The sequence below is a fragment of the Burkholderia sp. 22088 genome (genome assembly GCF_052045915.1).
In the GTDB taxonomy this organism is placed as follows: Bacteria; Pseudomonadota; Gammaproteobacteria; order Burkholderiales; family Burkholderiaceae; genus Burkholderia; species Burkholderia cepacia.
The window spans coordinates 1-55,986 of the sequence record NZ_JBQEPY010000026.1 but is presented as its reverse complement, the minus strand read 5'-3'; the positions used below and the strand labels follow the sequence as shown (position 1 = coordinate 55,986).

50 protein-coding genes and 2 pseudogenes (1 of these 52 only partly in view) are annotated in these 55,986 nt (G+C 68.6%); 19 read left to right on the top strand and 33 right to left on the bottom strand.

Annotation, left to right across the window (positions count from 1 at the left end):
- On the bottom strand, positions 1 to 719 hold the 5' portion of the coding sequence (locus tag ACTJLD_RS37270; protein WP_027788966.1) for an NAD(P)H-dependent flavin oxidoreductase. The gene continues 241 nt to the left of window position 1, outside the view; the window shows 719 of its 960 coding nt (coding positions 1-719); the start codon lies at positions 717 to 719; the stop codon falls past the left edge of the window.
- 290 nt (positions 720 to 1,009) lie between these two features.
- On the opposite strand from ACTJLD_RS37270, the gene ACTJLD_RS37265 reads away from it, so the two are divergent.
- Complete coding sequence (locus tag ACTJLD_RS37265; RefSeq protein ID WP_440661259.1) at positions 1,010 to 1,906, top strand: alpha/beta fold hydrolase; 897 nt, start codon at positions 1,010 to 1,012, stop codon at positions 1,904 to 1,906.
- Positions 1,907 to 1,934: 28 nt separating this feature from the next.
- On the opposite strand, the gene ACTJLD_RS37260 is transcribed toward ACTJLD_RS37265, so the two are convergent.
- Complete coding sequence (locus ACTJLD_RS37260) at positions 1,935 to 2,426, bottom strand: Lrp/AsnC family transcriptional regulator (RefSeq protein ID WP_011353413.1); 492 nt, start codon at positions 2,424 to 2,426, stop codon at positions 1,935 to 1,937.
- 113 nt (positions 2,427 to 2,539) lie between these two features.
- Here ACTJLD_RS37260 and ACTJLD_RS37255 point away from each other — a divergent pair, with 113 nt between their 5' ends.
- Complete coding sequence (locus ACTJLD_RS37255) at positions 2,540 to 3,442, top strand: DMT family transporter (RefSeq protein WP_027788967.1); 903 nt, start codon at positions 2,540 to 2,542, stop codon at positions 3,440 to 3,442.
- A 264-nt stretch (positions 3,443 to 3,706) separates the two neighbouring features.
- On the opposite strand, the gene ACTJLD_RS37250 is transcribed toward ACTJLD_RS37255, so the two are convergent.
- From ACTJLD_RS37250 to ACTJLD_RS37235, 4 genes are read right to left on the bottom strand one after another with little or no spacing between them, the layout of a single operon-like run.
- Entirely contained in the window at positions 3,707 to 3,913 is a 207-nt protein-coding gene (locus ACTJLD_RS37250) for a DUF1289 domain-containing protein (RefSeq protein ID WP_060082755.1), read from the bottom strand.
- Complete coding sequence (locus tag ACTJLD_RS37245) at positions 3,910 to 4,416, bottom strand: YbaK/EbsC family protein (protein ID WP_027788969.1); 507 nt, start codon at positions 4,414 to 4,416, stop codon at positions 3,910 to 3,912. The genes ACTJLD_RS37250 and ACTJLD_RS37245 overlap by 4 nt, the downstream gene beginning before the upstream one ends.
- Before the next feature lie 26 nt (positions 4,417 to 4,442).
- The gene (locus ACTJLD_RS37240) at positions 4,443 to 5,375 is read right to left on the bottom strand and encodes a hydroxymethylglutaryl-CoA lyase (protein ID WP_059695268.1); all 933 of its coding nucleotides are present in this window, start codon (positions 5,373 to 5,375) and stop codon (positions 4,443 to 4,445) included.
- A gap of 26 nt (positions 5,376 to 5,401) precedes the next feature.
- Positions 5,402 to 6,343 carry a 2-hydroxyacid dehydrogenase gene (locus tag ACTJLD_RS37235; RefSeq protein ID WP_059651113.1) on the bottom strand — a complete coding sequence of 314 codons (942 nt, stop codon included), beginning with the start codon at positions 6,341 to 6,343 and terminating at the stop codon, positions 5,402 to 5,404.
- A 361-nt stretch (positions 6,344 to 6,704) separates the two neighbouring features.
- On the opposite strand from ACTJLD_RS37235, the gene ACTJLD_RS37230 reads away from it, so the two are divergent.
- On the top strand, positions 6,705 to 7,328 hold the full coding sequence (locus ACTJLD_RS37230) for an RBBP9/YdeN family alpha/beta hydrolase (RefSeq protein WP_027788972.1): 624 nt from the start codon (positions 6,705 to 6,707) through the stop codon (positions 7,326 to 7,328).
- Between the two features lie 165 nt (positions 7,329 to 7,493).
- Here the strand turns inward: ACTJLD_RS37230 and ACTJLD_RS37225 are convergent.
- The 3 genes and pseudogenes from ACTJLD_RS37225 to ACTJLD_RS37215 all read right to left on the bottom strand — a co-directional run.
- A pseudogene (locus tag ACTJLD_RS37225) lies at positions 7,494 to 7,889 on the bottom strand (alkaline phosphatase family protein); the annotation flags it as partial.
- Positions 7,890 to 7,934: 45 nt separating this feature from the next.
- Positions 7,935 to 8,219 (bottom strand): hypothetical protein, encoded by a 285-nt coding sequence (locus ACTJLD_RS37220; RefSeq protein WP_440661255.1) that lies wholly within the window; start codon positions 8,217 to 8,219, stop codon positions 7,935 to 7,937.
- Between the two features lie 266 nt (positions 8,220 to 8,485).
- Entirely contained in the window at positions 8,486 to 9,406 is a 921-nt protein-coding gene (locus ACTJLD_RS37215) for a LysR substrate-binding domain-containing protein (protein ID WP_060199402.1), read from the bottom strand.
- Between the two features lie 112 nt (positions 9,407 to 9,518).
- Here ACTJLD_RS37215 and ACTJLD_RS37210 point away from each other — a divergent pair, with 112 nt between their 5' ends.
- Positions 9,519 to 10,157, top strand: a complete 639-nt coding sequence (locus tag ACTJLD_RS37210; protein WP_059695277.1) for a glutathione S-transferase family protein — start codon at positions 9,519 to 9,521, stop codon at positions 10,155 to 10,157.
- A gap of 54 nt (positions 10,158 to 10,211) precedes the next feature.
- On the opposite strand, the gene ACTJLD_RS37205 is transcribed toward ACTJLD_RS37210, so the two are convergent.
- Complete coding sequence (locus tag ACTJLD_RS37205) at positions 10,212 to 11,492, bottom strand: MFS transporter (protein ID WP_440661253.1); 1,281 nt, start codon at positions 11,490 to 11,492, stop codon at positions 10,212 to 10,214.
- 106 nt (positions 11,493 to 11,598) lie between these two features.
- Here ACTJLD_RS37205 and ACTJLD_RS37200 point away from each other — a divergent pair, with 106 nt between their 5' ends.
- From ACTJLD_RS37200 to ACTJLD_RS37190, 3 genes and pseudogenes are all read left to right on the top strand, one after another.
- Entirely contained in the window at positions 11,599 to 12,651 is a 1,053-nt protein-coding gene (locus tag ACTJLD_RS37200) for a LysR substrate-binding domain-containing protein (RefSeq protein WP_136472646.1), read from the top strand.
- Positions 12,652 to 12,766: 115 nt separating this feature from the next.
- A complete protein-coding gene (locus ACTJLD_RS37195; protein WP_060082763.1) occupies positions 12,767 to 12,976 on the top strand; it encodes a hypothetical protein in 210 nt (69 codons plus the stop codon).
- Positions 12,976 to 13,356 (top strand): annotated as a pseudogene (locus tag ACTJLD_RS37190) (type II toxin-antitoxin system VapC family toxin). The gene ACTJLD_RS37195 and the pseudogene ACTJLD_RS37190 overlap by 1 nt, the downstream one beginning before the upstream one ends.
- 56 nt (positions 13,357 to 13,412) lie before the next feature.
- Here ACTJLD_RS37190 and dapA read toward each other — a convergent pair.
- Positions 13,413 to 14,306, bottom strand: a complete 894-nt coding sequence (dapA, locus tag ACTJLD_RS37185; RefSeq protein WP_440661251.1) for a 4-hydroxy-tetrahydrodipicolinate synthase — start codon at positions 14,304 to 14,306, stop codon at positions 13,413 to 13,415.
- A gap of 451 nt (positions 14,307 to 14,757) precedes the next feature.
- Here dapA and ACTJLD_RS37180 point away from each other — a divergent pair, with 451 nt between their 5' ends.
- Complete coding sequence (locus tag ACTJLD_RS37180; protein WP_048026803.1) at positions 14,758 to 15,777, top strand: sulfate ABC transporter substrate-binding protein; 1,020 nt, start codon at positions 14,758 to 14,760, stop codon at positions 15,775 to 15,777.
- A 179-nt stretch (positions 15,778 to 15,956) separates the two neighbouring features.
- Positions 15,957 to 16,919, top strand: a complete 963-nt coding sequence (locus ACTJLD_RS37175) for an ion channel (RefSeq protein WP_091925564.1) — start codon at positions 15,957 to 15,959, stop codon at positions 16,917 to 16,919.
- Positions 16,920 to 16,962: 43 nt separating this feature from the next.
- Here ACTJLD_RS37175 and ACTJLD_RS37170 read toward each other — a convergent pair whose 3' ends face one another.
- Positions 16,963 to 17,577, bottom strand: coding sequence for a glutathione S-transferase family protein (locus ACTJLD_RS37170; protein WP_060082766.1), 615 nt, complete (start codon positions 17,575 to 17,577; stop codon positions 16,963 to 16,965).
- A gap of 361 nt (positions 17,578 to 17,938) precedes the next feature.
- Between ACTJLD_RS37170 and ACTJLD_RS37165 the strand changes: the two genes are divergently transcribed.
- The 3 genes from ACTJLD_RS37165 to ACTJLD_RS37155 all read left to right on the top strand — a co-directional run bounded on the left by ACTJLD_RS37165 (position 17,939) and on the right by ACTJLD_RS37155 (position 24,129).
- Positions 17,939 to 18,496 (top strand): sugar O-acetyltransferase, encoded by a 558-nt coding sequence (locus ACTJLD_RS37165; RefSeq protein ID WP_060356939.1) that lies wholly within the window; start codon positions 17,939 to 17,941, stop codon positions 18,494 to 18,496.
- Between the two features lie 451 nt (positions 18,497 to 18,947).
- Positions 18,948 to 19,265, top strand: coding sequence for a hypothetical protein (locus ACTJLD_RS37160; RefSeq protein ID WP_440661248.1), 318 nt, complete (start codon positions 18,948 to 18,950; stop codon positions 19,263 to 19,265).
- 1,291 nt (positions 19,266 to 20,556) lie between these two features.
- Positions 20,557 to 24,129 (top strand): indolepyruvate ferredoxin oxidoreductase family protein, encoded by a 3,573-nt coding sequence (locus ACTJLD_RS37155; protein ID WP_440661246.1) that lies wholly within the window; start codon positions 20,557 to 20,559, stop codon positions 24,127 to 24,129.
- Positions 24,130 to 24,263: 134 nt separating this feature from the next.
- On the opposite strand, the gene ACTJLD_RS37150 is transcribed toward ACTJLD_RS37155, so the two are convergent.
- Positions 24,264 to 25,775, bottom strand: a complete 1,512-nt coding sequence (locus ACTJLD_RS37150; protein WP_166742119.1) for an MFS transporter — start codon at positions 25,773 to 25,775, stop codon at positions 24,264 to 24,266.
- A gap of 14 nt (positions 25,776 to 25,789) precedes the next feature.
- On the opposite strand from ACTJLD_RS37150, the gene pdxR reads away from it, so the two are divergent.
- Positions 25,790 to 27,298, top strand: coding sequence for a MocR-like pyridoxine biosynthesis transcription factor PdxR (gene pdxR, locus ACTJLD_RS37145; protein WP_059695288.1), 1,509 nt, complete (start codon positions 25,790 to 25,792; stop codon positions 27,296 to 27,298).
- 14 nt (positions 27,299 to 27,312) lie between these two features.
- Here pdxR and ACTJLD_RS37140 read toward each other — a convergent pair whose 3' ends face one another.
- Complete coding sequence (locus ACTJLD_RS37140; RefSeq protein WP_244105460.1) at positions 27,313 to 27,957, bottom strand: family 1 glycosylhydrolase; 645 nt, start codon at positions 27,955 to 27,957, stop codon at positions 27,313 to 27,315.
- Between the two features lie 388 nt (positions 27,958 to 28,345).
- Complete coding sequence (locus ACTJLD_RS37135) at positions 28,346 to 30,013, bottom strand: Na+/H+ antiporter (protein ID WP_440661243.1); 1,668 nt, start codon at positions 30,011 to 30,013, stop codon at positions 28,346 to 28,348.
- Positions 30,014 to 30,309: 296 nt separating this feature from the next.
- On the opposite strand from ACTJLD_RS37135, the gene ACTJLD_RS37130 reads away from it, so the two are divergent.
- The 4 genes from ACTJLD_RS37130 (at position 30,310) to ACTJLD_RS37115 (ending at position 33,392) form a co-directional block, all read left to right on the top strand.
- On the top strand, positions 30,310 to 31,596 hold the full coding sequence (locus ACTJLD_RS37130; protein WP_027788987.1) for a sensor domain-containing phosphodiesterase: 1,287 nt from the start codon (positions 30,310 to 30,312) through the stop codon (positions 31,594 to 31,596).
- Between the two features lie 162 nt (positions 31,597 to 31,758).
- On the top strand, positions 31,759 to 32,145 hold the full coding sequence (locus tag ACTJLD_RS37125) for a hypothetical protein (RefSeq protein WP_027788988.1): 387 nt from the start codon (positions 31,759 to 31,761) through the stop codon (positions 32,143 to 32,145).
- A complete protein-coding gene (locus tag ACTJLD_RS37120) occupies positions 32,142 to 32,546 on the top strand; it encodes a hypothetical protein (RefSeq protein ID WP_059695293.1) in 405 nt (134 codons plus the stop codon). Before ACTJLD_RS37125 ends, ACTJLD_RS37120 begins: the two co-directional genes overlap by 4 nt.
- 120 nt (positions 32,547 to 32,666) lie before the next feature.
- The gene (locus tag ACTJLD_RS37115) at positions 32,667 to 33,392 is read left to right on the top strand and encodes a copper homeostasis protein CutC (protein WP_021157415.1); all 726 of its coding nucleotides are present in this window, start codon (positions 32,667 to 32,669) and stop codon (positions 33,390 to 33,392) included.
- An 81-nt stretch (positions 33,393 to 33,473) separates the two neighbouring features.
- On the opposite strand, the gene ACTJLD_RS37110 is transcribed toward ACTJLD_RS37115, so the two are convergent.
- From ACTJLD_RS37110 to ACTJLD_RS37080, 7 genes are all read right to left on the bottom strand, one after another.
- Positions 33,474 to 34,829, bottom strand: a complete 1,356-nt coding sequence (locus ACTJLD_RS37110) for a purine-cytosine permease family protein (protein WP_027788990.1) — start codon at positions 34,827 to 34,829, stop codon at positions 33,474 to 33,476.
- Between the two features lie 216 nt (positions 34,830 to 35,045).
- The gene (locus ACTJLD_RS37105) at positions 35,046 to 36,041 is read right to left on the bottom strand and encodes a biotin-dependent carboxyltransferase family protein (protein WP_440661241.1); all 996 of its coding nucleotides are present in this window, start codon (positions 36,039 to 36,041) and stop codon (positions 35,046 to 35,048) included.
- Positions 36,031 to 36,906, bottom strand: a complete 876-nt coding sequence (locus ACTJLD_RS37100; RefSeq protein WP_027788991.1) for a 5-oxoprolinase subunit B family protein — start codon at positions 36,904 to 36,906, stop codon at positions 36,031 to 36,033. Before ACTJLD_RS37100 ends, ACTJLD_RS37105 begins: the two co-directional genes overlap by 11 nt.
- Entirely contained in the window at positions 36,903 to 38,366 is a 1,464-nt protein-coding gene (locus tag ACTJLD_RS37095; RefSeq protein ID WP_175810687.1) for an acetyl-CoA carboxylase biotin carboxylase subunit, read from the bottom strand. Before ACTJLD_RS37095 ends, ACTJLD_RS37100 begins: the two co-directional genes overlap by 4 nt.
- Positions 38,367 to 38,370: 4 nt before the next feature.
- Complete coding sequence (locus ACTJLD_RS37090) at positions 38,371 to 38,613, bottom strand: acetyl-CoA carboxylase (protein ID WP_021157410.1); 243 nt, start codon at positions 38,611 to 38,613, stop codon at positions 38,371 to 38,373.
- A gap of 16 nt (positions 38,614 to 38,629) precedes the next feature.
- On the bottom strand, positions 38,630 to 39,412 hold the full coding sequence (locus ACTJLD_RS37085; protein ID WP_027788993.1) for a 5-oxoprolinase subunit PxpA: 783 nt from the start codon (positions 39,410 to 39,412) through the stop codon (positions 38,630 to 38,632).
- Entirely contained in the window at positions 39,409 to 39,600 is a 192-nt protein-coding gene (locus ACTJLD_RS37080; RefSeq protein WP_143066267.1) for a hypothetical protein, read from the bottom strand. Before ACTJLD_RS37080 ends, ACTJLD_RS37085 begins: the two co-directional genes overlap by 4 nt.
- Before the next feature lie 71 nt (positions 39,601 to 39,671).
- On the opposite strand from ACTJLD_RS37080, the gene ACTJLD_RS37075 reads away from it, so the two are divergent.
- Positions 39,672 to 40,589: a LysR family transcriptional regulator gene (locus tag ACTJLD_RS37075; protein WP_027788994.1), complete on the top strand. Its 918-nt coding sequence runs from the start codon at positions 39,672 to 39,674 to the stop codon at positions 40,587 to 40,589.
- A gap of 78 nt (positions 40,590 to 40,667) precedes the next feature.
- Here the strand turns inward: ACTJLD_RS37075 and bioB are convergent, their stop codons facing one another.
- From bioB to aceK, 9 genes are all read right to left on the bottom strand, one after another.
- Positions 40,668 to 41,690, bottom strand: a complete 1,023-nt coding sequence (bioB, locus tag ACTJLD_RS37070; RefSeq protein WP_021157406.1) for a biotin synthase BioB — start codon at positions 41,688 to 41,690, stop codon at positions 40,668 to 40,670.
- Positions 41,691 to 41,745: 55 nt separating this feature from the next.
- Positions 41,746 to 42,465 (bottom strand): dethiobiotin synthase, encoded by a 720-nt coding sequence (gene bioD / locus ACTJLD_RS37065; protein ID WP_027788995.1) that lies wholly within the window; start codon positions 42,463 to 42,465, stop codon positions 41,746 to 41,748.
- Positions 42,462 to 43,688 (bottom strand): 8-amino-7-oxononanoate synthase, encoded by a 1,227-nt coding sequence (bioF, locus tag ACTJLD_RS37060; protein ID WP_440661237.1) that lies wholly within the window; start codon positions 43,686 to 43,688, stop codon positions 42,462 to 42,464. The genes bioD and bioF overlap by 4 nt, the downstream gene beginning before the upstream one ends.
- Positions 43,685 to 45,031 carry an adenosylmethionine--8-amino-7-oxononanoate transaminase gene (gene bioA, locus ACTJLD_RS37055; RefSeq protein WP_440661235.1) on the bottom strand — a complete coding sequence of 449 codons (1,347 nt, stop codon included), beginning with the start codon at positions 45,029 to 45,031 and terminating at the stop codon, positions 43,685 to 43,687. The genes bioF and bioA overlap by 4 nt, the downstream gene beginning before the upstream one ends.
- A gap of 485 nt (positions 45,032 to 45,516) precedes the next feature.
- Positions 45,517 to 46,794: a dienelactone hydrolase family protein gene (locus ACTJLD_RS37050; protein WP_060082784.1), complete on the bottom strand. Its 1,278-nt coding sequence runs from the start codon at positions 46,792 to 46,794 to the stop codon at positions 45,517 to 45,519.
- Positions 46,795 to 46,901: 107 nt separating this feature from the next.
- The gene (locus ACTJLD_RS37045; RefSeq protein WP_440661233.1) at positions 46,902 to 47,339 is read right to left on the bottom strand and encodes a YchJ family protein; all 438 of its coding nucleotides are present in this window, start codon (positions 47,337 to 47,339) and stop codon (positions 46,902 to 46,904) included.
- Positions 47,340 to 47,387: 48 nt separating this feature from the next.
- Positions 47,388 to 48,065: an SDR family oxidoreductase gene (locus ACTJLD_RS37040; protein WP_027788999.1), complete on the bottom strand. Its 678-nt coding sequence runs from the start codon at positions 48,063 to 48,065 to the stop codon at positions 47,388 to 47,390.
- 102 nt (positions 48,066 to 48,167) lie between these two features.
- Entirely contained in the window at positions 48,168 to 48,938 is a 771-nt protein-coding gene (gene can, locus ACTJLD_RS37035) for a carbonate dehydratase (protein ID WP_059695311.1), read from the bottom strand.
- A gap of 68 nt (positions 48,939 to 49,006) precedes the next feature.
- A complete protein-coding gene (aceK, locus tag ACTJLD_RS37030) occupies positions 49,007 to 50,824 on the bottom strand; it encodes a bifunctional isocitrate dehydrogenase kinase/phosphatase (protein WP_027789001.1) in 1,818 nt (605 codons plus the stop codon).
- Between the two features lie 305 nt (positions 50,825 to 51,129).
- On the opposite strand from aceK, the gene ACTJLD_RS37025 reads away from it, so the two are divergent.
- On the top strand, positions 51,130 to 52,209 hold the full coding sequence (locus tag ACTJLD_RS37025; protein ID WP_440661231.1) for an MBL fold metallo-hydrolase: 1,080 nt from the start codon (positions 51,130 to 51,132) through the stop codon (positions 52,207 to 52,209).
- Between the two features lie 16 nt (positions 52,210 to 52,225).
- Here the strand turns inward: ACTJLD_RS37025 and ACTJLD_RS37020 are convergent, their stop codons facing one another.
- Together ACTJLD_RS37020 and ACTJLD_RS37015 are read right to left on the bottom strand one after the other, a co-directional pair.
- A complete protein-coding gene (locus ACTJLD_RS37020) occupies positions 52,226 to 53,866 on the bottom strand; it encodes an ABC-F family ATP-binding cassette domain-containing protein (RefSeq protein WP_091925946.1) in 1,641 nt (546 codons plus the stop codon).
- Positions 53,867 to 54,065: 199 nt separating this feature from the next.
- The gene (locus tag ACTJLD_RS37015; RefSeq protein ID WP_440661225.1) at positions 54,066 to 55,661 is read right to left on the bottom strand and encodes an ABC transporter substrate-binding protein; all 1,596 of its coding nucleotides are present in this window, start codon (positions 55,659 to 55,661) and stop codon (positions 54,066 to 54,068) included.
- Positions 55,662 to 55,986 lie beyond the last annotated feature (325 nt).

Below are 55,986 nucleotides of genomic sequence, written 5' to 3'. Positions count from 1 at the left end.
CCCGTGAAGAGGTTCGTGTAGATGATGTCCGACGATTTCGCGTTCAGGATCGCGTGCTTGTAGTCGTCGATCGCGTGCGCTTCCTGCGTCGCGATGAAGCGCGTGCCCATGTACGCGAAATCGGCGCCCATTGCCTGCGCGGCGAGGATCGAGCCGCCGTTCGCGATCGAGCCGGACAGCACGATCGGGCCGTCGAAGATCTTGCGGACTTCGCCGACGAGCGCGAACGGCGACGTCGTGCCCGCGTGGCCGCCTGCGCCGGCCGCGACGAGGATCAACCCGTCGACACCGGCTTCGAGCGCCTTCTGCGCGTGACGCAGGTTGATCACGTCGTGCAGCACGATGCCGCCGTAGCTGTGCACCGCGTCGACGATCTCGCGCGCCGGCGCGCGCAGGCTCGTGATGAAGATCGGCACCTTGTGCTCGACGCACACGCGCACGTCGTGCTCGAGCCGCGTGTTCGACTGATGGACGATCTGGTTGACCGCGATCGGGCCGATCACGGCGTCGGGGTGCTTCGCCTTGTGGTCGGCCAGCTCGGACTGGATCTGCGTGAGCCACTCGTCGAGCAGTTCGGCCGGACGGGCGTTGAGTGCGGGGAACGAACCGACGATGCCCGCCTTGCATTGCGCGAGCACGAGTTCGGGGTAGCTGACGATGAACATCGGCGACGCGATGACGGGCAGCGTCAGGTTCTGCAGGACGGTGGGCAATGCCATGTAATGTCTCCAGTCTCCAGGGGCGGCCGCGGTCGCGCCGCCGCCATGCTTTGCGGTCGAACGGTCATTCGAGTGTAGCTGCGGAACGAAGCGGTAAAGCGAAGCTGCAAAACGAGGTCGTCCTTATTAATACGAACGATCGTGCGATTCTACGCGAGCTTAGCAAATCGCGCGGTGTGGCGGCAATCGAGTGAGTGTTCTCTTTCTAGGGATTCTGGTGTTTACCGCGCTGTGAAGACGCGCCGGCGCTCCTAAAATAACCGCCATAACAAACCAACGAGAAACAAACCATGTCGTTTGAGGCGTTTGCACCGTTTCGCGTGACGGTGCAGGACACCGACATTTTCGGTGTCAAAGGAGGCGCGGGTCCGCCGCTCCTGTTGCTGCACGGACATCCGCAAACCCACATGATCTGGCATCGCGTTGCCGCGACGCTCGCGAATCATTTCACGGTGATCGCCACCGACCTGCGCGGTTACGGCGCGTCGGGCAAGCCGCCGAGCGACGCGCAGCACGCGCCGTATTCGAAACGTGCGATGGCGGCCGACCAGGTCGCCGTGATGCGGCATTTCGGCTTCGAGCAATTCCATGTGTGCGCGCACGATCGCGGCGCGCGGGTCGCGCACCGGCTCGCGCTCGATCATGCGGATGCCGTCGAGCGGATGATGCTGCTCGATATCGCGCCGACGCTCGCGATGTACGAGAAAACCGATCGCGCGTTCGCGACCGCGTATTTCCACTGGTTCTTCCTGATACAGCCGGAGCCGCTGCCCGAGACGCTGGTCGGCGCGCATACCGATGCGTACATCGAACGCGTGATGGGCAACCGGTCCGCCGGGCTCGCGCCGTTCGCACCCGAGGCGCTCGCCGCGTACCGGGCCGCGCTCGCGCAGCCGGGCGCCGTGCATGCGATGTGCGAGGACTACCGCGCATCCGCGACGATCGATCTCGAGCACGACCGTGCGGATCTCGAGCGCGGCAACAAGGTCGCGTGCCCGCTGCGCGTGCTGTGGGGCGAGCACGGGATCGTCGGCCTCTGCTTCGATCCGCTCGACGAATGGCGTCGCGTCGCGCGCGACGTCAGCGGCCGCGCGCTCGACTGCGGGCACTACATTCCGGAAGAGGCGCCCGTCGCGCTGATCGACGAACTGCTCGCGTTCTTCGAGGCGCGCGACGCGGCCGCCTGACGGCACACGGGCGGCGCGTGCCGGCTGCTCAGCGGTGCGCGCCGTCGTCCTCGACGAGCGGCGGCAGCCGGCGCGGCACCGGCGTCGATTTCACGATCGCGGTGCTCGTCTCGGCGCGCTCCGTCACTTTCGACAGGATGTCGTCGAGGTGCGCGATCGTGCGCAGGTAGAGCCGGCAGATGAAGCAGTCGTCGCCGGTGACCTTGTCGCACTCCACGAATTCGGGAATCCGGCGCAGCATCTCTTCGACGAGATGCAACTGGCCGGGCAGCGGCTTCACGCGGACGATCGCCTGCAGCGTGTAGCCGAGCGCGCGCGGGTCGAGCTCGACGGTGAACGCGGCGATCACGCCTTGCGCCTCGAGCCGCCGCACACGATCGGCGGTCGCGGGGGCCGACAGCCCGATCTGCCGGGCAAGTTCACTGGTTGCGATACGCGCGTCGTCGGCCAGCGCCGCGAGGATCGCGCGGTCGGTCGCGTCGAGCGACGCGACGGCGGGCGGGGAAAGGCGTTTCGGCATGATCGCTTTGCTTTCGAAGGTCAATCGGCTGATTCGCTTCAGTTTAGCCGTGGTTGCGGCGAAGGCAAGTTTCTAGAATCGAGGTCATCCACTCTCTTTCAATGGAGTTCATGATGGCCTCGAATGAAATTCGCCGCGGTGCCGCCGAGATGGTCGTCGCGATGCTGATGTCCGGCACGATCGGCTGGCTCGTGATGTCGTCGCAGCAGCCGCTGACGAACGTCGTGTTCTTCCGCTGCCTGTTCGGCGCCGCGACGCTCGCGATCGTCTGCGCGGCATTCGGCTTCCTGCGCCGCGCGCTGTTCTCGCCGCGGATGCTCGCGCTCGCGACGCTCGGCAGCATCGCGATCGTCGCGAACTGGCTGCTGCTGTTCGCCGCCTATTCGCGTGCATCGATCTCGATGGCGACCGCTGTCTACAACACGCAGCCGTTCATGCTCGTCGCGCTCGGCGCGATCGTGTTCCGCGAGCGGATCACCGCGTCGACGCTCGCGTGGCTCGCGCTCGCGTTCGTCGGGCTCGTCGCCGTGGTGCGCGTCGAGCCGGCCGTGCTCGCGGTGCCGGGCGAATATCTGGAGGGCGTCGCGCTGTCGCTGGGCGCGGCGTTCCTGTATGCGATCTCGTCGATCGTCACGAAGCACCTGAAGGGGACGCCGCCGCACCTGCTCGCGTTGCTGCAGGCCGGTATCGGCATCGTGCTGCTCGCGCCGTTCGCCCACTTCGGCACGCTGCCCGCGACGGCCGGGCAGTGGCTCGACCTGATCGTGCTCGGCGTCGTCAACACGGGCCTGATGTACGTGCTGCTGTACGGCGCGATCCAGAAGCTGCCGACCGCGATGACCGGCGCGCTGTCGTTCGTTTATCCGGTCGTCGCGATCGTCGTCGATCACTTCGCGTTCGGGCAGACGCTCGCGTGGACGCAGGTGCTCGGCGCGCTGCTGATCCTGCTCGCGGCGGCCGGCGTGAATCTCGGCTGGCGCATCGTGCCCGCGCGTCGCGCGGCGGTCGGCAACTGAAACGGTCGTACGATTCGGCGTCGCGGCGGGTGTCACGGCGGCGCGTCGAATGCGAGTTTCGGGAGCGGATATTGCGCGCGGATGGCGTGCGCATGGCGAGCAAAAGCGGGGCCCGCGCACGCGTGGAAGACGCTGTAAGAAGTTGTAGGGAAACACCCGATGCGAGCGGTGCGCGTCGCTCGTATGATGCGGGCTGTGACGTTGATCACGTTCACAGGATTCCGATCTCGATGCCGTTCGCCCGTCAGGCTGAACGGCTTTTTTTTATGCACCGCTCCTCGCAATCAGGCGCCGCCGCGCATCGAGCCGCGCGAGCAGCACGCGCCTCGCGTCGTCATCCGACGCGCGCCATCCCTTGATCTCGTCGCGCGTACGGAGGCAACCCGCGCACCAGTCGGTGCGCGGATCGATCCGGCATACGTCGGTGCACGGCGAGGCCACCGTGCCGACCGGTGCCACGACGTCGCTCATGCGGATTCCCGCAATGCGACGTCCGCGACCGGCGCGCCCGTCAGCGACACCAGTTCGTTCGGCGACAGGTTGAACACCGCGTGCGGATGGCCGGCGGCCGCCCACAGGCTGTCGAGCTCGAGCAGGTCGGCGTCGATCAGCGTGACGGGTTCGACGAGATGGCCGATCGGGCAGACGCCGCCGATCGCATAGCCGGTGTTGTCGCGCACGAACTTCGCGTCCGCGCGGCCGACCGCGCCGACCTGCGCGGCGACCTTCTTCTCGTCGACGCGATTGACGCCGCTCGCGACCACGAGCACCGGCGCGCCGTCCGACTGGCGGCGAAACAGGATCGACTTCGCGATCTGCGCGACCGAGCAGCCGAGCCCGGCCGCGGCCTCGGCCGACGTCTTGCCGGTTTCGGCGAGCATCACGATGCCTTTCGCATGGCCGCGCTCGCGCAGCAGCAGCGCGACGCGTCGCGCGGAATCGGGGAGGGAATCGAATGAAGCGGGTGTCGTCATGTTGAGGAATCCATCGAATACCGGGGTTATACGCAGTTCGCGGCGTCGGCCGCGCTCTGCGCCTTGGCGAGCAATGCGCGACCGGCGCGCGACACGTTCGCGCGGCCGATCGCGTTCGAGATGAAGTCGCCGGCAGCGACGACCTGCGCGAGATCGACGCCGGTGTCGATGCCGAGGCCCTGCATCAGGTACAGCACGTCCTCGGTCGCGACGTTGCCGGTCGCGCCCTTCGCGTACGGGCAGCCGCCGAGGCCCGCGACCGACGCGTGGAAGATCTCGATCCCTTCGAACAGCGCCGCGTAGATGTTCGCGAGTGCCTGGCCGTAGGTGTCGTGGAAGTGGCCCGACAGGCGTTCGCGCGGGAACACGCGCGTGACGGCCGACAGCACTTCGCGCGTGCGCTTCGGCGTGCCGACGCCGATCGTATCGGCGATGTCGATCTCGTCGCAGCCGAGCGCCGCGAAGCGCTCGACGACGTCGACGACCGATGCGACCGGCACTTCGCCCTGGTACGGGCAGCCGAGCGTGCACGACACGCTGCCGCGCAGCCGCACGCCCGCATCCTTCGCCGCCTTCGCGACGGGCTCGAAGCGCGCGATGCTCTCGGCGATGCTGCAGTTGATGTTCCGCTGCGAGAACGCCTCGCTGGCCGCACCGAAGATCACGACTTCGTCGGCGCGCGCGGCGAGCGCATTCTCGAAGCCTTTCAGGTTCGGGGTGAGCACCGAGTACACGGTGCCCGCGCGGCGCTCGATGCCGGCCATCACGTCGGCGCCGTCGGCCATCTGCGGCACCCATTTCGGCGACACGAACGACGCGGCCTCGACGTTGCGGAAGCCGGCGCGCGAGAGCCGGTCGACGAGCGCGATCTTCACGTCGGTCGGCACGAAGGTCTTCTCGTTCTGCAGCCCGTCGCGCGGGCCGACTTCGACGATCTTGACGGCGGTGGGGAACGTCATGGTTGTCTCCAGGTTTGCTTGCAGGTTCAGTAGCCGCGTGCGTAGTCGACGATGCCGCCGATGCGCTCACCGCGCTCGAGCGCGCGGATCTTGCCGGCGATCTGCTCGACGGCCTCCGCGCGCAGCGTCTCGGCCGAGCTGTGCGGCGTGATCGTGATGCGCGGCGCGCGCCAGAACGGGTGATCGTCGGGCAGCGGCTCCTGGTGGAACACGTCGAGCGTCGCGGCGGCGATCCGGCCGCTCGCGAGCGCGTCGAGCAGGTCGGCCTCGACGAGATGCGCGCCGCGCGCGACGTTGACGACATACGCACCGGGCGCGAGCCGCGCGAATGTGCGGGACGACAGGATGCCGTCGGTGTCGGGCGTGCTCGGCAGCAGGTTGACGAGCACCTTCGCGCCGTCGATGCACGCATCGAACGCACCGTCGCCGGCGAAGGTCGTGACGCCGTCGAGCTGCTTCGCGCTGCGGCTGTAGCCGCGCACGGGCAGGCCGAGCGCGGCGAGCGCGAGCGCGACCTGCGCGCCGAGCACGCCGAGGCCGAGCACGGCGACGGTGAAGCTGGCGCGCGCATGCGGCTCGAGCGGCTGCCAGCGGCGCTCGCGCTGCTGCGCGTCGTATTCGTCGAAGCGGCGCAGGTAGCGCAGCACCGCGTGCGTCACGTATTCGACCATCTGCTGCGCCATGCCCGAATCTTCCAGCCGCACGAGCGGCACGTGCGGCGGCAGCGTGCCCGGTTGCGCGCGGTCGAGCGCGAGTAGCGCGTCGACGCCGGCGCCGAGGTTGAAGATCGCGCGCAGGCCGTCGCGCGGGGTGAAGAATTCGCGCGGCGCGCGCCAGACGAGCGCGTAATCGGCGGCGGCCGTGTCGCCCGGCTGCCACGCGCGCAGTTCGGCTTCCGGCAGCGCATGCGCGATCTCGTCGCGCCACGCGCCTGCTTCCTGGTGCGGGGAATGGAACAGGATCTTCATTGGACGACTGCGCGCGCGCCGGCGAGGCGCGTCACGGGAACGGCGAGCGGAGCCGGGCGCGGCGCGCCGGCGGGCGTAGCGGACATCGGGCGTCTCCTGACGACCGGGCGCCCGGCGCGCATCGGCGCCCGGCCCCGGTTCCGTGTGAAGCTGACGGGAAGCCCACATTCTACGGTTTCGCGGCGCATCGCGCGCCGGTGCGCGGGGCGGGCGATCTGCGCGGGCGACCGGCGTGGCCGCCCCGCGGAGGGCCGCCCCGCGGAAGGCCGCCCCGCGCAAAAGCAAAGCACAAAATATTGGTTCGGCCGCCGGGCGCGCCGCGCCACAATCGAATCCCGTCTTCAAGCAAGCGAGGGCAATCATGCGCGCATGCAGCAAATCGGCGTGGCCGCCGCGCCTCGTTACCGTTCCGGGCCTGCACGGCAGCGAAGGCGCTCACTGGCAGACCTGGCTCGAACGGCAGTTCCCGCGCTCGCTGCGCGTCGAGCAGGACGACTGGGATGCGCCCGATCTCGCGCGCTGGGCGCAATCGGTGCGCACCTTGCTCGACCGCGAACGCGGCCCGTTCGTGCTGGCCGCGCACAGCTTCGGCTGCCTCGCGACCGCGCATGCGCTCGCGCAGTGGCCGCGTACGGGCGATGTCGCGGGCGTGCTGCTCGTCGCGCCCGCCAGTCCGAAGAAATTCACGTTTGCCGGGCCGTTCGACGCGCGCCGGCTCGCCGTGCCGTCGATCGTGATCGGCAGCGAGACCGATCCGTGGATGCCGCTTGCCGACGCTCGCACGCTCGCGCAGCACCTGGGCAGCGCGTTCGTGAACCTCGGCGACGCCGGGCACATCAACACCGCGGCCGGCTTCGGGCCGTGGCCGCGCGCGAAGTACTTCATCGACACGCTCGTCCACTGCGCGGCACCGCTGCGCTTTCGCGACGCGGACGACGGCTTCGAGGCCGCGCTCGTCGATCGCGCGCTCGCGCACGCGATCTGATTCCGCCGGGCCGGGCGGGCGACCCGTGCGGCGCGGCGGCTGCCGCGCCATGCCGTGCCGTCGCGCTTATGCCGCGGACACGGGCCGCACCGCCGCCGGATCCGAATAGCTCGGCCGGCCGTTTTCGACGTGGCCCGCGAAACGGCGCGAGAACGTGCCGGCCGCGCCGTCGATCGCCGCGTGCGTCTTGTACCACGAGTGGTCGAGATCGCCGACGCACTGCGCGCTCGTCGTCAGCGTGTTCAGCCGGAACGGCAGCACCGGCTTGCCCGGGTCGGCCTTCGACGGCTGGTACCACACCGGCTTGCCGTTGGGCAGCGGGATCGGGAAGCGGTCGTTGTAGCCGCGTACGCCGCGCAGGTGTCCGAAGTAATGATCGAACGAGCGGTTTTCCTGCATGAACACGACGATGTGCTCGACATCGCGGATCGTGCCGGTGCCGCGCGCGGCGGGAATCGCGAGCGCGCGGCGGATCGATTCGGGGAAGGCGTTGAGCGCGACGGCGGCGCCCGCGGATTGTGCGACGGTATGCAGGAAACGGCGGCGGCTCGATGACGTCATGTTATTTCACCTCGGTTCTGCGGTCGGGGGACGGAAGCGGCGGGATCAGCCTGGCGACGACGCGGCGGCACTCGACGCGGCCGCATTTGCCGCGGGTTTTGCGTCGTCGTCGTCATCGGGCGGGTAGTGCACGACGGGCGGCGCGAGCGGCGCTGCGTCGGACGCGGCGGCGTTCGCGGATGCATCGCGGTTGAATGCGCTGGCGGAGCCGGCCGATGCGCCGGCCTGCTGGGACGCGTCGGTCGTGTGTGCGTCGTGCGGCGCGTCGTCGCTGCAGGCGGCGACGAAAGCGGCGGTACAAAAAACGACGACGGCGGAAACGCGACGCATGACTTCTCTCCTGGCAGGCTGATCGGGAAACGTTTTCGAGTATGCCGGTGCGATGCGACGTTTCGGTGAATCGTTTGCGACTGTCGCGTGATCGCGGATTGCTTTCGATATCCTGACCATCCGCCTGCACGGCGTGGCGGGCGCGCAATATTTCCCGGCGGACGTTGCGAGGCGGGCACTTTTACCCGGGCGCGCGATGCGATGCGTGAGCGCGTCCAAGGCAGCCTGACCGTTGACGATGAACGCGAGCAACCGATCGCGTTGCGTCAGTGCCGCGGCGTGCGCCGCCGCACTTCGCTGCGCAGCCAGTCGAGCCAGGTTCGGATCGCCGATTCGTGCGGATGGCCGGGGCGCCACACGACGTAGTGCGCATACACGTCGGTCACGCGCACCGACGATACGCGCACGAGCGTGCCGTCCGCGAGTTCGGGCTCGATCAGCGAGCGGCGCGCGAGGGCGACGCCGCGTCCTTTCAAGGTTGCGTCGATCAGCGCGTTCGCATCGGTGAAACGCGGCGCACGCGCGGATTCGGTGAGGTCGAGCCGCGCGGCCTGGAGCCACGGTTCCCACGGCTGCGCGGGATGGCGCAGCAGCGTGGCGCGCACGAGATCGGCCGGCGTGCGCGGTGCGACGCCGTCGCGATTGCGGTACGCGGGGCTCGCGACCGGGAAGATCGTCTCGTTCATCAGCTTCTCGGCGACCACGCCCGGCCACGTGCCGGGCCCGTAGCGCAGCGCGACGTCGATGCGGTCGCGCTTGCGCAGCGGCGCGAGCGCCACGTCCGGGTGCAGCGCGATCGCGATGTGCGGATGCACGGCCGAGAAGCGCGGCAGGCGCGGCGCGAGCCAGCGTTCGGCGACGCTCGGCAGCACGCTGACGTTCAGCGTGACGTCGCAGGTGCGCGGGCGGCTGCGCGCGGCGAGGGCCGGCTCGAACGCGCGCTCGAGCACGCTGAGGCCCTGGCGCACCTGCAGCGCGAGCGCGTGCGCGGCGTGCGTCGGCGTCGCGCCGTTGCGCTCGCGCGTGAAGAGCGGGTAGCCGAGCTGCGCCTCGAGCGCGCGGATGTGCTGGCTGACGGCGCCTTGCGTGAGCGCGAGCGCGTCGGCCGCGCGCGTGAAGCTCTGCAGCCGCACGGCGGTCTCGAACGCGCGCAGCGTCTGCAGCGGAGGAAGGTGGATGCGTTTCATGCGGGTATTAGTAGCACTAATGCCCGAGCACGACAATTCATCGTTTGCGGCGGGCATGCACGCGTTCCTACACTCGGTTCCGTCTTCCACAGTCCCGTCGGGCCACGCCACCATGAACGCATATCGTCTCTATCTTTCGCCGGGCGCCTGCTCGCTCGCCGCTCACATCGCGCTGGAGGAAACCGGCGCGCCGTTCGACGTCGAGATCGTCTCCGTGCAGAAGCAGCAGAACCTCGAAGCGCGTTATCTCGCGATCAACGCGAAGGCACGCGTGCCCGTGCTCGAGATTCCGGGCGAGCCGCGCGTGCTGACCGAAACGCCCGCGATCCTCACGTATCTCGCGCGCCGTTACCCGGACGCGCAACTGCTGCCGCTCGGCGACCCGCTGCGCGAGGCGCGATGCCACGAATGGCTCGCCTGGCTGGTCGGCTGGGTGCATGGCGTCGGCTACGGTGCGCTGTGGCGGCCGGGCCGCTTCATCGGCGATCCCGCGCTGCACGGGGCAGTCAGCACGCACGGGCGCGGCGTGATCGAAGCCGCGAACGAGACGATCGAAGCCGCGCTCGCCGACGGCCGCACGTGGGCCGAGCCGGGCGCGCATTCGATCGTCGATCCGTTCCTGTTCGTGCTGTATCGCTGGGGTGTCGCGATCGGGCTCGACATGGCGCGGCACCCCGCATGGACCGCGCATGCGCAGCGTGAGGCCGACCGGCCGGCCGTGCGCCGCGCGCTGGCGCGCGAAGCGGCCTGATCGGGATGCGGGCGTCGTGGCGGGGCCGCGGTGCCCGCGTGCCGCGCGCGGCCGCTAGCGCGTGGCGAACAGCGGATAGGTTGCGCCGGCAACCAGCGCGGCCGCGAGCCAGACCACGCTCCACGAACTGACGGCGAGCAGCGGCGGGATCGCGAGCGGCGTCGCGAACAGCCCGAGGTAGACGACCGTGTTCGCCATCCCGAGCGCGGTGCCCGCATGGTTCGCACCCGCGAGCGTCGCGAGCTCCGTGTACGCGACGCCATGCCACGCCGATACGCACACGCCCGCGAACACCAGAATCGCGACAATCGCGGCGAGCGGCACGTGCGGGCTGCCGGCCGTCGCGGCGGAAAGCAGCGTGAACGATCCGGCCGCGACGAGCACCGAGCCGCGCAGGTACGCGCGCCGGTTGCCGTGCCGGTCGGTATGGCGGCCGCTCCAGACGCGCATCACCATCGCGCCGAGCTGCAACACGACCATCGCCGCGCTGATGCCGGCGAGGCCGAGCCGGCCGAAGTCGTGCAGGAACACCGTCGCGAACGTGAGCACCGCGAATTGCGGCGCGCACAGCAGGCCGATGCCGAGCACGATGCGCCACACGCGGGCGCTCGCGAGCGGGCCGTGCGCGAGCCGCGCGGGTTGCGCGGGTTGCGGCCGAGCGGCCGGTCGATGCGCGGCACCGTGTGCGACAGCCGGTTCGGCGGGCGGTTCGTGCAGCCAGCGCCACGTCAGCACGGCCGACCCGGCGCACAGCAGCATCAGCGCACCGAATACCGCCGCGAAGCCCAGGTGCGACGCGAGCGACGGCAGCAGCGCCGCGCCGACGCCGCCGCCGAGCGGCACGGCCGTCTGGCGGATGCTCATCGCGAGCCCGCGTTCGCGCTCGCCGAACCAGCGCATCACCGCGCGTCCGCTCGATCCGTTCACGCTGCCGCCGAGCAGGCCGACGCAGCACATCGCCACGACGACGCGCGCCAGCGGCGGCACCGCGTGCGCGCTCGGGACGATCGTGCACACCATCAGCGCGAGCATCGCGGCCGTCGCGACGAGCCCGGTCAGCAGCACGCGGCGATCGCCGAAGCGGTCGGCGGCGATCCCCCACGGCAGCTCGGACAGCGCGACGCCGAAGCCGAGCGCGCCGAGCACGAGGCCGAGTGCGCCGTTGTCGAGGTGGTAGGCCGAGCGCATCCACACGGCGGTGGTCGGGATGCCGGCCGCCGCGGCCGAAAAGCTCATGTTCGCGGCCACGCCGGCGGCCAGCACGCGCCAGCGATGGGCCGGGCCGCGTACATCGCGGGCGGGCGAGGAGGGGGAGGCGATGCAGGTGGTATCCATGGCGGCAGGCCCGGTTGGAAATTGACATCCACAGTCTGGCGACCTACATTCATCCTGAAAATCGGAAAGTTCTTGATGAATCGTTCGATAAAACAGGATGGTTGAAATGCCCGGACAAGACATTCCACGCGGCGGCGGCGAGTCGCTCGCGCTGGCCGATGCCGCGCTGGCCAGGCCCAACTTCGACGTGGCGGCGCTGCGCAGCCTCGTCGCGGGCGTGGATCTCGGCAGTTTCGCGAAGGCGGCCGACCGTGTCGCGCGCTCGTCGTCGGCGGTGAGCGCGCAGATCCGCAAGCTCGAGGAGCAGGCCGGCACGCCGTTGTTCGTGAAATCCGGGCGCGGGCTTGCGCTGACCGATGCCGGCGACGCGATGCTGCGTTATGCGCGGCGGATGATCGAGCTGAACGACGAGGCGGCCGCGGCCGTGCGCGGCGTCAATCTCGACGGCTGGGTGCGCGTCGGATTGCAGGAGGATTTCGGGGAGGCGATTTTGCCCGACGTGCTCGGGCGGTTCGCGCGCGCGCATCCGAAGGTGAGGATCGAGGCGCGCGTGGCGCGCAATGCCGACCTGCTCGACCGGCTCGACGCGAACCAGCTCGATCTCGCGCTGGTGTGGGGCGATCCGGTGTCGGCTGCGCTGCTGTCGCGGCCGGGTATCGACAGCGAGGTGATCGCGCAGGTGCCGATGCAGTGGGTCGGGGCGGCGGGGGCGGGCGGGTTCGGCGTGCCGGGTGGGGCCGACGAAGGGGCGGAAGTCGGGGCGGCTGCCGCGCACGCTTCAACGGGCGGCCGTGCCGCGGGCGAGGCGCTGCCGCTCGTCGTGTTCGACCGGCCGTGCCGGTTCTTCGGCGCCGCGACCGATGCGCTCGACCGCGCGGGCGTGCCGTGGCGCGTTGCATTCACGACGCCGAGTCTCGCCGGGTTATGGGCCGCGGCGGCGGCCGGCCTCGGGCTGACGGTGCGTTCGCATTACGGACTGCCCGCGTCGGTGCGCGTGCTCGATGCGGCTTCGCTCGGATTGCCTGCGTTGCCGAGCCTGCCGTTGATCCTGCTGCGGCGCACGTCGTCGGCGACGCCGACTGTCGACCGGCTCGCGTGGATCGTGACGCAGGCGGTGCGGGATGCGACGGAGGGGGCGGTGGCGGCGCTGGCGGCGTGACGAAACGTTCGATTGCCGCCGCGGGTTGCGGTTCGGCAGCCCCTCTGCCGATTGGCCGAATGGATCGATCGGGTGAACCTGACTACAGTGATGATCACTTGAAACGGAGGTCGTCATGCAAAACGCGAATGCGCCCGGCGCCGGTGCGGTCGATCCGGCCCAACGGGCAGATACCACGATCCGCGACGACGGGGCGTCAGCCGGTCGACTCGTGTCTGCCAATCCGCCCGTTCGGTTCGGTGTCCTGCAAGGGCAGGCCCGGATCGCGGACGATTTCGATGCGCCGCTGCCCGATTACCTGCTGGATGCGTTCGAAGGGCGCTGATGCGGTTGTTGCTCGACACGCACGTCTTGTTGTGGATCGTGACCGATGACCCCAAGCTCAGCGCACGGGCGCGCTGACTGATTTCGGCCGCCGACGAGCGTTTCGCCAGCAGCGCGAGTATCTGGGAGGCCGCCATCAAGGCCGGCTTGGGGAAGCTCGATATCGACGTCGGCAAGCTGATCCGCGCGATCGGCTCGAGCGGGATTCGCGAGCTACCGGTTCGTGCCGTGCATGGCGCGGCAGTGCGCGATTTGCCGCACCACCATCGCGATCCGTTCGATCGCTTGCTGGTCGCGCAGGCATGGCTCGAGCCGCTTCAGCTCGTGACGGCCGATACCCATCTTGCACGGTACGGCCTGTCTCTCGTTCTGACAGTTTGAAGCGATTTGTCGGCACGAAAGCCGTCGGTCGCCGGCGCCTCACGGGGCGTCGCGGGTCATGCCGCTGCGGCGTCCGGTGCGGTTTCGTCCAGTTCCGCGCAGAGCGCGGCCAGCCGCTCCCGCAACCCTTCGCTCGCCGGCACGAACGGCAGCCGCAACCCGTCCTCGCACCACCCTTGCGCGGCCAGCACGGCCTTCACCGGTGCCGGATTCGGCTCCGCGAACAGCGCCGCGACGAGCGGCTGCAACGCGGCCGACAGGCGCCGCGCATCGGCGAGCCGGTCGTCGCGCAGCAGTGCGTGGATGCGCACATGCCAGTCGGGCAGCACGTGCGCGCTGCTCGCGATCGCGCCGTGCGCACCGGCGCACATCGCCGCGAAGTTCTGGTTGTCGTCGCCGGACAGGATCGCGAGCGGCGTGTCGTGCACGAGCCGGCTCATCCGGTCGAGCGTGCCGCCGCATTCCTTGAGGCCCGCGACGCGCGGGTCGCGCGCAAGCGCCTGCAGCGTGTCCAGTTCGACGTTCACGCCGGTGCGGTACGGGATGTTGTAGACGAGCACCGGCAGGTCGGCCGCGTCGACGATCGCCTCGACGTGGCGGCGGATGCCGTCCTGCGTCGGCCGCACATACACGGGCGGCGTGACGAGCAGCCCGTCCGGCCGCAACTCTGCGAGTTCGCGCGCACGCGCGGCCGCGAAATGCGTCGCGCTCGCGGTCAGCCCGACGACGATCGGCAGTCCGGGCGCCGCGTCGCGCAGCGTCGCGAACACGGCGTCCTGTTCGCGTGCGTCGAGCAGCACGCCTTCACCCGTCGTCGCGCCCGCGACGAAGCCCGCGATGCCCGCGCCCGCATAGTGGCGCGCGAGTCGCGCGAGCGCGGCATGGTCGACTTCGCCGTGGTGGAACGGCGTGATGATCGGCAGCCAGATACCTTCGAAACGTGTGTTCATGCAAAGCCTCATGGTGGAAACGGAGTGGGAAGGAACCGTTCCGCCGGCGGAGGGCCGGAGCGAGGCATGCGTGCAAGGAGAATGAAACGACCTGCGGGCATCCCGTCCGGCATTCGCCTGACGGGACGCGACGTCCCCGTCAGTCGAGGAGTCGTTTTTTCAGTTTCAGCCCGGCCGCGCGCGCACCTGCCGCGACGGCGGCGAGGATCGGAAGCGAGCGCAGGGCAGCGGACATGGAGGAACCGTGAATGGGCTGAGCGGCGATCTTAACACCGGATTCGCTGCGCACGCGAGTGTCCGCCGCCGTTTAGCAGGAATCGAGATTTGCTTTCCACGACTGATTGGAAAGCGCGTCGCGCCCGGCCGCTAGAATGCCCGCTTACGTTTCGATGACAGCGCGTACGCGTGCCGTCACGCACATTCACCACCACTGGAAGCGGGGCATATCACGATGGCAAGCATGAAGGGGATCGGCCGTTGGCTGCACACGGGCGCGGCGGCGGCGCTGGTCGTGGCGGCGTCGGCCGCGCACGCGGACACGTCGATCCTGAACGTGTCGTACGACGTGACGCGCGAGCTGTATAAGGACATCAACACGGGCTTTGCCGCCGCGTACAAGCAGAAGACCGGCGAGACGGTCGCGATCAAGCAGTCGCACGGCGCGTCGAGCGCGCAGGCGCTGTCGGTGCTGCAGGGGCTGCAGGCCGACGTCGTGACGATGAACCAGCCGAACGACATCGACCTGCTCGCCGAGCGCGGCCAGTTGCTGCCGAAGGACTGGCGTGCGCGTTTCCCGGACAACAGCTCGCCGTACTCGACCACGATGGTGTTCCTGGTGCGCAAGGGCAACCCGAAGGCGATCAAGGACTGGAGCGATCTCGCGAAGCCGGGTGTCCAGGTGATCATCGCGAACCCGAAGACGTCGGGCAACGGTCGTTATGCGTATCTCGCCGCATGGGGCTTCCAGAAGCAGAAGGGCGCGACCGACCAGCAGGCGATCGACTTCGAGAAGGCGATCTTCCGCAACGTGCCGGTGCTCGACTCCGGCGGCCGGGGTGCGACGACGACGTTCACGCAGCGCGGCATCGGCGACGTGCTGGTCACGTTCGAGAACGAGGTCGCGCTGATGGACACCGGTGCGTCGGGCGCGCAGTTCGACGCCGTGTATCCGTCGGCGAGCATCCTCGCGGAGCCGCCCGTCGCCGTCGTCGACAAGGTCGTCGACAAGAAGGGCACGCGCAAGGTCGCGCAGGCGTATCTCGACTACCTGTACACGCCGGAAGCGCAGGAGATCATCGCGCAGCACCATCTGCGCCCGCGCGACGCGAACGTGCTGAAGAAGCATGCTGCCGAGTTCAAGCCGCTGAAGACGTTCAGCGTCGAGCAGGTCTTCGGCAGCTGGGCGAACGCGCAGAAGACGCATTTCGCGGACGGCGGCACGTTCGACCAGGTGATCGTCGACCGGAAGTGAGCGCCGCGCACACCGCGCGCCTGTCCGCACGCTGACGACGCAGCCGGCCGCTTCCGCGGCCGGCTTTTTTTGTGCCTGGCGGCCGGCGGCGCGGCGGACGCTCATTCCGAACCGGCACGCATACCCGGCCGCAGCCGCGCGTGCTACGCTCATCGCCTTCCTGCTTCCGGCGCCGCGCGATGAATGTCGATTCGTCCTCCCCAGCCTCCCGCGGCCGTGGCCGCAAGATCTGGTCGGGCACACGCCCGGTCATTGCGTACGGGATGCCGCCGCTCGGCTGGCGCGACCTCTATCACCGCGCGCTGACGGTGAGCTGGCCCGTTTTCTTCCTGTCGCTCGCCGTGCTGTTCCTGCTGCTCAACGGCGGCTTTGCAATGCTCTACCTGCTCGGCCACGCGTCGATCGCGAACCAGTCGCCGGCCGGGTTCGGCGGCGCGTTCTTCTTCAGCGTCGAGACGCTCGCGACCGTCGGCTACGGCGACATGCATCCGCAAACCGTCTATGCGCACCTGGTCGCGACGTTCGAGATCTTCATCGGGATGTCGGGCATCGCGCTGGCCACGGGGCTCGTGTTCGCGCGGTTTTCGCGGCCGCAGGCGAAGATCCTGTTCGCGCGCTACGCGATCGTCCGGCCGCTGAACGGCAGGATGACGCTGATGGTGCGCGCCGCGAACGCGCGCCAGAACGTGATTGCCGAGGCGCAGGCGAAATTACGGCTGATGCGGATCGAGGGCACGCACGAGGGCTACACGCTGCGCAAGATCCACGACCTGCCGCTCGTGCGCAGCGAGCACCCGATTTTCCTGCTCGGCTGGAACCTGATGCACGTGATCGACGAATCGAGCGCGCTGTTCGGCGAGACGCCCGAATCGCTCGCCGCGCGCGACGCGTCGTTGCTGATCACGATCGAAGGCTCGGACGAGACGACCGCGCAGGTGATGCAGGCGCGTCACACGTGGGTGCATGGCGAAATCCGCTGGCGTCACCGCTATGTCGACCTGATGCACGACGAAGACGGCATCACGCACATCGACTACACGCATTTTCATGAAGTCGTGCCGGTCGACACCGATACCGACGAGCGCGGCTCGCCGGGCGCGGTGGTCGATGCCGATGCAGCGGCGCCGGGCACGGCCGCGTAGGTACGCCCGCGGGCGGCTGGCGGCACCGCCCGCGTGCGACGCGTCACGCATGCAGCAGGCGCGCCGCTTCGCGCTGTTCGATCGCGACCGCGCGGCGGAATGCGTCGCGGTCCTCGGCGCGCGCGACGTAGTCGCCGAGCACGCCTTCGTGCGGCAGCAGATGCGCGTCGAATGCGATCTTCAGCGTGCTGGCGAGCAGCAGGTCGGCCGCGGTGAAGCGGTCGCCGACGAGCCATGGATGATGGGCGAGCGTTTGCGCGAGTGCGCGTTGCACGCGCGTGATGTTGCCCCAGCCGAATGCGACCGGATTGCCCGACGCGCCGGTGAATTTTTCGGCCATCGCCGGTTCGAGGCAGGTCGGCGTGAAGAACATCCATTGGAGAAAGCGGCCGCGCAGCGGATCGTCGGGCGCGATGCCGAGCCCGGCACCCGGGCAGCGGTCGGCAAGATAGAGCAGCACGGCGCCCGATTCGGCGAACGGCACGCTGCCGTCGTCGAGCGCGGGCAGCTTGGCCATCGGGTTGACCTGCACGAACGCATCGCTGCCCTGTTCGTGCGAGCGCAGGTCGATCGGCACGAGTTCGTACACCACACCGAGCTCTTCGAGCATCCACAACGCCCGGAATGCCCGGGTCTTCGGCCAGTAGTAGAGCTTCATCGTGCCTCCGTGATTGGGTGCAGCTGTCGGTCCGGTGGATGCTCAAGCGTACCCGAGCGCCGGAGGTTCGGACAGGGGCGCCCGGCCAGGGGCGCCCGGTGAGGGGCGGCCATCTGCGAGCGATGACCGGACGCGTGGCGTTTCGAGTGGAAAACCGGGCAAAGCTCGATGTGACAAGGAAGTAAACAAATAACTAGTCATATTCATACTAGTTATGAACGGGATGAAAAATTCCGGCGAAGCCGGCGTCACTTGCCCGGCATCGTGACGCCCGCAGTGCCCGTGCGCACGGCAAGACTCGCATCCGGCCGCATTCGCCGATACGACACGAAACAGGGAAATCATGGGAGACAACTCACGCATGGCAAACGACGATCGCACCACGATCATTCCGGGAAGAACGCCGGCGTCGGCGGCGATGGTGGCCGAGATCAAGCGGGCGATGGCGATCGCCGCGCGGATCAACCGCCTGACATTCGACGATGCCGCGGAAGTCCGCGCATTGTTCGGCGAACTGATCGGCACGCCGGTGGATGACGGCTTCGTGCTGATCCCGCCGTTCCATGCGACGGGCGGCACCGGCATGAAGCTCGGTCGCAACGTGTTCGTCAACCAGAACTGCACGTTCTACGATCTCGGCGGGCTCGCGATCGGCGACGACGTGATGATCGGGCCGAACGTCAGCCTCATCACGTCGGGCCATCCCGTCGAACCTTCGCGGCGGCGCGATTTCGTCGTCGCGAAGCCGATCGTGATCGAGCGCAACGTATGGATCGGCGCCGGCGCGACGATCGTCGGCGGTGTGACGGTGGGCGAGAACTCGGTGGTCGCGGCCGGGGCCGTCGTCACGCGGGATGTTGCGCCGAATGTGCTGGTTGGCGGTAATCCGGCAGCGGTCATCCGGTCGATTGCCGAATGACGTGGCACGAGGGCGCGCGCCCGTTCGAAGCAGTCTGGCCGGACGGATGTGGATAACCGACCCTCGAGGCGACTCGAAACGCTGTGCATGTGAATGGTGAGGGTGCCGTCGAGGCCGTCCGGACGGGGCTTTCCGGTGTCTGCCCGATCGCTGCCGGTGGAGGCTCGCGCCGCGCCTGCCGATGTTTCGACGAAGGCCGCGCAGTGCGATCGGATGTGGATATCCTCATGCCGAAACGACTCGGCGCCTGTGCATTTCACAGGTGAGGGTCGCCGGATGATGCGAAGTGCATGAAGCGGGTTGTGGACAACTCGCCCGCGGAACGAGGCGAAATGCTGTGGAATTCGACGGTGAGGGTCGGCGCCGATCCCGCGGCGCGCCTTTCCCGGCGGGGTTTCCTGACTTTTGCCGAGGTTCGGCGCGCCGCGCATTCTAGCCGAACGCGTGCATCGTGGCCGAATCGCGGATGCGCCGCGACGTGGATATCCCGGCATCGGCTGCCACCCGAAGGGCCGTGCATTCTAACGGTGAGCGCGGTGAAATGGTCTGCAATGCGCCGATTTTGCCGCGCATCGCCGCGTTCGCGAGCGACTCGACGTGCCCGCAAAGGCGCGCATCGACACGCGATAGGCGATCAGCGCACCAGCATGCGATCATTCGGCCGCTCAAGCTCAAGCTCAAGCTCAAGCTCAAGCCCAAGCCCAAGCTCAAGCCCAAGCCAACACCACCTGAAGCGTCGTGCACATCCGGCTCGCACGCGAGCATGTGAGCGAAGATAGCGCGGGCTACCGTGTGGATATCCGACGGCCGAAACGACTCGCGGCACTGTGCATTTCCACGGTGAGCATCAGCGCTCGACCGGCCGATGAGCCGCTTCTGGCACGGAATGCCGGCCGCGGTGGCGCTTCCGGGCTCCCGCCGTTGTTCGGCGGACTCTCGCCCATGTGGATATCCTGCGTTCCGGATCGCTCGAAGTGCTGCGACGGTGAGCATCAGCGCTCGACCGGCCGATGAGCCGCTTCTGGCTCGGAATGCCGCCGGCGCGGTGGCGCTTCCAGGCCCTCCGCCATGGCTCGGCGGATTCTCGTTCATGTGGATATCCTGCGTTCCCGATTACTCGAAGCGCTGCGACGGTGAGCATCAGCGCTCGACCGACCGATGAGCCCCTTCCGGCACGGAATGCCGGCCGGCGGCGCCTTCCGGGGCGCACCCGCTGTCTCCCGGCGGATTCTTGCCCATGTGGATATCCCGCGCGGCGGATCACTCGAAGCGCTGTGGTTTTCAACGGTGAGGGTGCCCGCGGTGGGCGGTTCTGCCGGATCGGACGTGGATAACCGCCATGGAAGCCACTCGAAGCCCTGTGTATTGCAACGGTGAGCGCGAGCCCGCGATTGTGCCGCATGCGGGTTCCGGCCTGCCTGTCCGGGCGAGACACCGGCCGACAAACCCAGTCGCGCCCCTGTGTATTCGATCGGTGAGGGTGAACGCCGGATCGGCGTCATGCGCCATTTCCGGTGTGGATATCCATCGCCGAAACCCACTCGCCGCGCTGTGAATTTCAACGGTGAGCGTCGGCACTCGAGCGTGCCGCATGCCGATAACGGTGTGGATATCCCGGCCCCTGCGCCACTCGAAACCCTGTGCAATCGAATGGTGAGCGCGAGAGCGGGATTGTGGACATCCCGCTCCGCCGCCCAATCGGAACGCTGTGCATCTCAACGGTGAGCGTGACCGCCTCCACCCGCCGAAACCCTTGTCACACGGGGCGCGAGCGTCAACCGCCGCATACCCGGGCCGTCGTCGGGCAATCCCGCGCGTTCCCGGCAAACAGCCCGTCTGCCCCGACACGTCGCCCATCCCGCCCGGCCGCCGCGCGCGAGAACTATCTCAAATTTGGTCAAAAACCTGCGCAGTTTTTCTCGCTACAGCCCCGTCCGAGCAAGATGAGAAAAAACATTCTCGGCTGCGCGCGAAAAAATAGAGCCATTCGCTGCCGTCCCCCACGCGTCGTCCGACGCCTGCCGCGCAGCCCAGAACAGCACAATCAGGAGACTTCCCCCATGACCGCCCGCTTGCCCGTCGATGGCACGCCCGCCTTGTCCGACTACCGCCTGACCGACAACCTGACCGCGACGCGCGGCCGGATCTTCCTGACCGGCACGCAGGCGCTGGTCCGCCTGCTGCTGATGCAGCGCACGGTCGACGCCGAACAGGGGCTCAACACGGCCGGCTTCGTCAGCGGCTATCGCGGTTCGCCGCTCGGCATGGTCGACCAGCAGCTGTGGAAGGCGAAGAAGCTGCTCGACGCCGGCGGCGTGCGCTTCCTGCCCGCGATCAACGAGGAACTCGGCGGCACGGCCGTGCTCGGCACGCAGCGCGTCGAGGCCGATCCCGAGCGCACGGTCGAGGGCGTATATGCGATGTGGTACGGCAAGGGCCCGGGCGTCGATCGCGCGGGCGACGCGCTGAAGCACGGCAACGCGTACGGTTCGTCGCCGCATGGCGGCGTGCTGGTCGTCGCGGGCGACGACCACGGCTGCGTGTCGTCGTCGATGCCGCACCAGAGCGACTTCGCGATGATCGCGTGGCACATGCCGGTCGTGAACCCGGCGAACATCGCCGACATGCTCGAATTCGGCCTGTACGGCTGGGCGCTGTCGCGCTACTCGGGCGCGTGGGTCGGTTTCAAGGCGATCTCCGAAACGGTCGAGTCGGGCTCGACCGTCGACCTCGACGCGCTGCAGACGCACTGGCCGGCGCCTGAAGGCTTCACGCCGCCGGCGGGCGGCCTGCACAACCGCTGGCCGGACCTGCCGAGCCTGACGATCGAAGCGCGCCTTGCCGCGAAGCTCGACGCGGTGCGCCATTTCGCGCGCACCCACAGCATCGACAAGTGGATCGCGCCGAGCGCGCAGGCGAATGTCGGCATCGTGACCTGCGGCAAGGCGCACCTCGACCTGATGGAAGCACTGCGCCGCCTCGACCTGACGGTGGCCGACCTCGACGCGGCCGGCGTGCGGATCTACAAGGTCGGCCTCTCGTATCCGCTCGAGATGACGCGCATCGAGACCTTCGTCGACGGGCTCGCCGAAGTGCTCGTGATCGAGGAGAAGGGCCCGGTCATCGAGCAGCAGATCAAGGACTATCTGTACAACCGCACGGAGGGCGCGCGCCCGCGCGTGCTCGGCAAGCACGATGCCGAAGGCGCCTGCCTGCTGTCCGAGCTCGGCGAGCTGCGCCCGTCGCGCATCCTGCCCGTGTTCGCCGAATGGCTCGCGCGCCACAAGCCGGCGCTCGACCGCCGCGAGCGCGTCGTCGATCTCGTCGCGCCGCAGATCCTGTCGAACGAGGCGGATGCCGTGAAGCGCACGCCGTACTTCTGCTCGGGCTGCCCGCACAACACGTCGACGAAGGTGCCGGAAGGCTCGATCGCGCAGGCCGGCATCGGCTGCCACTTCATGGCGTCGTGGATGGAGCGCGACACGACGGGGCTGATCCAGATGGGCGGCGAGGGCGTCGACTGGGCCGCGCACGCGATGTTCACCAACACGAAGCACGTGTTCCAGAACCTCGGCGACGGCACCTACTTCCACTCGGGCATCCTCGCGATCCGCCAGGCGGTCGCCGCGAAAGCGAACATCACGTACAAGATCCTCTACAACGACGCGGTCGCGATGACGGGCGGCCAGCCGGTCGACGGCAGCATCTCGGTGCCGCAGATCGCGCGGCAGGTCGAGGCGGAAGGCGTGTCGCGCTTCGTTGTCGTGTCCGACGAACCGGAGAAGTACGACGGTCACCACGGGCTGTTCCCGAAAGGCACGACGTTCCATCACCGCAGCGAGCTCGACACGGTGCAGCGCGAGCTGCGCGAGACGCCGGGCGTCACCGTGCTGATCTACGACCAGACCTGCGCGGCCGAGAAACGCCGCCGCCGCAAGAAGGGTGAATTCCCCGACCCGGACAAGCGCCTGTTCATCAACGATGCGGTGTGCGAAGGCTGCGGCGACTGCGGCGTGCAGTCGAACTGCCTGTCAGTCGAGCCGCTCGAGACGCCGCTCGGCCGCAAGCGCCGCATCGACCAGTCGTCGTGCAACAAGGACTATTCGTGCGTGAACGGCTTCTGCCCGAGCTTCGTGACGGTCGAGGGCGCGGCGCTGAAGAAGGCCGCCGGTGCCGCATTCGACGAAGCCGCGCTCGCCGCGCGCGTCGATGCGCTGCCGGTGCCCGCGACGCATCTCGACGCGGCGCCGTTCGACATGCTCGTGACGGGCGTCGGCGGCACGGGCGTCGTGACGGTCGGCGCGCTGATCAGCATGGCCGCGCACCTCGAAGGCAAGAGCGCGTCGGTGCTCGACTTCATGGGCTTCGCGCAGAAGGGCGGCTCGGTGCTGTCGTTCGTGCGGATCGCGTCGAGCGACCGGTGGCTGAACCAGGTGCGCATCGACACGCAGCAGGCCGACGTGCTGCTCGCGTGCGACATGGTTGTGGGCGCGAGCGCCGAGGCGTTGCAGACGGTGCGTCATGAACGTTCGCGGATCGTCGTCAACACGCACCGGATCCCGAATGCATCGTTCGTGCAGAACCCCGACGCGAACCTGCATGCGGACGCGCTGCTCGAGAAGATGCGTCACGCGGCCGGCGACGGCTACCTGTCGAGCTGCGACGCGCAGGCGCTCGCCGCGAAGTTCCTCGGCGACTCGATCGGCGCGAACATCCTGATGCTCGGTTATGCATGGCAGCTCGGCCTCGTGCCGGTGTCGCTCGCGGCGATGATGCGCGCGATCGAGCTGAACAACGTCGCGGTGCCGATGAACAAGCTCGCGTTCTCGATCGGCCGGATGGCGGCCGGCGATGCGGCGGGCCTCGATGCGTTGTGGAACGCGCGCCACACGGTGGCCGCGCATGCCGCGCCGGAGACGCTCGCCGAGCTGATCGCCGATCGCGAGGCGCGTCTCTATGCGTACGGTGGCGCCCGTTATGTCGAGCGCTACCGTGCGCTCGTGAGCGCGGCGCGTGCGAAGGACGACGATTCACTCACGCGCGCGGTCGCGACGACGTTCTACCGGCTGCTCGCGGTGAAGGACGAATACGAGGTCGCGCGGCTGTACGCGGACGACGCGTTCCGCACGGCGCTCGAAGCGCAGTTCGAAGGCGTGCCGGGGCAGGCCTATCGCGTGAAGTTCAACCTCGCGCCGCCGACGGTCGCGAAGGCCGGCAGCGACGGCAGCGTGCCGAAGAAGCGCGTGTTCGGCCAGTGGATGTGGCCGGTGTTCGGTGTGCTGGCGCGCGTGCGCAGCCTGCGCGGCACGTGGCTCGACCCGTTCGGCCGCACCGTCGAGCGCAGGATGGAACGCGCGCTTGCCGACGACTACGAGACGACGCTCGCGCGGGCGCTCGCCGCGATGACGGCCGGCAATGCGGCGCTGGTCGCGCAACTGGCCGACCTGCATGCCCGCGTGCGCGGCTTCGGTCACGTGAAGGTGCGCAACCTGGCCGGCGTGAAGCGCGCGGAGCGCGAGCTCGCGCTGCAGCTCGGCATCGATGCGGCGACGAGCGCGGCCGTGCAGCACGCGCTCGACGAGATGAAGGGCGCGGGCATGCTGAAGGGGATTCCGGTCGTGGTCGCGAAGTAACGCGCACGCGGGCGGATGTGAAAACGGCGCCGCTGATGTGAACTGCACCCCAAAAGTTGGACTAGATCCAACCTTTGGGGTGTTTTTCATGACGAAGTACGACGACCATTCCCGCCGTGACCTCCCGTGCCGGATCAGGTGCCGCGCACGGCACTCGTCGTCCGATGGCGACGCCGCACCATCCAGACGCTAACCAGGAAACCCGTGACGAGTGGCACGAGCATCCATTCGAGGCCGATGCGCATCGCGTGCGCGTGTGCTGCCGCGCCGCCGCCCTCGCCCAGCGCGCCGAAGAACGCGCCGCCGATGCAGGCGGCCGCGAACGCAGCGCCGATGTAGAGCATCGCGACGATCGCGCCGGCGGTCATGCCGGCATGCCGCGCGTCGACGCCCGCGAGCACGATCCGCTGCAGCGATGGCAGCGCCAACCCCTGTCCGGTTCCCGCAATCAGGAGGCCGATGTAAAACGCCAGCTCCGGCGCGCCGTGGCCCAGTTGCGATGCGCAGAGTGCGAAGCCGCCGGCGAGGCAGCCGAACCCGAGCGGCATCAGGCCCTCGCCGATGCGGCGGGCGAGCCATGGCGTCGCGAGCGGCCCGAGCAGATAGCCAGCACCGTAGGGAGCAAGACCGAGGCCCGATTGCAGCGGGGTCCAGCCGAGACCTTCCTGCAGGTAGATGCCATAAGTGAGAAAGAACGCCGCGATGCTGTAGAAGAGGAACGCGAGCAGCAAGCCGATTGCCACGACTGGCTGGCTCAACACCGCCACATCGACGAGCGGATCGCGCGCCTGCTGCGCAATCCAGCGCTCGATCCGGATGAACGCAACGAATGCCGGTATGCACAGGCCGAGACTCCAGAACGTCCATGCGGGCCAGTGCAGCTCGCGGCCGACAGTCAGCGGATAGATCAGCAGCATCAGCGCAATTGTCAGTGCGACCATGCCCGGAACGTCGATGCGCGCGCGGCGCTCCGCACGGCTCTCGGGCAGATACCGCCAGGTTCCCACCAGCGCGAGCATGCCGATCGGCACATTCACGAGAAATACCACGCGCCAGTCGAGTCCCCAGGGATGCAGATCGATCAGCGCGCCACCGCCGACTTGCCCTGCCACCGACGCGAGCCCGAACACGAACCCGTAGAGGCCCATCAGGCGCGCCTGCATCTGCGCAGGAAAGACAGTGCGGATCGACGCAAGGACCTGCGGCGTGATCAGTGCCGCGCTGATGCCCTGCACGACGCGGCTCGCGACCAGCACCTCGCCGCTCATCGCCATGCCGCACAGCGCCGATGCAACGACGAAGGCTGCCATGCCGATCATGAAGATCCGCCGGCGTCCGTACAGATCGCCCAGGCGCCCGCCGGTGATCAGGACGACGGCATATGCGAGCGCGTATGCGGAGACCGTGAGCTGGATCTGCGCGTCGCTGGCTTTCAGGCCGACGTGAATCGCAGGCAGCGCTAGATTGACGATGAAGTAATCCAGCGGCGGCAGGAATACGCCTGTATAGAGCGACGCGAGCGCGAGGCCGCGGCGCAGGGAGGACGCTTCGATAGTCATGCGCGTGATCGGGAAAGGAATGACATGGTTTGCACGATAGCAACAAGTGGCACTAGTATCTAAGCCCACTTTCAGAGATTGAATCACTCCACTTTCAGGCCATGAGCAAACGTGCCACTCCACCCGTCTGGGGCGCATTCGCCGTCGATCCCGCAGCGGCGCTGCCGTTTCAGGAGCAGATCGCACGTCACCTGCGCGAGGCGGTGCTGCGCGGCCACCTGCGTCCCGGCGCGCGCCTGCCGTCGACGCGATCGTTCGCGGCCGAACTGGGCGTGTCGAGGCAGACCGTCGTGCTGGCGTACGACAGGCTCATCGCGGAGGGCTATGCGCGCGGGCAGCGCGGCTCCGGCGTCTACGTGCCGGACGTGTTGCCGGAGGATCTGGCGCCGCCCGTCGCCACGGCACCGCTGTCCGTTACCGCAGCGCGCGGCGATGCGTACCCGGCGCTCTCCGAGCGGGGCCGCCGTTTGACTGGGCTGCCTGTCACGCCGGTGCCGCGCGGGCCGGGCCTGCTCGCGCCCGGTACCCCCGCGTTCGATGCGTTCCCGTACGACACGTGGACTCGACTGTCCGCCCGCTTCTGGCGCAGCCGGCCGACCGTCGATCAGCTCGGCTACGCCGATTCGGCCGGATACCGCCCGCTGCGCGAGGCGATCGCCGAACATCTGGGCGTGACGCGCGGCCTGCCGTGCGATGCTGACGACGTCGTGATCACGTCCGGCTCGCAGCACGCGATCGAGCTAGCCGCACGCCTGCTGATCGACGCGGGCGATACGGTGTGGATCGAGAACCCGGGATTCGTCGCGGGGCACAGCGCGGTCGAAAGCGCGGGCGCACGTGCGGTGCCGGTGCCGGTCGACGCGGAGGGCCTCGACGTCGAGGCCGGCGAACGGCTCGCCGCGGACGCGCGCCTCGCGGTGGTGACGCCGTCGCATCAGTACCCGCTCGGCGTGACGATGAGCCTGCGGCGCCGGCTCGCGCTGCTGGACTGGGCCGAGCGTGCGGACGCCTGGATCGTCGAGGACGATTGCGACGGCGACTACCGCTATGCCGGCCGGCCGCTGCACCCGCTGCGCGCGCTCGGCCGGCAATCGGCCGCGAATCGCGTGATCTACGTCGGCACGTTCGCGAAGGTCCTCGCGCCCGGCTTAAGGATCGGTTTCCTGATCGCGCCGCCGGGGCTCGCCGGGGCGTTTGCGCACGCCCGCGCACTGGTTGACCGGCAATCGCCGACACCGTTGCAGGTCACGCTCGCGGAATTCATCGGGGAAGGGCATTTCGCGACGCACCTGCGCCGCATGCGGATGCTTTATGCGGAGCGCCGGGATGCGCTGCTGGCCGCACTCGAATGTCACTGCGCGGGCCTGCTCGAATGGGGCGGCGCGCCCGATGCCGGTCTGCATCTCGTCGCGAAGCTGCGTGGCGCGGCTGCGCCGGACGCGGATCTCGCGGTATGGGAAGCTGCAGCGGCGCTCGGACTGCAGACGCCGCCACTGTCTCCGCATTACCGCGACGGCGGCGAGGCCGGGCTCGTGATCGGTTTTGGCGCGACGCTGCCGGGCAACATGCGGGACGCCGTGCTGCGGCTGCGGCGCGCCATCGCGGCCTGACGGCGCGCCGCCAGTCAGGCGACGTAGTTGTCGGCGATGCAGCGCGAGTAATACGCGAGGCTGCGCTTGGGTACACGTTGTTGCGTATTCGGGTCGACGTGAACCAGCCCGAATTTCTTTGCGAATCCGCTGCCCCATTCCCAACTGTCGAGCCCTGCCCAGTAGAACACGCCGCCGAGACGCACGCCCTGCCGGTACGCGTCGTGCGCGGCGTTCAGGTAGCTGGCGAGATAGTCGATGCGCGGCCCGTCGTCGACGATGCCGCCGCTCGGCGCGGGCTCCTTGATCGCGAACCCGGTCTCGGTGACGATGATCCGCGGTGCGCCATAGTCGTTGTGCACGCGCAGCAGCATCTCGGATATCCCGTACGGTTCGACCAGATAGGCCATCGTCTGGATCTCGTTCTGCGGGCTGGCGGCCAGCGCGAAGCCCGTGCCATTCGCGCCCGCCTTCACGTAGAAGCAGTTGTAGTACTGCACGCCGAGGAAATCGGGGCTGGCGGCGATCGTGCCGGGCTGATCGGCGAACACATCCCAGTTGCTTTGTCCGCGGCCGTCCCGGCTTTCGATCTGCGGCGCCGCCGTGGCGACGCCCCATACGAAGCCGTCGGCGAAACGGGCGGACGAGTCGATCGAATCGCCGCCGCAAGCAGTGAGCATGCCGCTGCCGAGCACGGCTGCGCCTTGCGTCAGGAAACGTCGGCGGCCTCGAAGCGAAGGGGCGTTCGTCGAGTTTCGATGGATCGGCATAGCAAGATTCAGCCTGCCTGAAAGAATGGATTGTCGTTAGGATTCCAATTCGAGACGGGCAGAAAGCCGGCATGGCCTGCATCCCGAAAGGACGATCAATGGCGCGGCATCGGCGCGCAGCGGTTTTCCGGGCTCGGCGAAACGCGCGGCGCGACGGATCCCCGGGGAAACGTCAATGCTAGCCGCGCGTTGTGTAAGTTTTTTTAGAGGGACCGACAAATCGGACAAGCGGGGCAAGCCGCCGCCGGCAGGTCGTTGCCGCGATCGGCAACGAGACGGGGCCGCCTCGCGTATCGAATCAGACGATGCCTTTCTTGCGCGTCGACAGCGCCGTTTCAGACAGGTCGATCTCGCGCAGCAGTTTCGTCAGCGTCTCGTCGGAAATCTTGCTGTCGCTGCGCAGCCGGTACAGCGCGGTGCGTTCCGCGCGCACGGCCGCGATCCGCATCTGCAGTTCCATCGTTTCGGCCTGCTTTGCTTCGGCGCGCGGCGTGGGGCCGTCCTCGGCGAGCGTCGCGAGGCGGCGGCGGTACTGGTCCATCACGCGTGCGGAGATATCCGCGCAGCGCGCGGCGCCCGATTCGTCGAGATCGGCCGAGATCGCGTCGTGCGACGAGTCGATCGCGCGGATCGCGGCCTGCGCGGCGGCCGCGCGCGCGGCGCGTTCCTCGTCGCCGAGCGGGCTGCGCGACGAACGCACGCCGCGCAGCAGCAGCGGCAGGCCGATCACCGCGACGACGAGCGAGCCGAGGATCACCGCCGACGCGACGAAGACCGCGGTGTCGCGGCCCGGCAGCGGCACGCCGTCGGACAGCGCGACCGGAATCGACAGCACGCCGGCGAGCGTGACCGCGCCGCGCACGCCGCCGACCGTCATCACCGCGATCGTGCGGGTGCCGGCCATCGTGCCGGCGAGGCCCTGGCGCGCGGCGCGACGGCTCGCGAACCAGCGCAGCAGCCAGACCCACAGGAAGCGGATCGCGTACAGCGCGAGCATCATCGCGCAGACGTTGACGATCATCCGGCCGACGAGCGCGTCGCTCGTGTGGTGCGCGTCGACGAGCGTGCGGCCGATGATGTGCGGCAGCTGCAGCCCGAGCATGATGAACACCATGCCGTTGAACACGAACTCGATCATCGCCCACGTGCTTTCGGCGCGCACGCGCGATGCGACGGTGCTTTTGCGCGAGAAGCTCGTGTAATTCATCATCATCCCGGCCGACACGGCCGCCAGCACGCCCGACAGCTCGAGATGCTCGGCGAACAGGTAGGCCGCGAACGGCACGAGCAGCGTCATCACGATGCCGGGGGCCGGATCGCCTTCCTGCTCGGCGTTCAGGAAGCGCGTCGACAGCGCGCTGAACGCCCACGACACGATCGCGCCCGTCGCAAGGCCGCCGGCCGCGACGATCACGAACGTGACCGACGCGTCGCGCAGCGAGAACATGCCCGTCAGCGCGGCCGCGATCGCGAATTTCAGCGCGACGAGGCCCGACGCGTCGTTCATCAGCGCCTCGCCTTCGAGGATGTGCATCAGCTGCGGCGGAATCCGGCCCTTTCCTGCGATGCCCGACAGCGCGACCGCGTCGGTGGGCGACAGCACGGCCGCGAGCGCGAACGCGATCGGCAGCGGCAACTCGGGTATCAGCCAGTGCGCGAAGTAGCCCACTGCGAGTACCGTCATGAACACGAGCCCGAATGCGAGCATCAGGATCGCGCGGCGCTGCAGGTACAGCTCGCGCTTCGGAATCCGCCAGCCGTCCGCGAACAGCAGCGGCGGAATGAACAGCAGCATGAAGATTTCGGGATCGAACGTGACGTGCAGGTTCAGCTTCGGCCACGCGAGCATCGCGCCGAAGGCGATCTGCATCAGCGGCAACGGCAGCTGGAACGGCAGGATGCGCGTGACGGCGCCGGACAGCGCGACGGTCAGCAGCAGGATCAGGACGGTGAAGACGATTTCCATCGATACGGCGAATACGGGGAATGAAACGATCGTACGGAGTGTAGCGTGACAGCGTGACGGGTGCGTTCGAGCGGCCGGTGCGTGCGCACGAAACTGGTGCGTCGCGCGTGTGCCACGGTGGTGCGGCGGCCCGGTGAGCCCGCGCGGCGCATGGGTTCTACGCGCCTTGCACGGAGCTTGCTTGATGCTGGTCAACCGTCCGGCTTCGACCGGGCAACCGAGGGTCCAACCATGACATTGCACGCGCCGTTCGCCTTGCCGGGCGCCGCGTTCGAAGGCATTACCAGGAGGAAGGCATGACGATCGTGCAACAGGAGCGTCCGGCCGCTGCGTCGCCGTACCGGTTCGAGCGGGAGGTGAGTTCCGGCCTCGAACGTCTGGCGACGCAGCACCGCGACCTGACGCTCACGACCGTGTTCCAGCCGATTTTCAGCCTGTCGCACCAGCGTGCGGTGGGCTACGAGGCGCTGCTGCGCGCGCACGATGCGCTCGACCGCGCGGTGTCGCCGCTCGACGTGTTCGGCGAAGCCGCGCGCCAGGGCGAACTGCTGCAGCTCGACCGGCTCGCGCAGGCGCTGCATCTCGAGAACTTCGCGCTGCTCGGCGCCGAGCGCGAGTGGCTGTTCCTCAACGTGCATCCGGGGGTGCTCACCGACCCGTTCCAGGCGGCCGCGCTGCTCGCGAACCTGAAGCGGCTCGGCATGCCGCCGCGCCGCATCGTGCTCGAAGTGCTCGAGCAGCGCGCGGAGGACGTCGAGCGGCTGGCCGAGGCCGTGCGCGAATTCCGCACGCACGGTTTCCTGATCGCGCTCGACGATTTCGGCGCGGGCCACTCGAATCTCGAGCGGATCTGGCAACTGAACCCGGACATCGTGAAGCTCGACCGGATCATGCTGTCGCACGCGGCGCACCGCACCGGGCTCACAGCGATCCTGCACGGGCTCGTGACGCTGCTGCACGAGGCCGGCAAGCTGGTGCTCGTCGAGGGGATCGAGACCGAGCACGAGGCGCAGATCGCGCTGTCGTGCGAGGCCGATTTCGTGCAGGGCTACTACTTCGGCCGGCCGGCGCCGGGGCTGCCCGACAGCGCGGCCGCGACGGGCTGCATCGGCGAGCTGACCGAGCGTTTTCGCCAGCAGACCGAGGCGCGCGAGCGGCGCGATGCGCAGCGGCTCGCGCCGTACCTGCGCGCGTTCGAACGCGCGGCCGAGCGCCTCGCGGCCGGCGAGCCGCTCGACGAGGTGTGCTGGAACTTCCTCGCGCTCGACGCGGCCGCGCGCTGCTTCCTGCTCGACGCGCACGGCCGCCAGTCGGGCCGCAACGTCGTGCTGCGCGCCGACCGCGCGCTCGCCGAGGCACGCTTTTCGCCGCTGGCGGACGCACAGGGCGCGAACTGGCTGCGCCGGCCGTATTTCCGCTCGGCGATCGCCGAGCCGGGGCGGGTGCAGGTCACGCGGCCGTACCTGTCGATCAACGAGGCGCAGCCGTGCGTGACGCTGTCGGTGGCCGTGCGCGTCGGCGATACGCAGCGCGTGCTGTGCGGCGATATCGACTGGGCCGACGACGAAGCGGACGCCGGCTAGCGACGCGCGCACCGCAGGCGGCGAGCAGGGCGATCCGGGCCGGCGCGGGCGGCCCGTTGCGCTCGCCCCGCGCTTCCCCGACAATGGCGCGACCGCGGCCATCGTGACCGCGGGCGCGCCGTCCCGGGGGCCACCATGGCGGCGAATAACAAGGAAAACACAATGAAAAGACCGATTTCGCTGACCATTCTCGCGTGGATCATCATCGTGACCAACGCGATCACGTGCATCTATACGCCATTCACGATCGGCATGCCGACCACCCAGGCGCTGCTGTCGCACTACCTGCTGCCCGTCTGGGCGACGCTCGGCATCAGCGTGCTCATCGAAGCCGTGAACGTCGTGATCGGCATCGCGATCCTCAAGGGCCGCGAATGGTCGCGCAAGGCCTATATCGTGACGGCGGTGTTCGGTTTCGCGTTCTCGTTCGTCAACATGCCGGCGTCGATGTTCGCGGTGCTGATCCCCGGCTTCCTGCTGTTCGCCCTGTTCGTCTACCTGCTGTTCCGGCGCCCCGCGACCGCGTATTTCCGTCAGGCGAGCGCATGAGCGTCGTGCGCAACGCGCTCGCGATCGTGCTGTTCGCGATCGCGGGCATGTGCGTGATCACCGCGCAGATGATGGCGTTCATGAAGCTCGGCCATACGCGGGCGATGCTCGTGTTCGTTGCCGTGTTGTTCGTGCTGTCGGCCGTGTTCCTGGCCGTGGGCGCCTTCGCCGGCGCGTTCCGGCCGCGCGCGCGTGGCGCGGGCATCGCACTGCTCGTCGCGTCCGCGACCACCGCGTTCGGGATGATCGGCTGGGTGACGCTCCTGCTGGCGCCGGGGATCGTCGACGTGATGCAGCAGCAGGGCGTCGACGTGAATGCGCGGATGTTCCGATTCGCGCCCGGCGCCGTGGTGACCGGCCTGTCCGCGCTCGTCGGCGTGTGGCTCGCGCGGCGCGGCTGACGGTGGGACTCGCGACGGGGCTGACGGGGCGCCGCTGACGGCGGGGCGCCCGTCACGCTGGCGCCCGTCGCGCGGCTCGGCTAGGATGCGCGAATTGTCCTGACGATTCGCGGGCCGCCCATGAGCCGAAACGCCGCTTCTTCCATTCTCCTCGAAGTGATCGCCACGACCGTCGGCGACGCGAAGGCCGCCGCCCGCGCGGGCGCTGACCGCCTCGAACTCGTGACCGCGATCACCGAAGGCGGGCTGACGCCGAGCGTCGGCCTGATCGAAGCCGTCGTGGCCGCCGTGCCGATTCCCGTCAACGTGATCGTGCGGCCGCACAGCCGGTCGTTCGTCTATGACGCCGACGACCTGCGCGTGATCGAGCGCGACGTGCGCGCGGCCGTCGCGGCCGGTGCGAACGGCGTCGTGTTCGGCGCGCTCGACGCGCGCGGCGACGTCGATCTGGGCGCGCTGGCCCGCATCGCGGCCGCGGCGGACGGCCGCGCGCTGACGTTCCACCGCGCGTTCGACGTGTCGCGCGATCTCAACGCCGCGTTCGACGCGCTGCTGCGCGTGCCGGCCGTCACGTCGGTGCTGACGTCGGGCGGCCATCCGTCGGTGCTCGACGCGGTCGCGACGATCACGCGGCTGGTGCGTCAGACGGCAGGCTCGACCTGCACGGTGCTGGCCGGCTCGGGGCTCACGGTCGATGCGGTCGGCGATTTCGTGCGCGCGACCGGCGTGCGCGCGGTGCATTTCGGCTCGGGCGTGCGGCCGCGCGGCGAGGTGCTGGCACCGGTCGACGAACTGCTCGTCGCGAAGGTGCGCGCGACCATCGACGGGGCCGCGTCGCACGTGTGAGGTGCGCGGCTGCCACGGCGCGACGAATCACGCCAGCGCGCGGCAGACGATTGCGCGGCCCGCGGCGGCACGCGTACCCCGTCACGTATTGCGCACGAACCAGGTACGTTTCGCGGTGCCCAGCAGCGCGCGATAGACGGCCCACGACACGACGAACGTCGCGGGCGCCGACAGCGACGCGGCGAACCCCGTCGCCTGGTTTAGCGCGAGTCCCGTGAACGCGCCGGCGAACCATGCGGTCAGCCCGCCCGGATTGAAGGTCGGCACATGGGCGTCGCGGCATTCGACGTCGTCGCCGACGAGTTGCCCGTACCGGCCGGACAGGATGTGCGCGAGCGCGACGCCGACCCACGCGACGACGAAGATGCCCTGGTACGCGAGCGCCTGCAGGATTCGCGAGAAGATGTCCGCCATCATCAGCGCATAGACGACCGCGCCGACCACGAGTGCCCACACGAACTTCGGCGCGCGCACGCCGGCCACCTTCAGGAAGAACGCCTGCATGTTGACGGTCGCGAGGTAGTAGTTCGCGGTGTTGATGCGGGATTGCGTGACCCACACGAACAGCAATCCCCACACCCCCATCAGCTTCAGCAGCGCGAGCACGACCGATACTTCGGAAAGCGTACCGAGCCCCGGAATCGTGCTGACGAGATAGATGCCGGCCGCGCCGTTGACGAGAAACGTGACGAGGTAAAACGGCATCCCGAAGTTGAAGCGGCCGTGATAACCCGCGTCTTCCTTGCGGCCGAAGCGCGCGTAGTCGAACGTGAACATCATCAGCACCCACACGCCCATGTAGTAAACGAAGCAGTGCCACCAGCCGCCGGCAGGCGCGTTGCCGGCCGGCCCGAAATCGAGCCACGCCGCGTTGTAGCCGTATTCGGCCGTCGCGAGCCCGACCGCCGCGAGGAGCCCGAGCAGGTAGAACGGCAGCAGCACGCCGTTGAACTTGTCGAGCCAGTGCTGCACGCTGCCGAACACGAGCGGCACGCTGTAGCAGACGACGAGCAGCGCGGCCCATTTGTAGTCGAGCGCCGGAAACTGGTGGTGCGCGGCAACCGCAATCACCGAGCCCTCGAACACCGCGTAGTAGATCGCGGTCGCGAAGAAGATCAGTGTCGCGAGCGCCGCGCCGGCGCTGCCGAACAGCACGCGCGAGAACAGCGCGACCGAGAGTCCCGTGCGGATCGCATAGCGGCTGATGATCGTGTTGACGAGGCCGTACGACACGACCGACAGCGCCATCCCGATCAGCGCGTTGCGCGCGCCATAGGTGAGCGCGAGCGTGGCGCCCACGACGATGTAGAACACCGCGCTGCACACGGCCCACCACGCCATCGTCAGCGAGAAGGGCGGCATGCGCGCGTGGTCGGGGACGGCGAGCGTCGACAGGTCGAGATCCTCGTCGGTACGGGCCTGAGCCAGGTTGGCCATGATCGTGCTCCTTGATGCGCAGAAGTTGCGAACGACGTCTCGGCCGCGGCACAGGCGATCCGCAGGGTTGCCCCGACGTCGGGCGGGCAACCGGTTCGGCAGGAACAGCGCGCAGGCGTCCCCGCCGCGCGGCGCTCGGCCGGGCGGGCGGAAGACGGACAGCGAAAAGGGGGCGGCGACGAACGGCGCCCGGCACGCGAACCGGGCGCCCGGTGCTCAGTCCCGCAGCACGGCGCGCAGCAGCGCGAGGCGCCGCTGGTACTCGCGGCGCGCGGCGAGCGCGTCGGCCATCGTCACGCGCACGAAGCGCGCGCGGTGGTTGGGCTGCATCTGGCCGATCAGGTCCATGTCGGCGCTGATGACCGTGCCGATCGTCGCGTAACCGCCGCCCGACACCGCGTCGCGGTGCAGGATGATCGGCTCGAGCCCGGCCGGCACCTGGATCGAGCCGATCGGGTAGCACGCGTCGACGATGTTCGACGGATCGGCGCCCGCGCCGAATGGCTGCTCGCGCGGCCGGAACTGCAGCGCGCGGCCGTTCTTGTAGCGATAGCCGATGCGATCGGCTTCGGGCGCGACCGTCCATTCGTCGTCGAAGAAGGTGTGCGCCGAATCGTCGGTGAGCCGGTAGTGGTACAGGCCCGTCAGGACCCGCAGCTCGACCTGGTTGTCGAGCGGCCGGCTCACGGCCGCCGGCAGCTCGCGCCCTTCGCGATGTGTGCCGACGGGGGCGCCCAGCGGCAACCGGTCGCCTTTCTGCAGGCGCCGGCCCGCGTGGCCGCCGATCGCGCCGAGCGCGTAAGTCGAGCGGCTGCCGAGCACGACCGGCACGTCGATGCCGCCCGCGACGGCGAGATACGCGCGTGCGCCCGCCTTCACGTAATTGAACGACAGCACGCTGCCTGCGCCGATCCGCAGCGCGACGTTGCAGCGCTGGCCGATGCCGTCGATCTTCGGCGTCATCTCGGCGCCGGTGACGGCGATCAGCGCATCCGTATGGAACCGCAGCTCGGGGCCGAGCAGCGTGCATTCGAGTACGGCGGCTTCTTCGGGATTGCCGACCAGCAGATTCGCCGCGCGCGATGCGTACTGGTCGAGCGAGCCCGACGGCGGGATGCCGACGTGGTAGTAGCCTTGCCGGCCCATGTCCTGGACCGACGTCGCGAGGCCGGGTTTCACGACCTCGATCAGGTTGTGCGCGTCAGCTTGCATGCAGCACCTCGACGAGAGAGCGGTTGTACGCATCGGGATCGCGCAGGAATGCGTCGAGCGAGAATTTCACCGGGCGCACGCGCAGGGAAAAGGTGCCGGCCTCGACGTCGGCCACCGCGGCGTCGTAGGTCACGCGATCGATCGGCTGGAATTTCACGATGTCGCCGGGCCGGAAGAACACCATGAACTCGCGCAGGTAGTCGAGCCGCTGCGCGGGGTCGAAGATCGGCGCCGGCGTCACGCCGAACATCTGGTAGCCGCCCGCGCCGCGTACCGAGTAGATGCAGCCGAAACAGCCGCCGTGGCCCACGGTGAGCTTCGGCGTGTCGGTGCGCGGCCGCAGGTATTTCGGCACTTCGAGCTGGCGTTCGCGCTCGACCATCTGGTACATGAACGGCAGGCCCGCGACGAAGCCGACCATCGACACGAACCATGGCGACCCCGAGTGCGCGGCGATGAAGGCATCGACGTCGCGCTTGCCGTTGATGCGCGCCGCGTATTCGAGATCGGTCGACGACGGATCCTGGTGGCGTTCGCGAAACCGCATCAGCGTCTCGTGCGTCCATGGGTCGTTGTACAGCACCGGCACCTCGACGATGCGCGTATCGAGTTCGAGTGGCGCGTCGCCGACTTCGGCCTCGATCGTCTTCAACAGCGCGACAAGCGCATCGGGCTCGATCACGTCCGGGTCGTAGCGCACCTGGTAGGACGCATTCGCCGGACAGATCTCGGTGATGCCCGGCACCGCGCGGCGCTGCAGTTCGCGCGTGATCGCCGTGCCCTTGAAGAATGCGTCGAGCGACATCGATTCGCTGATTTCGACGAACACGAATTCGTCGCCGCCGAAGGTATAACGGGTCGTCACATCGCCTCCCCGACGCGCACGGCGTCTGCATGTTCGGCTGCGTGTTGCTGCGTGGCGGCTGTTGCGGCCTCACGCCATTGCGGCATCCACGCTTCGAGGAAATTCGTGTGATAGTGCCCGGCGCGTACGTCGTCGTCGGCGAGCAGCGCGACGTGCAGCGGCGCGGTCGTCTTCAGGCCGCCGACGTGCAGCTCGCCCAGCGCGCGGGCCAGGCGCTGCAGCGCGGCCGCACGGCTCTCGTCGTGCACGATCAGCTTCGCGAGCAGCGAATCGTAGAACGGCGGCACGACGTAGCCCGGATAGAGCAGCGAATCGACGCGCACGCCGGGGCCGGTCGGCCACACCAGTGTGTCGATCCGGCCGGGGCTCGGGCGGAAATCCTGCAACGGATCTTCCGCGTTGATCCGGCATTCGAGCGCCGCGCCGCGCATCGCGATGTCCTGCTGCGCGAAGCGCAGCGGCTCGCCGTCGGCGATGCGCAGCGTCTCGCGCACGAGATCGATGCCGGTGATCGCCTCGGTCACCGGATGCTCGACCTGGATGCGCGTGTTCATCTCGATGAAGTAGAACTCGCCGCGCGCGTCATCGAACAGGTATTCAAGCGTGCCCGCGCTGCGATAGCCGACCGCCTGCGCGAGCCGCGTGGCCGACGCGCACAGTGCGTCGCGCTGCGCGGGCGTGAGCGAAGGCGACGGCGCTTCCTCGAGGATTTTCTGGCGCCGCCGCTGCAGCGAGCATTCGCGCTCGAACAGGTGGACGACGTGACGGCCGTCGCCGAGCACCTGCACCTCGATGTGGCGCGCCCGCGCGATGAAGCGTTCGAGGTACACGCCGCCGTCGCCGAACGCCGCCTGCGCCTCGCGCTGCGCGAGCGGCAGCTCGGCGTCGAGCTGCGCGGCGTCATGCGCGACGCGGATGCCGCGCCCGCCGCCGCCGGCGGCCGCCTTGATCATGATCGGGTAGCCGATGCGCGCGGCGACGTCCCGCGCCTCGTCGAGCGACTGCACGACGCCGTCGCTGCCGGGCACGGTCGGCACGTTGGCGCGCCGCGCGGTTTCGCGTGCGCGGGCCTTGTCGCCCATCGTGGCGATCACCTGCGAGTCCGGGCCGACGAAGATCAGGCCGGCCGCCTCGACCCGCGCGGCGAAGGCGGCATTTTCGGACAGGAAGCCGTAGCCGGGATGGATCGCGTCCGCGCCGCACTGCCGCGCGGCGTCGAGGATCGCGGCGGGATTCAGGTAGCTCTTCGCCGCGTGTGACGAGCCGATGTGGACGGCTTCGTCGGCCATGCGCGCGGCGAGGCTGTCGCGGTCCGCGTCGCTGACCACGGCGACCGCACGCATGCCTAGCTCGCGCGCGGCACGGATCACGCGCACCGCGATCTCGCCGCGGTTCGCGACCAGCACTGTGCGGATGCGCGACGGCCGGTAGAACGCGCTGGAGGAGGTTGCCGGATTCATCGCATCACCCCTCGATCCGCATCAGCACCTGGCCCGCGTCGACTGGCTCGCCGTCCTCGACGAGCAGTTCGACAACGCGCCCTGCCGCATCGGTTTCGATCTCGGTGAACTGCTTCATCACCTCGACGAGGCCGACCACCGCGCCGGCGGCGACCGTCGCATCGACCGCGACGTAGTAGTCCGCATCGGGCGACGGACGCCGGTAGAAGGTGCCCGGCAGCGGGCTGACGATATCGTGCAATGCCATCGTGTGTCTCCTTGAATCAGTGATGGGCGGCGAGCGGTTGCGGCCCGGCGGTCCGGATGCCTTCGCGGATCAGCGCGTGGCGCGTTTCGCGCACGAGGTCGAGCGCGCCCGGCGTGTCGCTGTGGATGCAGACCGAATCGAAATCGATGTCGATGTCGTCGCCATCGATCGTCCGCACCTTGCCGTCGATGCACGCGCGCAGCACCTTGTCGGCGACCTGGCGCGGATCGAGGCGGCCGACGCGGCGCGTGAACACGATCGAGCCGCTGCGGTCGTAGTCGCGATCTGCGTAGAACTCACGGACGACCGGCTGCCCGTACTCGACGGCGACGCGGTACGTGACCGACGCCTCCATGCAGTACAGCCACAGGCCCGGATCGACGCGTTGCAGCGTTTCGATCAGCATCCGCGAGAACGCTTCGTTGCCTGCCGCATGCATGTAGAGCGCGCCGTGCGGCTTCACGTGCTGCAGGCTGACGCCGTTCAGGCGCGCGAACTCGCGCAGTGCGCCGAGCTGGTACAGGATGTCGTTGACGAGCGCCTGCGGCGTTTCGGCGATCGTGCGGCGGCCGAAGCCGACGAGATCGCGAAAGCCCGGGTGCGCGCCGATGCCGACGCCGGCGTCGCGCGCGAGCTGTACCGTGCGCGCCATGATGTTCGGATCGCCGGCGTGAAAACCGGTGGCGATGTTTGCCGAGCTGATCAGCGGCATGATCTGCTCGTCGACGCCGTCGCCGATCGTCCACGGGCCAAAGCCTTCTCCCATGTCGGAGTTCAGGTCGACGCTGTGCTTCCTCATACGATGTGCTCCTCCTGGTTCTCCGGTTCGCGTGCGTCGTGGCGCATGCCGAAACCGTGTTGAACGCAGGTTAGCCGCGTGGGGGGCGTCAAAAAAGTTCTATTTTTATATGCGACCGTATCGATTTTTTCGATACCGTGGAAAACGGCTGCCAGGTGCCGCCGCAGCAGGAACGGCAGGGTTTCCACGAGGTCTGGTTCATGGGCACGGCACGGTTGTTATGATGTTTGTCGCGTGCCCATCTGTTTTCTCATCGACCATGGCCCTGACCCTCAGACAGCTCAAGTATTTCGTCGCGACCGCCGAGCTCGGCCAGATCTCGCAGGCCGCGATCCAGCTCACGATTTCGCAGTCGGCCGTGACGAGCGCGATCAGGGAACTGGAGGACAGCCTCGGCACGCAACTGTTCCTGCGCACGCCGTCGGGTGTGACGCTCACCGACACGGGGCGGCGCTTCCTGAATCACGCGTACACGATCCTGTCGTCGGTTGACGAGGCGATGCGGATTCCGAACCTCGAAAGCACACTGGCCGGCACGCTCGCGATCGCCGCGAGCTACACGGTGCTCGGCTATTTCCTGCCGCACCACGTGCTGCGCCTGAACACGCTGTATCCGCGGCTGACGATCCACCTGCACGAGCTGAACCGCGAGTCGATCGAGGAAGGGCTGATCGCGGGCCGCTACGACATGGCCGTGCTGCTCACGTCGAACGTGTCGAATCCGGCGCTCGTGCTGGAGCCGGTGATTCACTCGGTGCGGCGGCTGTGGGTCGGCGCGCATCATCCGCTGCTCAGGCACGAGAGCGTCACGTTCGCGGAAGTCGCGCGCGAGCCGTTCGTGATGCTGACGGTCGACGAGGCGGGGCAGACGGCGCTGCGTTACTGGAACGAGACGCCGTACCGGCCGAACGTGATCCTGCGCACGTCGTCGGTCGAGGCGGTCCGCAGCATGGTCGCGAACGGCAGCGGCGTCGCGATCCTGTCCGACATGGTGTATCGGCCGTGGTCGCTCGAAGGGCGGCGCATCGAGACGATCGTGCTGCGCGATGCGGTGCCGCCGATGAGCGTCGGTCTTGCTTGGCGCAAGGACATCGAGTTGAGCCCCGCGATGCACGCGGTGCGCGATTATTTCCGGCACACGTTCATGGAGCCGCGCGCGCTCGGCGGCGCGGCCTGAACGACGGGGCCGGATACGGAAAAGCCGGGGCATCCCCCGGCTTTTCCGTTTGCAGATCCGGCCCGACGGCCGCTCCGCTTACGCGTTCGCCGACATCGCGTCCGCGTCGCTCGCGCGGATGCCGAGGCGCTCGAACAGCGCGCGATCCTTCTGCGACTGCGGGTTGCTCGTCGTCAGCAGCTGGTCGCCGTAGAACATCGAGTTCGCGCCGGCGAGGAAGCACATCGCCTGCAGCCCGTCGTCGAGCTGTTCGCGGCCGGCCGACAGGCGCACGACGGCCTTCGGCATCGTGATCCGCGCGACCGCGATCGTGCGCACGAATTCGAACGGGTCGAGCGGCGCGGTGCCTTCGAGCGGCGTGCCTTCGATCGCGACGAGGTTGTTGATCGGCACCGAATCCGGATACGGGTTCAGGTTCGCGAGCTGCGAGATCAGGCCCGCGCGTTCGCGGCGCGATTCGCCCATCCCGATGATGCCGCCGCAGCACACGTTGATGCCGGCGTCGCGCACGCGGTCGAGCGTGTCGAGGCGATCCTGGTAGGTGCGCGTCGAGATCACCTGGCCGTAGAACTCCGGCGACGTGTCGAGGTTGTGGTTGTAGTAGTCGAGGCCCGCATTCGCGAGTTCCTGCGCCTGTTCGTCTTCCAGCATGCCGAGCGTCATGCAGGTCTCGAGGCCGAGTTCCTTCACGCCGCGCACCATCTCGGTCAGCGCCGGCATGTGGCGCTCCTTCGGGTTGCGCCACGCGGCGCCCATGCAGAAGCGGCTCGCGCCGTTCGCCTTCGCCGCGCGGGCGGCATCCAGCACCGCGTCGACGTCCATCAGCTTCTCGGCCTTCAGGCCCGTGTCGTGGTGCGACGACTGCGAGCAGTAGCCGCAATCTTCCTCGCAGCCGCCCGTCTTGATCGACAGCAGCGTCGACAGTTGCACCGCGTTCGCGTCGAAGTGCTCGCGGTGCACCTGCTGCGCGCGGAAGATCAGGTCGTTGAACGGCAGCTCGAACAGCGCGACGACGTCGGCGACGCGCCAGCGTTGCGAGGCCGGAGCGGCCACGGGAATCGCGTCGGGTTGCACGGTGGCGGCGGTCTGGGCTTGGGTCATATCGTTTTCCTGTCCTGGTCGGGGATGAGGGATCGGGGGATCTGTTTCTGTCGGGTCAATGCCGCGCGGCGCGCAGCGTATCGACGAGCGCGGCGATGTCGAGCATCGCCGCGGCGGATTCGGGGGCGGCCGGGCTCATGTGCGGAATGCGGCCGAGCAGCGGCGCGCCGTGCTCGCGGGCGAGCCAGTCGCGCATCGTCGCGACGTTCTCGTCGGGGAACGACATCGCCGGGTCGACGTGGTTCGCGACCCAGCCGGCGAGCTTGAGGCCGCGTTGGCGAATCGCGTCGGCGGTGAGCAGCGCATGGCTGATGCAGCCGAGCCGCACGCCGACGACGAGCACGACCGGCACGCCGAGCGCGACCGCGAGATCGGCCATGTCCTGCGTGTCGTTCATCGGCACGCGGAAGCCGCCGGCGCCTTCGACGACGACGATATCCGCGCGCGTCAGCGCTTCGCGATGGCACGCGACGATCGTGTCGATGTCGAGCGTCACGCCTTCCCGCGCGGCGACGATATGCGGCGCGGCCGGTGCCTTCAGCAGGAACGGCGTGCGCAGCTCGGGCGGCAGCACGACGTTCGCGGCCGCGTCGAGCTGGTCGGCATCCTCGTTGCGCCACACGCCGTCGCGTTCATATGCGCCGGCCGCGACGGGTTTCAGCGCGGCGGCACGCAGGCCGTGCCGTGCGAAGCCGTGCAGCATCGCGGCCGACACGAAGGTCTTGCCGATTTCGGTGTCGGTGCCCGTGACGAAAAGCGAGAGCGGGGCGGTCATGCCGCGACCTCCCGCGGGGCCGCGTCAGCGGAGGCGGCGGCTCCCTCGCTGGCTTCGACCAGCGCGGCTTCGAGCCGCGCGAGATCGTCGAACGAATGCGCGGCCGACAGCGACACGCGCAGCCGCGACGTGCCGACGGGCACCGTCGGCGGCCGGATCGCGGGCACCCACAGGCCGTGCGCGTCGAGCGCGCGCATCGCCGCGAGCGTCGCGTCGTTGCTGCCGATCACGAGCGGCTGCACGGCCGTGTGCGAATCGACCGGCTCCCAGCGCGTATTGCGCAGCAGCGCGCGCGTGCGTTCGATCAGCGCGGCGAGATGCGCGCGCCGCGCATCGCCTTCGTCGCCCGCGATCACCTTCAGGCTCGCCGATACCGCGTGCGCGACGGCCGGCGGCGCGGCGGTCGTGAAGATGTAGCTGCGCGCGCGCTGGATCATCCATTCGATTACCGTCTCGTGCGCGATCACGAATGCGCCCGCGACGCCGGCGGCCTTGCCGAGCGTGCCGACGTACACGAGATGCGGCGAACGCAGCGCGGCGGCCGCGAGCGCGCCGCGGCCCTGCGGGCCGAGCACGCCGAAGCCGTGTGCGTCGTCGACGACGAGCCATGCACCATGGCGCTCGGCCAGCGCGACGAGTTCGGCGAGCGGCGCGATGTCGCCGTCCATGCTGAACACGGTGTCGCTGACGATCAGCTTCGTTTCGGCATCCGATACGTCGAGCAGCGCGGCGAGCGCGGCCGTGTCCGCGTGCGGATAGACCTGTACGTTCGCGCGCGACAGCCGCATGCCGTCGATCAGCGACGCGTGGTTCAGCGCGTCGGAGAAGACGGTGGCGCGCTTGCCGGTGAGCGCCGTCATCGCGGCGAGGTTCGCCATGTAGCCGGTGCTGAAGTACAGCGCGCGCGGCGCGTCGGAGAAGCCGCCCGAGAAGGCCGCGAGTTCCTCTTCGAGCGTCGCGTGCGCGCGCGAATGGCCGCCGAGCAGGTGCGAGCCGCCGCTGCCGGCGCCGTAGCGCTGCGCGCCTTCGGCGAACGCGGCGACGAGCGCCGGATGCGCGGCGAGGCCGAGATAGTCGTTGCTGGCGAAGCCGACGATCTCGCGGCCGTCGACGGTCATGCGCGCGTCGCACGCGGTGTCGGCGGTGCGGCGCACGCGGCGCAGCCCCTGGGCGTCGAGATCGGCGAGGCCGCGTTGCAGCGTGTCGAGCAGCGGGTGCGTCATCGTGCGATCTCCGCGAGCGTGGCGTCGAGCGTGTCGCGCGTGCGTTGCGCGAGCCACGCGATGTCGTCGTCGCTCATTACGTACGGCGGCATCAGGTACACGGTCGTGCCGATCGGGCGCAGCAGCAGCTCGCGTTCCAGCGCGCGTTCGAAGAAGCGTCGCGAGAAGCCGCGCGCCGCATCGCCGTCGAGCGCGACGTCGAACGCGAACAGCGTGCCGCGCTCGCGCAGGTGGCGTACCTGCGGATGTGCGTCGAGCGGCGCGAGCGCGGCACGCAGCGTGGCCGACTTGCGCGCGTTCGCCGCGAGCACGTCGTTGCGTGCGAAGAGGTCGAGCGTCGCGACCGCCGCGCGGCACGCAAGCGGGTTGCCCGTGTACGAATGCGAGTGCAGGAAGCCGCGCGTCGTGTCGTCGTCGTAGAACGCGGCGAACACGTCGTCGCGCGTGAGCACGAGCGACAGCGGCAGGTAGCCGCCGCTGATGCCTTTCGACAGGCACAGGAAATCGGGCCAGACGCCGGCCTGCTCGCACGCGAAGAAGGTGCCGGTGCGGCCGCAGCCGACTGCGATCTCGTCGGCGATCAGGTGCACGCCGAATTCGTCGCACAGCGCGCGCAGCCCGCGCACGTACGACGGATCGTGCATCGCCATGCCGGCCGCGCACTGCACGAGCGGCTCGACGATCAGCGCGGCGATCCGGTCGCCGCGCTCGACGAACAGGCGCCGCACGTCCGCGAGCGCGCGGCCTGCGACGTCGGCGGCCGTTTCGCCCGGCAGCGCGCCGCGCGCGTCGGGCGACGCGACGACGTGCGCATGGCGGATCAGCGGATCGTACGCGTCCTTGAACAGCGCGACGTCGGTCACGCCGAGCGCGCCGATCGTTTCGCCGTGATAGCTGTTCGCCACGCAGACGAATTCCTGCTTGTTCGCGCGGCCGCGGTTGCGCCACGCGTGGAAGCTCATCTTCAGCGCGATCTCGACGGCCGACGCGCCGTCCGACGCGAAGAACGCATGGCCGAGCGTGCGCGCGGTGAGCGCGTGCAGCCGCTCCGCGAGCTCGATCGCGGGCTCGTGCGTGCAGCCGGCGAGCATCGCGTGCTCGAGCGTGTCGAGCTGGTCCTTCAGCGCCGCGTTGATGTCGGGGTTCGCATGGCCGAACAGGTTGACCCACCACGAGCTGATCGCGTCGAAATAGCGGCGGCCGTCACGGTCGTACAGCCATACGCCCGCGCCACGCGCGACGGGGATGAGCGGCAGGCGCTCGTGGTGCTTCATCTGGGTGCAGGGATGCCAGACCGCGCGCAGGCTGCGCGCGACCCAGTCGTCGGTGGCTGGCGTACTCAAGGCGGCTCCGGGGGATAAAACGGCCGCGCGGCATCGACGGGATGCCGCGCGGCGGGACAGCGAAACGCGCTGAGATTAGCGTGTTCCGCGACGGGTTGCACTACCGGTTACAAAGGCCGCGGAGCCTTGCTGGGCGGGAGTTCGGCGCAGATCGGAGCGGCTCGGGACGGTACGGTTCAGAAGTCCGGAAATGACCGCAGATGACGACGTTCGAGTGAGACCCCCCAACTGAAAAAAATCGGGGGACGGGCGGTGAGGCAGGAGGAGAAATCGGGGAGCGAAGGGATGAATCGGGTGGGTGTTGTGGCCCCAACGTGGCCGGAAGGCGAATGACTGAACGCGGTGACGAGGGGCGCGCTCGGGCCGGCAAACGATGCGAACGGCGGACGCGGCATCCGACGCAAACGCGGCATGCAGCGCGTGCGCGAAGCGATGAAAAACGGGGGAAAGGAAAAACGAAACGGGGCAGCGAAGGCCGCCCCCCGTCAGCGCGAAGCCAGCGCGCGCGTATCGATATCGCGTGTCGTATTGGCGTCGCCGTTGTCGGCCGTCTGCGTGTTCGTGTTCCACACGACCCGGTCGTTGACCGCATACAGCCGGCACGCGCCTGCGCCCTGCTTCGCGCAGTTGTCGAGCGCGAGCGCCATCGGGTCGTCGCCGCCTTCGGCCCACGACCATGCGCCTTCCGACGACACCGCGAACGCGCGGCTCGGATGCTGGTTCAGGAAGCGGCGATAGCCTTCACGGCCGGCTTCGTCGACGTACGGCACCGCGTTGACCGCGTCGATCGACGCGTAGCCGGTGGCTTTCGGCTCGTGCGGGTTCGCGACCGCGTAGCGCACCGAGGTCGGCAGGTTCAGCTGCGCGAGGAACGCGTTGACGGCCGGCCACCACACGGGCACGCCGTCGCGATCGACGATCAGCCGGTGCGCGTCGTCCTTGTAGCGGCCGAAATCGATGAACTGGGCCTGCGTGCCGTGCGATACGTATGCGTCGTGCATCTGCGCGACGAGCCCGGGCGTCCACACCGAATCGTTGTCGCCGTACAGCCACAGCGACCGCACGGCCGTGTGCGCGCCGTACTGGTCGAACGCGTCGACGAGGTTGCGCTGCCAGCCGTCGCAGAGGTCCTGGCGCAGCCCGCCGGAGAAGTTGATGATGCCGCGCACGCCCGGTGCGGCTTCGGTGCCGTACGCGACCGATACGAGGCCGCCGTGCGACGTGCCGGCGACGACGATGCGCGATGCATCGACGTATGGCTGGCGCGACATGTAGCGCACCGTCGCGTCGACGTCGGCCGCCTGCGCGAGGCCGTTCTTGCCGACGTTGCAGCCTTCCTGCTGGTACGTGCCGTCCGAGCCCGCGAAGCCCTGGCGGTTCGGCGCGATCACCGCGTAGCCGCGGCGCACGAATTCGCGCGCGAACGCGAGCGGCCGGCTGCGCGGCTGCAGATGGAGATCGCCGGTGTTCTTGCCGTGGTTGAAGACGACGAGCGGGAACGGGCCGGGGCCGTTCGGCTTGAAGAGCGTTGCCTCGAGCGTGACGGCGCCCGATGCGTCGGCCGGAATGCGGAGGATCTGTTCGTTCAGGTCGGCGGCGACCTGCGGCAGGTTCGAATCGCCGTAGTCGAAGCGTTCGGCATGGGCGAGCGACCCGCTGGCGCCGGCGCCCGTCCCCGTATTGACGTTCGGCAGCGTACCGGCCTGAGCGGCCGACAGCGCGCAGGCCGCCATCCATCCCACCAATACCTTGCTGAACGCCATTCGTAAGCCCTGCCATGCAACATGACTGATCTGAGGGCCATCCTAGCCCGACAAATTCAGGTTGTGCAATGCGGGAATTACCCGGCGTCTGACACAGCAACTATTTGTCAACGTTCACTTACTTCGCCGTCGACGTAACGCCAGAAACCGTGCTCGTCGCGCTCGAAACGGCTCGTCTCGTGGAGCCGGTAAGCGCGTCCGCCGATCTTGTAGCGGGCCACGAATTCGACCTCCGCGTGCCGTTCGTCGAGCGGCGCGTGGCGCTTGACCGCGAGGCCGAGCCAGCGCGGCGCGTCGGGCGCTTCGGGGTCGGTGTCGAGATCGGGCGGGCAGGTGCGCGCGGCCCACGTCGCGCGCAGGTAGTCGGTCGCGCCGAGCACGTACGCGCTGTACCGCGAACGCATCAACTCGAGTGCGCTCGGCGCGGCTTCGCCGCCGTCGATGAAGCGGCCGCAGCAGGCCGCATAGCGGGGCGCCAGCGCTTTGCCGGCGGGAGCGGGGGACGCGCCGCCGCACGGGCACGCGTCAGGTCGGTTCAAAATCATGCGAAACGGGAATTAACGACGTCTGGTTGTCGGCTGACTACCGGCTGACTACCAGCTCAGCTCGATGCCGTCGTACTGGAAGAAACGGCCGTTTGCCTGCGACACGTCCGCGCCGGATTCGGCGATCACGCGGCGCATGCCGGTCACGCTGGTTTCCGGATCGATCGCGGCCTGCGCGCCGCCCATGTCGGTGCGCACCCAGCCGGGATGGAGCGAGATGCACGCGGCGTGGCGCGTCTGCAGCGACGCGATGCGCAGCACGTCGTTCAGCGCGGCCTTGCTCGCGCGGTACAGCCAGCCGGTCGTGCCGGTCGCCTCGGCGATGCTGCCCATCCGGCTCGACACGACGGCGAGCACGCCGCGTGCGTCCTCGACGAGCGGCAGCAGGATCGGCAGCAGCTGCATCGGCCCGCGCACGTTCGTATGCATCACCGCGTCGAAATCCTCGGCGGTGATCGTCTCGACGCCCTCGGTGCGCGGCCCGTAGACGCCCGACACCAGCACGGCCGCATCAAGCCGCTCGCCGTCGAGCTTCCAGCCGAGCGCCGCGATCTGCTCGGGCTGCGTGATGTCGAGCGCATGTGCCTGCGCGCCGAGCGCGCGCAGCGCGTCGAGCGAGGCATCGTCGCGCGCGGTGGCGATCACGTTCCAGCCGTCGCGCCGGTATTGCCGGACGAATTCGCGGCCGAGGCCGCGCGATGCACCGACGATCAATGCGGTTTTCATGCCCGTCGCTCCTTTGCTTGGCGCCGCCCTGGCGGTACCGGTGTCAGATCCGTTCGATGCGGGGCGCGGCCGCGTGGCAACGGCCGCCCGGCGGCTTGCGCGTTACTTCGCGTCGTCGCACGGCTTCAGCGTGTCGGCGACCGCCTGCGCGACGCCTTCGAGCCGCCGCGCGGCGTCCGCCGCGATCATGTCGTTGTCCGGCGCATGGTTGCCGCCGGCGGTGAGCGCGGCCACGCAGCGCTTGTAGGTCTCGTCGAGCGCGTCGAAGTTCGACACGGCCATCCCGAGGTTGCGCATCCGGCCGTCGTGCACGCCGTACACGAGCCCGTGCACGGTGAGCGACTGGCCGCGGGCCCACGCGTCGTTGACGATCGTCGTGCGGCATACGTTGACGACCTGCTCGATCGCGTTCAGCTCGATCAGGCGGCGATAGCGCGCTTCGCCGACCGGCCAGTCCTCGAGCAGCGCCGCGTGACGCTCGCGCACGTCCTGCACGTGATGCAGCCAGTTGTCCGCGAGGCCGACGCGGCGGTTGAGCAGCGCGGCATTCACGCCCGAGCAGCCGTAGTGGCCGACGACCATGATGTGCTTCACGCGCAGGATGTCGACCGCGAACTGGATCACCGACAGGCAGTTCAGGTCGCTGTGCACGACCACGTTCGCGATGTTGCGATGGACGAACACTTCGCCCGGCGGCAGGCCGATGATCTGGTTCGCGGGCACGCGCGAATCCGAGCAGCCGATCCACAGGTATTCCGGCGCCTGCTGGTCGGCGAGACGCGCGAAGAACTGCGGATCGTCTTCGAGCTTGCGTTTGACCCACGCTTCGTTGTTGTCGAACAGGTGAGAAAGCGGATTGTCTTGGGTGTTCATCGGTGTGGCTTCCGTTGACGGAAATCGGGTCGGTATCGGTATCGGTATCGGGTTCGGTGTAACCGGCGTCAGGCGGCGCGCTGCGCGTCGCCTTCGCCGTCGTTCTGGTCCGTCGCGCCGAAGCGCTCGGGGTAGCGCACGCTGAAGCGCAGCGATGCGTCGTAGGGATAAAAATCGGGCAATTCACCCTGCAGCAGCTTGTCCTTGCTGGCCTGCCACAGCGCGGGATCGAAAAAGTCCGCGTGATGCTTCATGAAGACGTCGCGCACGCGCGGGTCGCCGAGCAGGAACGGCCCGTAGGTCTCCGGAAAGATGTCGTGCGGGCCGACGGTATACCACGGTTCGCCGGACAGCTCGTCTTCCTCGTTGCGCGGCGGCGGCACGCGGCGCACGTTGCAGTCGGTCAGGTACTCGATCTCGTCGTAGTCGTAGAACACGACGCGGCCGTGGCGCGTGACGCCGAAGTTCTTGTACAGCATGTCGCCGGGGAAGATGTTCGCCTTCATCAGCTCCTTCACCGCGTTGCCGTACTCCTTCACGCCGTGCTCGATGTCGGTATCGCTGCCGTTCTGCAGGTACAGGTTCAGCGGCGTCATCCGGCGCTCGATGTACAGGTGCTTGATCACGAGGTTGTCGTCCTCGTATTCGAGCAGCGACGGCACTTCCTTTTCCAGCTCGCGCACGAGCGCGTGGTCGAGCCGCGCGAGCGGCAGCGCGACGCTCGAATACTCGAGCGTATCGGCCATCCGCCCGAGGCGGTCGTGGCGCTTCACGAGCTGGTATTTCTCCATGATCTGCGCACGCGTCGTTTCCTTCGGCGGCGGGAAGTGATCCTTGATGATCTTGAACACGTACGGGAACGACGGCAGCGTGAACACGAGCATCACGAGGCCCTTGATCCCGGGCGCGATGATGAAGCGGTCGCTCGAATGCGACAGGTGGTGCAGCAGGTCGCGGTAGAACAGGTTCTTGCCCTGCTTCTGCAGGCCGACCGACGTGTAGATCTCCGCCTTCGGCTTGCCGGGCATGATCGTGCACAGGAAGTCGACGTACGCGGACGGCACGCCCATGTCGACGAGGAAATACGAGTGCGAGAAGCCGAAGATGATCATCAGCTGGTCGCGGCGCAGCAGCACGGTGTCGAGCGAGAGCACGCCCGGACGCACGTGGCGGATCGGCACCGCGAACGGCAGCACGCGGTCGGCGTTGATGATGCGGCCGACGATGTACGCGCTCTTGTTGCGGAAGAACAGCGACGACAGCACGTGGATCTGGAAATTCGGCGCTTCGTCGAAGTGGCCGAATTCGTCGTGGATCGCCTGCATCACGCAGCCGATGTCGCGCGGGAGATCGTCGAACGCCGGCTCGAGCTGGAAGTTCGTGACGATGCGCTCGAGGGTGGCCGCGAGCCCGTCGGTGCCCGGATAGTACGCGCGGTAGGTCGGCTTCGCGGCCGGCTCGTCGTTCTCGAGATACTCGGTCGAGATCGCCGGGCGCACGAAGATGAAATCGTTGCTGAAGTACGAGCGGTGCAGGATCTTGCAGCACACCGAATTGAAAAATGTCTCCGCGCACTCGGGCTGGCGGTGCGACGTAAGCAGGCCGATATAGTGCAGCTTGATCTGCTGCCACACTTCGTCGTCGATGTTTTCCGCGTCGTATTCGTCTTCCAGCACCTCGACGCATTCCTTCACGCGATCGTCGTACGACGTGATCCGCTCCCGCGCAAGCCGCTGCAGCCCGTGCCAGTCGCCGTGCTCGAACAGCGTCTTCGCTTCGACGGCCGCGTCGCGGAAGATCCGGTAGTGGCGGTCGAAGTTTTCGAGCATCGTCTGCGCGACGTCGAAACCGATCTGCGAAGACAGCAGTTTGGGGAAGTGATTCATTGCGTGCAGGCTCGTTCGGGAGGGGCTGTAAGCACTCGCCATTTTAGCGCCCAAGTCGGCGTTTCAATGACTTTCGGGGTGACGCGCCCACGGCCTTCAATCGGCGCGTTGTTCGCCGTTGCGTGCCGTTCGGTGCATCTTCGCGTAAAGATACGGGTACGGAACCGATTCTGGCACGAACTTTTTTTGACGGGGCGGCGGCCACCGGGCACGCGTCGAGCGCGACGGCGATAGAATCGACGCGACGCCCGCCGCGGCCTGCCGCCGGCGCGCATTCGCACCGATAACGACGAGACGCCCCACCGATGAACGCACTGGAACACCAACTCGACTACCCCTTCGCCGACACGCTGCCCGCCGCGGGCGACACGTTCGAGGTCGCGCCCGGCGTGCGCTGGCTGCGCATGCCGCTGCCGTTCTCGCTCGATCACATCAACCTCTGGCTGCTGCGCGACGAGATCGACGGGCAGGCCGGCTGGACGATCGTCGATTGCGGGATCTCGTCGGATGCGATCCGCACGCACTGGGAGCAGATCTTCGACACGCATCTCGACGGCCTGCCCGTGCTGCGGGTGCTCGTCACGCACTGCCACCCCGATCACTTCGGCCTCGCGAACTGGCTGTGCGAAGGCGGCGACAAGGGCCGCTGGAATGTGCGGCTGTGGATGACGCTCGGCGAGTACATGTTCGGCTGCCTGATGGCGGCCGGCAACGGCTCGAACGCGGGCGGCGCGGCGGCCGCCGATCATTTCGCGCGCCACGGGCTCACCGATCCGGCCGCGCTCGACAAGCTGCGCAACCGTCGCAACTACTACTCGGATCTCGTGCCGGCCGTGCCGCCGCGCTACCGGCGCCTGCGTGAAGGCGATGCGGTGACGATCGGCGCGCGCACCTGGCGCGTCGTGACCGGCTTCGGCCATTCGCCTGAACATTGCGCGCTGCATAGCGAAGCGGACGGCGTGCTGATCTCCGGCGACATGGTGCTGCCGCGCATCTCGACGAACGTGTCCGTGTTCGACCTCGAACCGGAGGCGAATCCGCTCGCGCTGTACCTGCAGTCGCTCGGCCGTTACGAGACGATGGCGCCCGATACGCTGGTGCTGCCGTCGCACGGCAAGCCGTTCCGCGGCGTGCGCACGCGCATCGCGCAACTGCGCGAACACCATGACGCGCGCCTGGCCGAAGTGCGCGTCGCGTGCGCGGAAAAGCCGATGAGCGCGGCCGACATCGTGCCGATCATGTTCCGCCGCCGTGAACTCGACATCCACCAGATGACGTTCGCGCTCGGCGAGGCGCTCGCGCACCTGAACCTGCTGTGGCTCGCGGGCGAGCTCGTGCGCGAGCAGGGCGACGACGGCGTGCTGCGGTTCCGCAGCGCCGGCTGACACCGCTTCGTTCTCCTCATGCGACGGGTTCGTAGCGCCACTCGTCGCGATGCCATTGCATCGTGTGCGTCGGGTCGAGCGCCGCGAGAAACGCGGTGTCGTGCGAGGCGACCACGATCGCACCGGGGAAGCCGGCCAGTGCGGCCTCGATCGCGCGCACCGATTCGAGATCGAGGTGGTTGGTCGGCTCGTCGAGCAGCAGCAGTTGCGCGGGCGTGCCGCGCCACAACGCGCATGCGAGCGCGGCCTTCAGCCGTTCGCCGCCGCTCAGCTGACGCGCCGGCTGCGTCGCGCGCGCCGCATCGAGCTGCAGCAGCGCGAGCCGGCTGCGCAGTTCGCCTTCGGCGAGCGGCGTATCGAGCAGCCCAAGTTGTTCGACGATCGAGCGCTCCGGATCGAGCAGCGCGAGCCGCTGGTCGAGATACGCGGCGCTCACGTGCGTCGTGCAGGTGCCCGAGCACGGCGCGAGCTCGCCCGCGAGCATCCGCAGCAGTGTCGATTTCCCACAGCCGTTGGGGCCCGTCAGCGCGATGCGCACGGGGCCGCTCGCCGACCACGTGACCCCATCGGCGGCGCCGGCGATGCCCCACGGCAGTCGCGCGCGTTCGAGCGTGAACAGCTGGCGGCGTGCGCTGACCTCGGTGCCCGGCAGCGACACCAGCACGGGCGCATCGGCTTCGACGCGCGCGGCCGCCTGCTGCACGCGTTCGTCGAGCGTCGCCTTGAAGTCGTTCTGGTGGCGCCGGACCTGCCCCATGATGTTGCGCGCCGCGCCCTTGCGGCTTTGTTTCGCGCCCGACGACAGGTTGGCCGTCTTCGCATCGCGCAGCGACGCGGCCGCGTGGCGCTGGATCGTGTCGTGTTCCTGTTCGAGCCTGCGCCTCGCGCGTCCGCGCTCGGCACGCGCGTTGTCGAGCGCCGCTTGCGCGGCATCCTGATCCGCGTCGCGTTGCGCGCGGTAGAACGCGTAGTTGCCGCCGTACGAGCGCGCGCCTTGTGGCGTCAGCTCGACGATGCGCTGCACGTCGGCGAGCAGCGCACGGTCGTGGCTCACGATGACGAGGCCGCCGCACCAGCCGTCGAGTGCCGCGCGCAGCCACGCGCGGCCCGGCGCGTCGAGGTGGTTGGTCGGTTCGTCGAGCACGAGCAGGCCGGCACCGGACAGCAATGCGCCGATCAGCGCGACGCGTGCGCGCTGCCCGCCGCTGAGCGCCTGCGCGGGCGTGTCGGCGCGCACGTCGTGCAGGCCGGCCGCGTCGAGCGCGGTGCGCAGCCGCTCCGCGAGATCCCAGCGATCGCCGACCCGGTCGAAGTCGTGCGGCTCCGCGCGGCCATCGGCGAGGCGCGCGAGTGCGCCGAGCGGCGCATCGAGCGCGGCGAGCTGCGCGACGGTTCGCGGGCCGGCGGCGGCATCGTCGTGCTGCTGCGCGACGTAGGCGACCTGCGTCGACCGGTCGATCGTCCCCGTGCTCGGCGCGCAGCGGCCCGCGATCAGTTGCGCGAGCTGGCTCTTGCCGACGCCGTTGCGGCCGACGATGCCGGTCGGCGTGCGGTCGATGGAAAGGTCGAGCGAATCGAACAGCGTGACGCCGTCGTCGAAGCGGAAGGAAACGTGATGAAGCGCGACGAGCGCGCCGGTGGGCGTGGCAGCAGCCATAAGCACCTCCGAAAATGCGTGAAGACCTTCGCGCGCGGCGTGCGTGGCACGGCGGCGAAAACATTTCGGGAAGGCTTAGTTGTTCACTTTGGCTGGCGTCCGGTATGAGGAATGAGCGCGCAGTGTAGCAAGCGCGGCGCGCGGGCCGCAAGCGACGGCCCGACGCACCGTCGCTTGCGTGCCACGCGCGAGGGGCGCGTTACTGCACGGCGACCGTCGTGAAGTTCTGCCGCCCGAACGGGCTCACGTGGTAGCCGCTCACGCTCGTGCGCGTGAGCGCGGCCGCGGTCGGGTAGCCGAGCGGAATCCACAGTGCCTGGTCGTGGATGATCTTCTGCGCGGCTTCGTACAGCTTCGCGCGCCTGGCCTGGTCGGCGGTCGACTTGCCGTCGGCGATCAGCTTGTCGAGCTGCGCGTCGCAGAAACGTGCGAAGTTGATGCCCGACTTCACCGCGTTGCAGCTGAACAGCGGCGACAGGTAGTTGTCCGGATCGCCGTTGTCGCCGGCCCAGCCCATGAACAGCATGTCATGCTGGCCGAGCTTCGCCTGCTTGATCAGTTCACCCCATTCGATCACCTTGACCTCGGCCTTCACGCCGATCTTCGCGAGGTCGGCCTGCAGCAGCTCCGCGCCGACCTTCGGGTTCGGGTTCAGCACGCTGCCGGTCGGGCGCGTCCAGATCGTCGTCGAGAAGCCGTTCGGGAAGCCGGCCTGCGCGAGCAGCTGCTTCGCCTTCGCGGGATCGTACGCATACGGCGCGACGTCCTTCGCGTAGCTCCACGTATTCGGCGGATACGGGTTGTTCGCGGCCGTCGCGGTGTTGTCGAACACGACCTTCAGGTAGGTCGCGCGGTCGAACGCGAGGTTCAGCGCTTCACGCACCTTGTCGTTGTCGAGCGGCTTCTTCTGCGTGTTCAGCGCGACGAACGCGGTCATGAACGCGGGCGTCTGCACGACCTTCAGCGCGTTGTCGCCCTTCGCGGCGAGCACGTCCTGCGGCTTCGGCGACAGCGCGATCTGGCATTCGCCGGCCTTCACTTTCTGCAGGCGCACCGACGGGTCGGGCGTGATCGCGTAGATCAGCCGGTCGACCTTCGGCTTCGTGCCCCAGTACTTCGGGTTCGCGTCGTAACGGATCAGCGCGTCCTTCGTATAGCTCTTCAGCACGAACGGGCCGGTGCCGACCGGCTTCGCGTTCAGGTCGGCCTGCTTGCCGGCCTTCAGCAACTGATCCGCGTATTCGGCCGAGTAGATCGACGCGAAGCCCATCGTCAGGATCGGCACGAACGTCGCGTTCGGTTCGTTCAGCACGAACTTCACGGTGCTGTCGTCGACCTTCGTGACCGATTTCACGAGCTTCACGAGGCCCATCGACTGCGCGTGCGGGAAGCCGCTCGCGCCGGCCACCTTGTGCCACGGGTTCGAATCGTCGAGCATCCGCGAGAACGTGAACACGACGTCGTCCGCGTTCAGCGCGCGGCCCGGCTTGAAATAGTCGGTGGTCTGGAACGCGACGTTCGGGCGCAGGTGGAACGTGTACGTGAGGCCGTCGGCGCTCGCCTCCCATTTGTCGGCGAGCGCGGGCACGACCTTCTTCGCGGCTTCGTCGTACGACACGAGCGTGTTGAAGATCACGTCGGCCGACGCGTTGGTCGTGACGAGCGAGTTGTACTGCACGACGTCGAAGCCGTCCGGGCTCGATTCCGTGCAGACGGTGAGCGGCTTGGCGGCGGCGAGGCCGGGGGCGGCGAGGGCGGCGGCGAGTGCGGCCGCGGCGAACAGCTTGACCTGCATAGGATCTCCCACGTGGCTTGTGTTTTTTGCTGGGTGACGGGATGCGGGCGCGGCCCGGAAGCGGGCAGGGCCGGCGCGGCTGGCGAATAGCATACCGTCAAAGCGCGCGACGCGTGGAAAAAGGCGCCTGAACGCGGTGAATTGACCGAAAAACGGCTGCGTTCGCGACGGAACGGGTGTTGGGGCGGCGAGCGGTGGAGCGCAGGCGCCGGGGAGGCCGGGGAGCGGCACGGCGAGGACGGTGCGGAAGCGTTGCGGGCTGGCCCCCGCGATTCGAAGTGTCGAAGCCGTTAGGCGTCGGTGCGGGGAGACGGAGAGGCGCAGA

Coding starts and splice junctions, on each gene's coding strand:
- ACTJLD_RS37265 (WP_440661259.1), top strand. CDS start 1,010: ATGTCGTTTGAGGCGTTTGCACCGTTTCGCGTGACGGTGCAGGACACC.
- ACTJLD_RS37260 (WP_011353413.1), bottom strand. CDS start 2,426: ATGCCGAAACGCCTTTCCCCGCCCGCCGTCGCGTCGCTCGACGCGACC.
- ACTJLD_RS37255 (WP_027788967.1), top strand. CDS start 2,540: ATGGCCTCGAATGAAATTCGCCGCGGTGCCGCCGAGATGGTCGTCGCG.
- ACTJLD_RS37250 (WP_060082755.1), bottom strand. CDS start 3,913: ATGAGCGACGTCGTGGCACCGGTCGGCACGGTGGCCTCGCCGTGCACC.
- ACTJLD_RS37245 (WP_027788969.1), bottom strand. CDS start 4,416: ATGACGACACCCGCTTCATTCGATTCCCTCCCCGATTCCGCGCGACGC.
- ACTJLD_RS37240 (WP_059695268.1), bottom strand. CDS start 5,375: ATGACGTTCCCCACCGCCGTCAAGATCGTCGAAGTCGGCCCGCGCGAC.
- ACTJLD_RS37235 (WP_059651113.1), bottom strand. CDS start 6,343: ATGAAGATCCTGTTCCATTCCCCGCACCAGGAAGCAGGCGCGTGGCGC.
- ACTJLD_RS37230 (WP_027788972.1), top strand. CDS start 6,705: ATGCGCGCATGCAGCAAATCGGCGTGGCCGCCGCGCCTCGTTACCGTT.
- ACTJLD_RS37220 (WP_440661255.1), bottom strand. CDS start 8,219: ATGCGTCGCGTTTCCGCCGTCGTCGTTTTTTGTACCGCCGCTTTCGTC.
- ACTJLD_RS37215 (WP_060199402.1), bottom strand. CDS start 9,406: ATGAAACGCATCCACCTTCCTCCGCTGCAGACGCTGCGCGCGTTCGAG.
- ACTJLD_RS37210 (WP_059695277.1), top strand. CDS start 9,519: ATGAACGCATATCGTCTCTATCTTTCGCCGGGCGCCTGCTCGCTCGCC.
- ACTJLD_RS37205 (WP_440661253.1), bottom strand. CDS start 11,492: ATGGATACCACCTGCATCGCCTCCCCCTCCTCGCCCGCCCGCGATGTA.
- ACTJLD_RS37200 (WP_136472646.1), top strand. CDS start 11,599: ATGCCCGGACAAGACATTCCACGCGGCGGCGGCGAGTCGCTCGCGCTG.
- ACTJLD_RS37195 (WP_060082763.1), top strand. CDS start 12,767: ATGCAAAACGCGAATGCGCCCGGCGCCGGTGCGGTCGATCCGGCCCAA.
- dapA (WP_440661251.1), bottom strand. CDS start 14,306: ATGAACACACGTTTCGAAGGTATCTGGCTGCCGATCATCACGCCGTTC.
- ACTJLD_RS37180 (WP_048026803.1), top strand. CDS start 14,758: ATGGCAAGCATGAAGGGGATCGGCCGTTGGCTGCACACGGGCGCGGCG.
- ACTJLD_RS37175 (WP_091925564.1), top strand. CDS start 15,957: ATGAATGTCGATTCGTCCTCCCCAGCCTCCCGCGGCCGTGGCCGCAAG.
- ACTJLD_RS37170 (WP_060082766.1), bottom strand. CDS start 17,577: ATGAAGCTCTACTACTGGCCGAAGACCCGGGCATTCCGGGCGTTGTGG.
- ACTJLD_RS37165 (WP_060356939.1), top strand. CDS start 17,939: ATGGCAAACGACGATCGCACCACGATCATTCCGGGAAGAACGCCGGCG.
- ACTJLD_RS37155 (WP_440661246.1), top strand. CDS start 20,557: ATGACCGCCCGCTTGCCCGTCGATGGCACGCCCGCCTTGTCCGACTAC.
- pdxR (WP_059695288.1), top strand. CDS start 25,790: ATGAGCAAACGTGCCACTCCACCCGTCTGGGGCGCATTCGCCGTCGAT.
- ACTJLD_RS37140 (WP_244105460.1), bottom strand. CDS start 27,957: ATGCTCACTGCTTGCGGCGGCGATTCGATCGACTCGTCCGCCCGTTTC.
- ACTJLD_RS37135 (WP_440661243.1), bottom strand. CDS start 30,013: ATGGAAATCGTCTTCACCGTCCTGATCCTGCTGCTGACCGTCGCGCTG.
- ACTJLD_RS37130 (WP_027788987.1), top strand. CDS start 30,310: ATGACGATCGTGCAACAGGAGCGTCCGGCCGCTGCGTCGCCGTACCGG.
- ACTJLD_RS37125 (WP_027788988.1), top strand. CDS start 31,759: ATGAAAAGACCGATTTCGCTGACCATTCTCGCGTGGATCATCATCGTG.
- ACTJLD_RS37120 (WP_059695293.1), top strand. CDS start 32,142: ATGAGCGTCGTGCGCAACGCGCTCGCGATCGTGCTGTTCGCGATCGCG.
- ACTJLD_RS37115 (WP_021157415.1), top strand. CDS start 32,667: ATGAGCCGAAACGCCGCTTCTTCCATTCTCCTCGAAGTGATCGCCACG.
- ACTJLD_RS37110 (WP_027788990.1), bottom strand. CDS start 34,829: ATGGCCAACCTGGCTCAGGCCCGTACCGACGAGGATCTCGACCTGTCG.
- ACTJLD_RS37105 (WP_440661241.1), bottom strand. CDS start 36,041: ATGCAAGCTGACGCGCACAACCTGATCGAGGTCGTGAAACCCGGCCTC.
- ACTJLD_RS37095 (WP_175810687.1), bottom strand. CDS start 38,366: ATGAATCCGGCAACCTCCTCCAGCGCGTTCTACCGGCCGTCGCGCATC.
- ACTJLD_RS37090 (WP_021157410.1), bottom strand. CDS start 38,613: ATGGCATTGCACGATATCGTCAGCCCGCTGCCGGGCACCTTCTACCGG.
- ACTJLD_RS37085 (WP_027788993.1), bottom strand. CDS start 39,412: ATGAGGAAGCACAGCGTCGACCTGAACTCCGACATGGGAGAAGGCTTT.
- ACTJLD_RS37075 (WP_027788994.1), top strand. CDS start 39,672: ATGGCCCTGACCCTCAGACAGCTCAAGTATTTCGTCGCGACCGCCGAG.
- bioB (WP_021157406.1), bottom strand. CDS start 41,690: ATGACCCAAGCCCAGACCGCCGCCACCGTGCAACCCGACGCGATTCCC.
- bioD (WP_027788995.1), bottom strand. CDS start 42,465: ATGACCGCCCCGCTCTCGCTTTTCGTCACGGGCACCGACACCGAAATC.
- bioF (WP_440661237.1), bottom strand. CDS start 43,688: ATGACGCACCCGCTGCTCGACACGCTGCAACGCGGCCTCGCCGATCTC.
- ACTJLD_RS37050 (WP_060082784.1), bottom strand. CDS start 46,794: ATGGCGTTCAGCAAGGTATTGGTGGGATGGATGGCGGCCTGCGCGCTG.
- ACTJLD_RS37045 (WP_440661233.1), bottom strand. CDS start 47,339: ATGATTTTGAACCGACCTGACGCGTGCCCGTGCGGCGGCGCGTCCCCC.
- ACTJLD_RS37040 (WP_027788999.1), bottom strand. CDS start 48,065: ATGAAAACCGCATTGATCGTCGGTGCATCGCGCGGCCTCGGCCGCGAA.
- can (WP_059695311.1), bottom strand. CDS start 48,938: ATGAACACCCAAGACAATCCGCTTTCTCACCTGTTCGACAACAACGAA.
- aceK (WP_027789001.1), bottom strand. CDS start 50,824: ATGAATCACTTCCCCAAACTGCTGTCTTCGCAGATCGGTTTCGACGTC.
- ACTJLD_RS37025 (WP_440661231.1), top strand. CDS start 51,130: ATGAACGCACTGGAACACCAACTCGACTACCCCTTCGCCGACACGCTG.
- ACTJLD_RS37020 (WP_091925946.1), bottom strand. CDS start 53,866: ATGGCTGCTGCCACGCCCACCGGCGCGCTCGTCGCGCTTCATCACGTT.
- ACTJLD_RS37015 (WP_440661225.1), bottom strand. CDS start 55,661: ATGCAGGTCAAGCTGTTCGCCGCGGCCGCACTCGCCGCCGCCCTCGCC.